Annotated in this window: 49 protein-coding genes (1 of these 49 cut by a window edge); 6 read left to right on the top strand and 43 right to left on the bottom strand. The window is 66.8% G+C overall.

Translation table 11 applies throughout. The features are described 5' to 3' along the window. Positions 1-1071: the 3' portion of an ATP-binding protein gene (locus BW39_RS16480; RefSeq protein ID WP_043823069.1), read on the top strand. Its footprint begins 363 nt before the window's first position; 1071 of the gene's 1434 nt are visible here — the last part of the coding sequence; the start codon falls outside the window, past its left edge; the stop codon is at positions 1069-1071. Here BW39_RS16480 and BW39_RS16475 read toward each other — a convergent pair whose 3' ends face one another. The 6 genes from BW39_RS16475 to BW39_RS16450 all read right to left on the bottom strand — a co-directional run bounded on the left by BW39_RS16475 (position 1072) and on the right by BW39_RS16450 (position 6079). Beyond that, entirely contained in the window at positions 1072-1902 is an 831-nt protein-coding gene (locus BW39_RS16475) for a SprT-like domain-containing protein (RefSeq protein ID WP_043823067.1), read from the bottom strand. It lies immediately after the preceding gene. 41 nt (positions 1903-1943) lie between these two features. Next, complete coding sequence (locus tag BW39_RS16470; RefSeq protein ID WP_043823066.1) at positions 1944-2528, bottom strand: flavin reductase family protein; 585 nt, start codon at positions 2526-2528, stop codon at positions 1944-1946. A gap of 37 nt (positions 2529-2565) precedes the next feature. Continuing rightward, the gene (locus BW39_RS16465; RefSeq protein ID WP_043823064.1) at positions 2566-3198 is read right to left on the bottom strand and encodes an NAD-dependent dehydratase; all 633 of its coding nucleotides are present in this window, start codon (positions 3196-3198) and stop codon (positions 2566-2568) included. A 78-nt stretch (positions 3199-3276) separates the two neighbouring features. Then, on the bottom strand, positions 3277-4377 hold the full coding sequence (locus BW39_RS16460) for an alkene reductase (protein WP_043823061.1): 1101 nt from the start codon (positions 4375-4377) through the stop codon (positions 3277-3279). A gap of 114 nt (positions 4378-4491) precedes the next feature. After that, entirely contained in the window at positions 4492-5073 is a 582-nt protein-coding gene (locus BW39_RS16455) for a TetR/AcrR family transcriptional regulator (protein WP_043823058.1), read from the bottom strand. 55 nt (positions 5074-5128) lie between these two features. After that, positions 5129-6079: a LysR family transcriptional regulator gene (locus BW39_RS16450; protein ID WP_043823055.1), complete on the bottom strand. Its 951-nt coding sequence runs from the start codon at positions 6077-6079 to the stop codon at positions 5129-5131. Positions 6080-6202: 123 nt separating this feature from the next. Between BW39_RS16450 and BW39_RS16445 the strand changes: the two genes are divergently transcribed. The 5 genes from BW39_RS16445 (at position 6203) to BW39_RS16425 (ending at position 11699) form a co-directional block, all read left to right on the top strand. Continuing rightward, on the top strand, positions 6203-7219 hold the full coding sequence (locus BW39_RS16445) for a Bug family tripartite tricarboxylate transporter substrate binding protein (protein WP_043823053.1): 1017 nt from the start codon (positions 6203-6205) through the stop codon (positions 7217-7219). Positions 7220-7223: 4 nt separating this feature from the next. After that, the gene (locus BW39_RS16440) at positions 7224-9140 is read left to right on the top strand and encodes an AMP-binding protein (protein ID WP_043823051.1); all 1917 of its coding nucleotides are present in this window, start codon (positions 7224-7226) and stop codon (positions 9138-9140) included. Between the two features lie 194 nt (positions 9141-9334). Continuing rightward, a complete protein-coding gene (locus BW39_RS16435) occupies positions 9335-10063 on the top strand; it encodes a DUF4198 domain-containing protein (protein ID WP_043823049.1) in 729 nt (242 codons plus the stop codon). A 194-nt stretch (positions 10064-10257) separates the two neighbouring features. After that, positions 10258-10998: a molybdate ABC transporter substrate-binding protein gene (modA, locus tag BW39_RS16430; RefSeq protein WP_043823047.1), complete on the top strand. Its 741-nt coding sequence runs from the start codon at positions 10258-10260 to the stop codon at positions 10996-10998. Positions 10999-11033: 35 nt separating this feature from the next. Beyond that, positions 11034-11699 carry a molybdate ABC transporter permease subunit gene (locus BW39_RS16425; protein ID WP_043823045.1) on the top strand — a complete coding sequence of 222 codons (666 nt, stop codon included), beginning with the start codon at positions 11034-11036 and terminating at the stop codon, positions 11697-11699. Positions 11700-11739: 40 nt separating this feature from the next. Here BW39_RS16425 and BW39_RS16420 read toward each other — a convergent pair whose 3' ends face one another. From BW39_RS16420 to tagH, 37 genes are all read right to left on the bottom strand, one after another. Continuing rightward, positions 11740-12453 carry a hypothetical protein gene (locus BW39_RS16420; protein WP_043823043.1) on the bottom strand — a complete coding sequence of 238 codons (714 nt, stop codon included), beginning with the start codon at positions 12451-12453 and terminating at the stop codon, positions 11740-11742. Between the two features lie 107 nt (positions 12454-12560). Next, on the bottom strand, positions 12561-13433 hold the full coding sequence (locus BW39_RS16415) for a hypothetical protein (RefSeq protein WP_043823081.1): 873 nt from the start codon (positions 13431-13433) through the stop codon (positions 12561-12563). Between the two features lie 14 nt (positions 13434-13447). After that, the gene (locus BW39_RS16410; RefSeq protein WP_235264221.1) at positions 13448-13867 is read right to left on the bottom strand and encodes a hypothetical protein; all 420 of its coding nucleotides are present in this window, start codon (positions 13865-13867) and stop codon (positions 13448-13450) included. A gap of 60 nt (positions 13868-13927) precedes the next feature. Continuing rightward, complete coding sequence (locus BW39_RS31105) at positions 13928-14506, bottom strand: hypothetical protein (RefSeq protein ID WP_152547254.1); 579 nt, start codon at positions 14504-14506, stop codon at positions 13928-13930. Continuing rightward, positions 14433-14849: an RHS domain-containing protein gene (locus BW39_RS32010; RefSeq protein WP_081816229.1), complete on the bottom strand. Its 417-nt coding sequence runs from the start codon at positions 14847-14849 to the stop codon at positions 14433-14435. Before BW39_RS32010 ends, BW39_RS31105 begins: the two co-directional genes overlap by 74 nt. A 643-nt stretch (positions 14850-15492) precedes the next feature. Further along, positions 15493-15882, bottom strand: a complete 390-nt coding sequence (locus tag BW39_RS30415) for a VOC family protein (RefSeq protein WP_081816228.1) — start codon at positions 15880-15882, stop codon at positions 15493-15495. A 4-nt stretch (positions 15883-15886) separates the two neighbouring features. Then, positions 15887-20614 (bottom strand): RHS repeat-associated core domain-containing protein, encoded by a 4728-nt coding sequence (locus BW39_RS16400; protein WP_052155360.1) that lies wholly within the window; start codon positions 20612-20614, stop codon positions 15887-15889. 5 nt (positions 20615-20619) lie between these two features. Beyond that, positions 20620-21801 carry a hypothetical protein gene (locus tag BW39_RS16395; RefSeq protein ID WP_152547253.1) on the bottom strand — a complete coding sequence of 394 codons (1182 nt, stop codon included), beginning with the start codon at positions 21799-21801 and terminating at the stop codon, positions 20620-20622. Positions 21802-21809: 8 nt separating this feature from the next. Beyond that, positions 21810-22931 carry a DUF2169 family type VI secretion system accessory protein gene (locus BW39_RS16390; protein ID WP_043823036.1) on the bottom strand — a complete coding sequence of 374 codons (1122 nt, stop codon included), beginning with the start codon at positions 22929-22931 and terminating at the stop codon, positions 21810-21812. Next, the gene (locus tag BW39_RS16385; RefSeq protein ID WP_235264220.1) at positions 22928-24292 is read right to left on the bottom strand and encodes a hypothetical protein; all 1365 of its coding nucleotides are present in this window, start codon (positions 24290-24292) and stop codon (positions 22928-22930) included. The genes BW39_RS16390 and BW39_RS16385 overlap by 4 nt, the downstream gene beginning before the upstream one ends. Positions 24293-24362: 70 nt before the next feature. Further along, entirely contained in the window at positions 24363-24842 is a 480-nt protein-coding gene (locus tag BW39_RS16380; protein WP_043823034.1) for a hypothetical protein, read from the bottom strand. Between the two features lie 51 nt (positions 24843-24893). Continuing rightward, positions 24894-27203 (bottom strand): type VI secretion system Vgr family protein, encoded by a 2310-nt coding sequence (locus tag BW39_RS16375; RefSeq protein ID WP_043823032.1) that lies wholly within the window; start codon positions 27201-27203, stop codon positions 24894-24896. A 121-nt stretch (positions 27204-27324) separates the two neighbouring features. Then, positions 27325-28485: a hypothetical protein gene (locus BW39_RS16370; protein ID WP_043823030.1), complete on the bottom strand. Its 1161-nt coding sequence runs from the start codon at positions 28483-28485 to the stop codon at positions 27325-27327. Positions 28486-28505: 20 nt separating this feature from the next. Continuing rightward, positions 28506-30776 (bottom strand): S41 family peptidase, encoded by a 2271-nt coding sequence (locus BW39_RS16365; RefSeq protein ID WP_043823028.1) that lies wholly within the window; start codon positions 30774-30776, stop codon positions 28506-28508. After that, positions 30773-33514, bottom strand: coding sequence for a type VI secretion system ATPase TssH (gene tssH, locus BW39_RS16360; protein ID WP_043823026.1), 2742 nt, complete (start codon positions 33512-33514; stop codon positions 30773-30775). Before tssH ends, BW39_RS16365 begins: the two co-directional genes overlap by 4 nt. 49 nt (positions 33515-33563) lie before the next feature. Further along, positions 33564-34148, bottom strand: a complete 585-nt coding sequence (locus BW39_RS16355; protein ID WP_235264219.1) for a hypothetical protein — start codon at positions 34146-34148, stop codon at positions 33564-33566. A 4-nt stretch (positions 34149-34152) separates the two neighbouring features. Continuing rightward, positions 34153-34785, bottom strand: a complete 633-nt coding sequence (locus BW39_RS16350) for a hypothetical protein (protein WP_043823021.1) — start codon at positions 34783-34785, stop codon at positions 34153-34155. 5 nt (positions 34786-34790) lie between these two features. After that, the gene (locus BW39_RS16345) at positions 34791-35624 is read right to left on the bottom strand and encodes a hypothetical protein (RefSeq protein WP_043823020.1); all 834 of its coding nucleotides are present in this window, start codon (positions 35622-35624) and stop codon (positions 34791-34793) included. A gap of 48 nt (positions 35625-35672) precedes the next feature. Next, positions 35673-36845, bottom strand: coding sequence for a type VI secretion system baseplate subunit TssG (tssG, locus tag BW39_RS16340; RefSeq protein ID WP_043823018.1), 1173 nt, complete (start codon positions 36843-36845; stop codon positions 35673-35675). Continuing rightward, positions 36842-38716, bottom strand: coding sequence for a type VI secretion system baseplate subunit TssF (gene tssF, locus BW39_RS16335; protein ID WP_043823016.1), 1875 nt, complete (start codon positions 38714-38716; stop codon positions 36842-36844). The genes tssG and tssF overlap by 4 nt, the downstream gene beginning before the upstream one ends. A gap of 23 nt (positions 38717-38739) precedes the next feature. After that, entirely contained in the window at positions 38740-39294 is a 555-nt protein-coding gene (gene tssE, locus BW39_RS16330) for a type VI secretion system baseplate subunit TssE (RefSeq protein WP_012205683.1), read from the bottom strand. Positions 39295-39305: 11 nt separating this feature from the next. Then, complete coding sequence (locus BW39_RS16325) at positions 39306-39737, bottom strand: DUF4087 domain-containing protein (RefSeq protein WP_052155359.1); 432 nt, start codon at positions 39735-39737, stop codon at positions 39306-39308. After that, a complete protein-coding gene (locus BW39_RS16320) occupies positions 39727-40251 on the bottom strand; it encodes a hypothetical protein (protein ID WP_043823015.1) in 525 nt (174 codons plus the stop codon). Before BW39_RS16320 ends, BW39_RS16325 begins: the two co-directional genes overlap by 11 nt. 17 nt (positions 40252-40268) lie before the next feature. After that, positions 40269-41201 (bottom strand): hypothetical protein, encoded by a 933-nt coding sequence (locus BW39_RS16315; RefSeq protein WP_043823013.1) that lies wholly within the window; start codon positions 41199-41201, stop codon positions 40269-40271. Positions 41202-41248: 47 nt separating this feature from the next. Continuing rightward, positions 41249-42055: a type VI secretion system accessory protein TagJ gene (locus BW39_RS16310; protein WP_043823011.1), complete on the bottom strand. Its 807-nt coding sequence runs from the start codon at positions 42053-42055 to the stop codon at positions 41249-41251. Between the two features lie 48 nt (positions 42056-42103). Next, positions 42104-42655, bottom strand: coding sequence for a hypothetical protein (locus BW39_RS16305; protein ID WP_013802358.1), 552 nt, complete (start codon positions 42653-42655; stop codon positions 42104-42106). A 20-nt stretch (positions 42656-42675) separates the two neighbouring features. Beyond that, positions 42676-43047, bottom strand: coding sequence for a hypothetical protein (locus BW39_RS16300; RefSeq protein WP_013802359.1), 372 nt, complete (start codon positions 43045-43047; stop codon positions 42676-42678). Positions 43048-43164: 117 nt separating this feature from the next. Then, a complete protein-coding gene (tssC, locus tag BW39_RS16295; protein ID WP_012205676.1) occupies positions 43165-44658 on the bottom strand; it encodes a type VI secretion system contractile sheath large subunit in 1494 nt (497 codons plus the stop codon). A 28-nt stretch (positions 44659-44686) separates the two neighbouring features. Beyond that, complete coding sequence (gene tssB, locus BW39_RS16290; RefSeq protein ID WP_012205675.1) at positions 44687-45229, bottom strand: type VI secretion system contractile sheath small subunit; 543 nt, start codon at positions 45227-45229, stop codon at positions 44687-44689. Positions 45230-45412: 183 nt separating this feature from the next. Further along, positions 45413-46438: a type VI secretion system protein TssA gene (gene tssA, locus BW39_RS16285; protein ID WP_043823009.1), complete on the bottom strand. Its 1026-nt coding sequence runs from the start codon at positions 46436-46438 to the stop codon at positions 45413-45415. Between the two features lie 57 nt (positions 46439-46495). After that, positions 46496-47200, bottom strand: coding sequence for a type VI secretion system-associated protein TagF (gene tagF / locus BW39_RS16280; RefSeq protein WP_013802362.1), 705 nt, complete (start codon positions 47198-47200; stop codon positions 46496-46498). After that, on the bottom strand, positions 47182-50838 hold the full coding sequence (gene tssM / locus BW39_RS16275) for a type VI secretion system membrane subunit TssM (RefSeq protein WP_043823006.1): 3657 nt from the start codon (positions 50836-50838) through the stop codon (positions 47182-47184). Before tssM ends, tagF begins: the two co-directional genes overlap by 19 nt. Before the next feature lie 4 nt (positions 50839-50842). Then, complete coding sequence (locus BW39_RS16270; protein WP_013802364.1) at positions 50843-52174, bottom strand: DotU family type VI secretion system protein; 1332 nt, start codon at positions 52172-52174, stop codon at positions 50843-50845. A 21-nt stretch (positions 52175-52195) separates the two neighbouring features. Then, positions 52196-53530: a type VI secretion system baseplate subunit TssK gene (gene tssK, locus BW39_RS16265; RefSeq protein WP_012205669.1), complete on the bottom strand. Its 1335-nt coding sequence runs from the start codon at positions 53528-53530 to the stop codon at positions 52196-52198. Between the two features lie 17 nt (positions 53531-53547). Further along, positions 53548-54147, bottom strand: coding sequence for a type VI secretion system lipoprotein TssJ (gene tssJ / locus BW39_RS16260; protein ID WP_043823004.1), 600 nt, complete (start codon positions 54145-54147; stop codon positions 53548-53550). A 19-nt stretch (positions 54148-54166) separates the two neighbouring features. Then, positions 54167-54955: a PP2C family protein-serine/threonine phosphatase gene (locus BW39_RS16255; RefSeq protein WP_043823002.1), complete on the bottom strand. Its 789-nt coding sequence runs from the start codon at positions 54953-54955 to the stop codon at positions 54167-54169. Then, positions 54952-56544, bottom strand: a complete 1593-nt coding sequence (gene tagH / locus BW39_RS16250) for a type VI secretion system-associated FHA domain protein TagH (RefSeq protein WP_235264218.1) — start codon at positions 56542-56544, stop codon at positions 54952-54954. The genes BW39_RS16255 and tagH overlap by 4 nt, the downstream gene beginning before the upstream one ends. Positions 56545-56719 lie beyond the last annotated feature (175 nt).

Genomic DNA, 56719 nt, shown 5'->3' with positions numbered 1-56719 from the left:
GCCGATGTGCTGGCACGGCGCGTGGGCGCGGCCGTGCCGTTCCACCTGCTGGCGCTGGAGCTGCACGGCGGCGCGGAAACCCTGCTCACCGCCCATGAGCCCGAAGCCCATGTGCGCATGCTGCTGGGCCTGGGCAACGGCCAGTGGCTGCAGGTGCAGGCCGTGGAGGGAGAGGCCGGCTACCCCGTCAGGCCCTATTGGGCGTTGGCCGACTACGTGCTGCGCATCTACCTGCTGCGCATCATCGTGGTGGTGGTGGTGGCACTGCTGGCCGTGCGCCTGGCCATGCGCCCGCTGGCGCGCATGGCCAGCGCCGCCGACGCGCTGGGCAAGGACCTCAAAAGCCCGCCCCTGCCGCTGGACGGCCCGCGCGAGGTGCGCCAGGCGGCCCAGGCCTTCAATGCCATGCAGCAGCGCATCGCCGATGGCGTGGCCGAGCGCACGCGTTTCTTTGCAGCCGTCTCGCACGACCTGCGCACGCCCATCACGCGGCTGCGCCTGCGCTCGGAAATGCTGGAGCCCGAAGCCCTGCGCGACAAATTCCGCCGCGATCTGCAGGAGATGGAAGCCATGGTCACCGCCACGCTGGACATGCTCACCGGCGCCGACGCGCGTGGCGAGCACCAGGCGCTGGACATCAACGCCCTGGTGCAGGGCGTGGCCCAGGACCTGGGCGAGGCGCATGGAGTGCACATCCCCATCACGGGCCGCGCCCTGCGCCCGCTCGATTGCTATCCCCACAGCCTGCGCCGCTGCCTGCAGAACCTGCTGGAGAACGCACTGCGCTATGGCCGCGACGCCGAACTGCGCATCAGTGACAGCGACGATTTGCTGCGCATCGACGTGCTGGACCAGGGGCCGGGCATTGCCCAGGAGCAACTGGCCCAGGTGCTGGAGCCGTTCTACCGCATGGAGGCCTCGCGCAACGCGGGCTCTGGCGGGTTTGGCCTGGGCCTGTCCATTGCCGATGCCGTGGCCAAGGCGCATGGCGGGCGCATTGTTCTGGGCAACCGGGAGGGGGGCGGGCTGGAGGCGGTGCTGGAGCTGCCGCGCAAGACTCCTGCCCGCTGATCAATCCTGGGCTGTGAAGCCTTTGCCGCAATCGCCGCAGATCAGGTTCAGCCCAGGCTTGCCCCAGACATTGACGGGCGCGGCGCAGCCGCCGCAGCGGTACTTGACGCGCAGGGACTTGTTCACGGGCTGCACCATGGTCTCGCCGGTGGTGGAGCCCGGCACAGCCACCGAGGTGCCCACGGGCCGCACGGCTTCGGCCAGGGCGGGCACGGAGGACATGGGCGGCTGGGTGCCCTGCATGCCCTGGATCTGCGTGGCCATGCTCCACTGGCCCGTGACCACATGCTCGATGGCCGGGAAGCGGTCGTACCAGCTCAGTTGGAAGCGCGTGGTCAGCAACTGCTCGCAGGCCGCGAGGAAGGGGCCGCCTGCCATGGCGTAGTCGGCCATCATGTCGCCCGTGCGCCGGCCGCCGGGCCGGCCCGTGGACGAGGGCATGAGGCCCAGCGATTCCAGCTTGTCCGCCCATTCCTCGTTGTGATACCGCGCGCGGCCCGGCTTGCCGAAGTGGTGCTGCCACAGGTGCGTCATCTCATGCACCAGGGTCTGCAGCGTCTCGATGATGGGCACGGCCGCGAAGTAGGCGGGGTTGAGCGCAATCTCGTCCGTGGTGCTGCCATCCAGCGACGCAAAGCGCGCCGCAGAGAAATAGCCGCAGGTGCGCTTTTCGCGCTGCAGCGTGATCAGGCAGTGGGGCAGGGCATCGTCGAACAGGCGCTGGTTGAAGTGCTCGTAGGCCTGCTGCAGTTCGGAATAGGTTTCGCGCGTGGGGACTGCGCGCGAAGAGGCAAGGGAAGGTGCAAGGGAAGAGGCGGTGGCCGAGAGCATGGCTGGATTGTGCAATACAGCCATGCCGCCATTGGCGAGTTTCAGGGCGATCCGTCCTGCACGTTCAACGCCTGCCCAATCGCATAAAACTGCCCACCCGCCACGTAGTGCAGGCTGCGCAGCGCGGGGTCGGCGTCCTCGAAGTGCCAGTGGCCGTCGCTGAACACGCGGGTGTCGGACCAGGCGCCCACGATCTCGCCGATGAACAGGTCGTAGGTCTGCTGGTTGTGGGGCTCGGGGATGAGTCGGCAGGCCAGCCAGCCGGCGCAGCCGTCCACGAAGGGCAGGTCGAACCCTTCCATGCCGAACAGCTGAACGCCGCTGGTGGTGAGCTTGCCGGCATCGGTGGAAAGGGTGCGCGTGCCGACCTGGTGCGTGAGCTGCAACTGGGCGGCCGTGGGGATCTGGATCACGAACCTGCCGCTGTGCTCGACCAGGGCGCGCGTGGCCGTGGCCTTGTCGAGCACCACCGTGAGCTTCGGGGGCGCAAAGTCCAGCGCGCAGCACCAGGCTGCGGCCATAACGTTGTCCACGCCGCCATGGCGGGCCGAGACCAGGACGGTGGGGCCGTGGTTGATCAGCCGGTAGGACTTGGCGAGATCGACCGGGGCGATGTGCGGGTTCATGCGAGCTTTCTGAGAGGTTCTTGACTGTGCATGATGTTCACTCGGCCAGCGCCTCGGAACCCACGATATGGACGCCGGGCCTGGCGTTGACAGCAGCCTCTATCAAGGCCTGGGCAATGCGGTGCGCGGGGTTGAGCCGCCAGCGCCGGGGCAGCAGCGGGCCCAGGGCGCCAAGAACGCCGACCATGAAGCGCTCACCCGCGCGGTGCTCGGTGCGCGGGCCGCTGATCAGGCCGGGGCGCACGAAGGTGAGGGAGGCAAAGCCTTGCGCCTGGAGGTCACGCTCGAGCTCACCCTTGACGCGGTTGTAGAAGATGCGCGAGCCAGCGTCGGCGCCCATGGCCGAGTTCAGCACATAGGTGGGCGTGCCATGGCGCCGCGCCAGCTGTGCGGCCAGCAGCGGATAGTCATGGTCCACACGCCGAAACGCCGGCTGGCTGCCGGCTGTCTTGATGGTGGTGCCCAGGGTGCAGACCAGGGCATCGGCCCGCCACCAGTCGGCGTCTTCGGGCAGGTGCTCGAAATCGACGAGGGGGGCGAGCAGCCTGGGATGCGCCGGCAGCGCCCGGCGTACCGGGGCCACGACGCGGGTAATGCGGCTGTCGGCCAGGGCCTGGTGCAGCACCTGGCTGCCCACCAGCCCCGTGGCGCCCACGATCAGCAGTTGCATGGCTTGGTCTTTCGCTTGGTCATTCGATGAGGACGCAGGTCAGCCAGTGTGCCGCAGATCGTGGGGCGGATGGCCGGCTCAGGCGGCCACTGGCCAGTCCGTGTAGCCCTGGGCACCGCCGCCGTAGTAGGCCTCGTGCGGGGCCACGGCCAGTTCCTTGCCATGGCGCAGGCGGGCCACCAGGTCGGGGTTGGCGATGAAGGGGCGGCCGATGGCCACGGTGTCGATCAGGCCCTTTGCGCGGCGGTCCATGGCCAGTTCCAGGTCATAGCCGTTGTTGCCCATGTAGGCGCCGTCAAAGAGCTTGCGCAGCGCGTCCAGGTCCACGCCCGGCGGCAGTTCGCGCGAGCCGCCGGTGGCGCCTTCCACGACGTGCAGGTAGGCCAGGCCGAAGCGGTTGAGCTGGGGGATGAGGTAGCCGTAGAGGGCCATCACATCGCTGTCCAGCGGCGTGTTGCCGGCGTTGGGCGTGACGGGCGACAGGCGGATGCCCACGCGGTCGGCGCCCCAGACCTTGGCCACGGTGTCGGTGACTTCCAGCGTCAGGCGGGCGCGGTTTTCGATGCTGCCGCCATAGGCGTCGCTGCGGTGGTTGGTGGAGTCGCGCAGGAACTGGTCGAGCAGGTAGCCGTTGGCCGAGTGCACTTCCACGCCGTCAAAGCCTGCACGCTTGGCGCATTCGGCCGCATGGCGGTACTGCTCGACGATGCCGGGGATTTCGCTGGTTTCCAGGGCGCGGGGCATGGATACCTCGGCCACGCCGTTGGGCGTGAAGGTGACGCCTTCGGCCTTGATGGCAGAGGGGGCGACAGGGGCCACGCCACCGGGCTGCAGGTCCACGTGCGAGTAGCGGCCCACGTGCCACAGCTGGGCCACGATCTTGCCGCCGGCCGCGTGCACGGCGTCGGTGACCTTCTTCCAGCCGGCGACCTGTTCCTCGGTCCAGATGCCGGGCGTGAGGTTGTAGCCCCGGCCCTGTGCGGAGATGTTGACGGCTTCGCTGATCAACAGGCCCGCGCTGGCGCGCTGGGCGTAGTAGGCGGCGTGCAGTTCGGTGGGCACGCCGTCGTCACCGGCGCGGCTGCGGGTCAGCGGGGCCATGACGAAGCGGTTGGCGAGCGACAGGCCGCCCAGTTGGGTGGGGGAGAACAGATCGGTGTGAAGGCTGTGGTCGGTCATGGTGTGCAGTGGTGGTGGTTGAACAAAAGGAAGAGGGATGGGTAAGAGGTGAAGGGTTTGAAGTTGACCAGTCGTCTACAAGCAAGGCAAATAAAAAGCGGCGGCCAGGCCTGCTCAGTCCAGCAGCCGCTTCGTGGACACGAGCGCTGCGGCAAATGGCTCCTCATGCCGGCCCAGCTTGGACAGCAGGGAGGCGCCCAGCCACAGCTGGTACAGCGATTCGGCCAGCGCAGGCGCATCCAGATCGGATGTGATGGAGCCATCGGCCTGGCCGGCGCGCACGCAGTCGGTCAGCCGGGTGATGATGGCGTCGGTGCCGGTGCGCAGCACCGAGCGCATGTCGTCGGACAGGTCGCAGACCTCGGGGCCCAGCTTGACCACGAGGCACTGGCCTCCTGCATGGGCCGAGCACTGGTTCTGCGTCCAATGGCGGAAGTAGGTCATCAGCCGGGAGATGGCCGGATCGGGCGTCTCCATGAGCGCATCGATCTTGGCCAGGTACTCGTCGAAGTACTCCTGCAGCAGGGCCTGGCCGAACTCTTCCTTGGATTTGAAGTAGTAGTAGAAGGAGCCCTTGGGCACGCCCGCAGCCGCGACGACCTCGGCCAGGCCGACGGCCGTATAGCCTTTCTGGGTCATCAACGCCTTGGCCACATCAAGGATGTGCTGGCGTGTTTCCTGTGCGGGTTTCTTCATGGGATCGAAGTCTAACGTAAAAACCGACCAGTCGTCTACAAACTTTGTTCCCGCGTCATTCCGACGGTTGCAAGGCCTGCGCCGTGTCGGGCAAGTCACCCGGCCGGATGATGCGCGCAAGGCCCATCCTGTCGCTCAGAAAGTCGATCAAGGCGCGGGCGGCGCCGGACTGGAAGCGGTTGGGCATGTACAGCATGAACATGCGGCCCTGGTTGATGCTGAATTCGTAGTCCTGCATGGCCAGCACGACGCGGCCATCTTCCACCTGGCGGCGCACCATGTAGTCGGGCACCAGCCCCACGCCCAGGCTGGAGGTGATGCAGTCGCACAGGAAAGGGTAGCTGCGCGACATCAGCGTGGGCGTGATGTCCAGCTCCTCCAGCGGCTGGCCGTTCCGCGCAATCTGCAGGCGCACCTTGCCGCTTTCGCCGCCCGATGTGATGAGCGGCGTGCGCGACAGCTCGGACGGGGTCTCCGGCAGGCGGTGGCTGCGCAGCCAGTCGCTGGAGGCGCACAGGCTGTAGCGCACCGGCCCCATGTCGCGCGCCACCAGCATGGGTGGCGGGTCGGACATGACGCGGATGGCGATGTCCACGCTGTCCTTGAGCAGATTGTCGATGAAGTTCTCCAGGCGGATGTCCAGCACCACCTGCGGATGGGCGCGCTTGAACTCGATCAGCCACGGCGCTATGACCAGGTGGCCGTAGCCGGTGGGCACGCTCAGCCCGATCTTTCCCGAGATGTCGTCCGTGCTGCTTTGGGCCAGTTCGCGCACCAGTTCGGTCTCGTTGAGGATGTTGCGCGCATGGCGGTAGATGCGCTGGCCGACCTCGGTGGCCTCCACGCCCTGGGGCGTTCTGCGCAGCAGCGATGCGCCAAGGGACTTCTCCAGCCGGGCCAGGTGGTAGCTCACGTTGGCCCGCGACATGTTCAAGAACTTTGCCGCCTGGCTCAGGTTTCCGTGTTCGATGATCTGGACAAGGATGTTGAATGCCAGGAGATCCATGCGCTGCAGTCCAAGGGGGTGTCAATATTGTTTGACATGATGTCAACCGCCGCCGCCATTGTCAAAGAGGGTGCGCTGGGCAGAATGGGCCAGCCAGAACACATAAACATTCAAGGAGACAAGATGGCAGGCATCACAAAAAGACAGGCGTTGGCCAAGGGCATGGCGCTGGGCGCCATCGGCGTGGCTGCGTTCGCATCGCTGTGCGGCGCGGCGCAGGCCAATACCGATACCGGCGCCTGGCCCGACAGGCCGATTCGCCTGGTCGTTCCCTTCCCGCCGGGCGGACCCACCGATGGCGCGGCGCGCGTCTACGCCGAGGCGCTGGCGCGCCAGCTGGGCCAGCCCGTGGTGATAGAGAACAAGCCCGGCGCATCGGGCGCGGTGGCGGCAGGCCAGTTCCGCACGGCAGCGCCTGACGGCTATACGCTGATGATGATGGTCACGCCCACCATCATGGCGCCGCATTTCTTCAAGAACGTCAAGTTCCACCCGGCCACGGATTTCGCCCCGGTCACCAAGATCTATGACTTGCCCAATGTGATTGCGGTCAATGCGCAGTCCTTGCCCAAGGTGACGGACCTCAAATCGCTGTTCCAGTACGCCAAGGCGCAGCCCGCCACGCTGGACTACACCAGCTCCGGGGCGGGCAGCTCGGGCCACCTGAGCATGGAGCTGATGAAATCCGCCAAGCTGCACACCATGCAGCACGTGGCCTACAAGGGCAGCGCGCCCGCCATGAACGACACGCTGGGCGGCGTGGTGCCGGTGATCTATGCGGACATGGTGTCTGCGCTGCCCCATATCCGCAGCGGCCGGCTGAAGGCGCTGGCGGTGGGCACGCCGCAGCGCGTGAAGGCGCTGGACGGCGTGCAGACCATGGCCGAGCAGGGCTTTGGCGGCTATGAGGCATCGTCCTGGGGCGGGCTGGTGGCACCCAAAGACACGCCGCGCGCCATCATCGACAAGCTCAGCGCCACCTCGCGCCAGCTGCTGGCCACCGACGAGGTGCGCGACCGCTTCGAGAAGATCGGCGTGACGGCCGCCTACCTCAACCCCCAGGACACCGAGGGCCTGATCCGCAGCGACTACACACGCTGGGGCGAGGTGGTGCGCACCAACGGCCTGGGCGCGGAGTGAATCCATGGCCATGAGTCCTATTCCTGTGCAATCCATGTTCCGGCCCCTGCGGGCCGTGCGTTCCCTGGCCGATGTGGAGGCCATCGAAAGCCAGCCCATGGTCGGGCTGATCACGGCGCAAACGGTCTACGACCTCTTTTGCAACTCCGCGCGTGAGCACGGCCAGGGCAGGGCACTGAGCTTTCTGCCCCAGGCCGGCAGCGCGGATGATGCCCGGCACCTGAGCTATGCCGAACTGCTGGGCAAGATCCACCAGACGGCCAACGCCCTGCATGCGCTGGGCATGGGCGCCAGCGACACGGTGGCCATCCTGCTGCCCGGCTGCATGGAGTACCACTTTGCGCTGTGGGGCGGCGAGGCGGCGGGCATCGTGCAGCCCATCAATCCGCTGCTGAGTGCCGAGAAGATCTCTGCCCTGATGCGGACCACGGGCGCGCGCTTTCTGATCGCCTGGGCGGACGAGGACGATGCCGGCATCCGGGACAAGGTGGCGTCGCTGGATGCGGACCTGGCGCATGTGCTCTGGGTCTCGCATGAAGGTCGGGTTCCCCAGGCGAATGGACAGCGCTGGCCCGCCAGCGATCTGCATGCCGCCCTGGCCGCCCAGCCCTCCGACCGGCTGGTGAGCGGGCGCCAGCCCCAGGCCGGCGACGTGGCGGCCTACTTCCATACCGGGGGCACCACGGGTGCGCCCAAGATCGCCGTGCAGACGCATGGCGCCCAGGTCTACACCGCCTGGGCCAGCGTGCAGATGCAGGGCCTGAACACGGCCGACCGCACCATCAACGGCTACCCGCTGTTCCATGTGGCGGGCGTGCTGCCGGGCTCGCTGGCCTGCTTCTCGGCCGGGGCCCACGTCATCATTCCGACCACGGGGCTGTTTCGCAACAAGGCCGTGATTGCCGGCTTCTGGCGGATGGCGGCACAGTGGAAGCCCACGCTGATGTCGGCCGTGCCCACGGTGCTGGCCGCGCTGGTGGAGGTGCCGCTGCAGGGGGCCGATGTGTCCTCCATCCGCTACTTCCGCACGGGCGCCGCGCCGCTGTCGCCCGAGGTGGCGGCGCGCTTCAAGGCGCACAGCGGTTTCCATGTGCACGAGAGCCTGGGCATGACCGAGATGACGGGCATCTCCACCATCACGCCGCCCGGCCTGCACGCGGCGGCGGGCCATGTGGGCCTGCGCCTGCCGTTTGCGCGCCTGACCGTGCGCCGCATGGGGCCGGACGGCAGGCCATCGGACCAGGAAGCGGCGCCCGGCGAAACCGGCATGGTGGTGTTCCAGTCGCCCAACCTGTTTTCCGGCTACCTGGGCGGCATCGAGCCGTCCAGCTACCTCACCGATGACGGCTGGCTGATCACGGGCGACCTGGGCTCGGTGGGCGCCGATGGCCTGCTGCGGCTGCGCGGGCGTTCCAAGGACGTGATCATCCGCAGCGGCCATAACATCGATCCGCAGGTGATAGAGCAGGCGCTGGAGCGCCATCCCGCCGTCAAGGCCTGCGCCGCCGTGGGCGCACCCGATGCCTATGCGGGCGAGGTGCCTGTGGCCTTTGTCGCGCTCCACCCCGGCGCCCAGGCCGATGAGACCGAACTGCTGGCCTTTGCCGCAGCCGGCGTGGACGAAGCGCCCGCGCGCCCGCGCTATGTGCGCATCATCGATGCGCTGCCCACCACCAACGTGGGCAAGGTCTACAAGCCGCGCCTGCGCAGCATGGCCGCAGAAATCTACGCCCGCACCCTCGTGGCCCAGGCGCATGAGCGCATGGGCCTGCCGCTGCCGCCCGCGGCCAGCACCACGCACGCGGAAGGCGAGGGCTTTGTGCTGCGCCCGGCCAGGGCGGCTGACCGGAGCCCTTGGGAGCAGGCCGCTGAGGCGCTGGCCTTCACGGGCGAGCCGGTGCGCATCGAGGATGCCGCCTGAACGCTGGGCCGGACCCCATTGCAGCCACCTGGTGAACTGCGCCGGGGCGGTGTGCAATGCGCATAGAATGCAAACCATTCGCATTCAATAACCAATGCGGCGCCATGCGGCCGCACCCCACTCCCCAAGCGCGTTCATGCCGTCGGCCCGTTGTAGCGCCGATGGCTGTTTTTTTGTCCTTTGAGGAAGCTGCAATGAAAAAACACTGGATTCTTGTCTCCGCACTCCTGGCCGCCAGCGGCGCCAGCCAGGCCCACCAGATCTGGCTGGAACAGCCGGCCGGCGAAACCGCCGTGATCCGCTTTGGCGAGTTTGGCGACAACCTGCGCGAGACATCGCCGGGCCTGCTCGACAAGTTCGGCAAGCCCGTGGCCACCCTGGTGTCTGCCCAGGGCGAGAAGGCGGCCGATGGCCGCAAGACCGGCACCGGCTTTGCGCTGCCCTTCAAAGCCGGCCAGGGCGAAAGCATCGTGGCCGAGGATGCCGGCTATCCGCTGTACACCAGCAAGAAGGGCGAGCAGGAACTGCGCAACTGGTACCACCCGGCTGCACGCCTGATCACCGGCTTTGCCGCCCAGGCCCCGCGCCTGACGCTGGATGTCGTGCCCTCGGGCAAGGCCGGCGAGTTCAAGGTCATCTACAAGGGCCAGCCCCTGCCCAAGGCCAAGGTGGTTCTGACCGTGCAATCGGGCTGGAGCAAGGAAGCCCATGCCGACGAGCAGGGCCTGGTGCAGTTCGACATGCCCTGGAAGGGCACCTACGTGGCCGAAGCCACGCACGACGAGCGCAGCGGCGGTGAGCGCACCGGCCCGAACGGTGCAGAAAAATACGACGGTGTGCACTATGTGACCTCGGTCACCTACGTCAAGCCCGAAGGCGTGGCGCCCATCGCTGCCGGCCCTGCGGCCAAGCCCAACAAGTAAGCGCTGCGGCCAGACACCTTGGCCCGAGACGCAGGCAGCCATGCCTGCCGGCCTCCATGCCTCATGCATGGAGGTTTTTTTATGGGCGCTGCAGTAGGAACACATGGGTGGGTGCGGGATTCGTCGTATACGATTGAATATTTCGTAAAGAGAGGGGCGTGGGCTTCAACGCCGCGTTCTAGAAGAGGAAATCCATGTTCAAACGCATACTGTCCCGCGGCTTGGCGCCGTTCCTGGCGCTGTTGTTGGCTGGCTCGGCCAGCCTGGCCCATGCCGATGAAGGCCTGCTGCTGGCCGCTGGCGCCGGCTACCGCAAGCCCGTGCTGGAACTGCTGCAGGCCTTCAGCCAGGCCACGGGCATTCGCGCCGAGGCCAGCTTTGGCAACATGAAGCAGATCGAGACGCAGGCCCGCCAGAACCCCGAGATCGCCGTGCTGATCGGCGACCGCGCCTTTGTCGAGCCTATGCAACTGGCCGAGCGCTACATCACGCTGGGCCAGGGCCAGCTGGTGCTGGTCGCCGCGCGCGGCCAGCGCCTGGAAAGCGTGCAGGACTTGGCCAGGCCCGAATTCAAGCGCATTGCCATCGCCGACCGCAGCAAGGCCGTGTACGGCAACGCGGCGCGCATCTGCCTGGAGCGCCTGGGCCTGGCGCAGACGCTGGGCGAACGCCTGGTCGAAGTGGCCACGGTGCCCCAGGTCAGCGCCTATGTGACCACCGGCGAGGTGGACGCAGGCTTTGTCAACAAGACCGAGGCCCTGGCCCTGAAAGACCGCGTGGGCGCCAGCGTGCCGGTGGCGGCCAGTTGCCATCCGCCCATTGAACTGAGCCTGGCCGTGCTCAAGGGCCACGCCTCATCGCCGCAACTGCAGGCGCTGCTGGACTTCATCGCCACGCCGCAGGCCCGCCAGGTGCTGGAGCGGCACGGCCTTTGATGGGCCACCCATTGCCTGCTGGCAGCTGACAGTCCATGACCGCCTCCGTTTGCGCCCAGGCGCCGCTGGCCCTGACTGCGCATGTCATTGGCTGGAGCCTGATGCTGCAATTGCTGGTGGGTGCGGGCCTGGGCTGGCTGTTGGCGCGGCGCCGGTTTGCGGGGCGCCAGCTGGTCGATGCACTGGTCAGCCTGCCGCTGGTGTTTCCGCCCATCGTGCTGGGCTATGGCCTGCTGGTGCTGCTGGGCCGGCAAGGGCTGCTCACCCAACTGCTGCCTGCCGTGCTGCAGCCCGACATCGTGTTTTCGCAAACGGGCCTGGTCATTGCGGCCTTCATTGCCGGGTTGCCGCTCATGGTCAAGCCCACGCAGGCCGCCTTTGCAGGCACTTCGCCACGCCTGCTGGAGGCGGCGGCCATACTGGGGCACCGCCCCTGGTCGGTGTTCTGGCGCATCGAGCTGCCGCTGGCCCGGCGCGGCATTGCGGCTGGCCTGATCCTGTCGGGGGGCCGTGCGCTGGGCGAGGTCGGCCTGTCGCTCATGCTCGGCGGCAACATCATCGGCCGGACTGAGACCCTGTCACTGGCCATCTACAACAACGTGCTGGATGGCAATCTGGCCTGCGCCAATCAACTCTCTCTGATGCTGGGCGTGCTGGCCATGGCGGCCTTCATGGTGCTCAGGCGGTTTGGCGCGCTGTAAGCAGCGGGCAGGGCCGGGCAGGGCGCAAGCTGGAAAGGAGTCAGGGCAGGAACGGCGAAGACAGCAGCCGCAGGCCGATGGAAAACCACCGCTCCTGCGTGCTGCTTCCCGCGCGATTGCCGTAGGTGGCATCGATCTGCACATGTCCAGGCACCAGCCAGTAGCGCAGGCCCATCTGGTAGAAGGGCTTGCCCTGGTTCTGGCCGAATGTCTCGGCAATCAGCCAGGTGCTCTGGCTCAATTGGGCCTCGGTGGCCAGGCCCCAGGTCATGAGGTTGCGATGCGTCTGCGCCGTGCGCAGCCAGCCCACGTTGGTGTGGAAGAACAGCCGGTCATCGCGCAGCGAGAACGTGACGGGCACATAGGCGTACAGATCTCCCCGGCCCTGGCCCTCGTCATTCGGATGCCGGGCATTGCCCACGGCCAGGCCCCAGCCCCAGCCATTGGGCTGCAGTTCCTTGAACAGGGTCTTGCCCTGGATCACCACATCCGTGGTCCGGCTGCTGCCGTCCTCTCGCGTGCGTGCCGCGCCCAGCGTCAGCTCCAGATTGCCCGTGAAATTGCAGGCCGGCTGGGCCCAGAACTCCGTGCTGTCCTTTTTGGACTTGACCCAGCTTTCCAGCTGGCAGGACTTGGAATCGACGATGCGGGCATCGTCCGTGATCATGGGCCGGGCTGCATGGGCCGGGCTGGTGCCGAGACAGGCTGCCAGGCCCAGGGCTGCCGCCGTCCAAAGGGAGTGGGAATTGCGCATGGCCCGCCATCCTAAAGCCGAAAAATGACGCCATCAGAACATTGCTGTGCCAGGAGCGCCACAACAACGGCTGTGCACGGATTTGCCCCATATCGCCCCATATGCCCTTATATGGCTGGCACATCGAGGCACAGACGCAGACCCGCCATCTGCCCTGGCATGTTGGCCAGCGGCAGCTGAAGCTCCGTCAGCAGCATGGCCTGCTGCATGGGATGCTGAAACGGATAGAACGCCGCCGCACCGCCACGGATGCGCCACTCGTGCGGACTGGCCTGCAGCCGGGTGAACGTGGCCACCGCCAACGCCGCCATTCCCCTGGGATTGGAGGCCGCGCGGTTGAGCCGACCATCGCCAAACTGCGTCAGGCACACATCACCGGACAGATCGCGCTGGGGAACTGCGTCCCCGCACACATACAGCCGCTCCGTGCCTGCCTTCGCAATGTACTCCCACTCATGGTCCCAAGGCAGGCGATAGCCCGTGGCAGCCAAAAAGCGCTGCGCTTCCTCTTGCGTGACATAGGCGGGAAACGGCCCGTCCTCGCTGGAGAAATCAGGCCGCTCCAGCCCATCGCACAACTCCACATGCTCTTCAATCACCCACTCGAACGTGGGAAAGCGGCCCATCAGAAACGCGGGCACATGCACGGGACCGGCCTCCTGCGCAGCATGAATCACTGGCGCAATCAAGGACCAGTCCTCCGCAGGGATCGAATCGCGCAACGTCGTCAGCCGCTGCGCCGTTGCCCCGTAGGTGAAATCGCCGCCCAGGACCAGGGTCAGCGTGGTCTCATGCTGCGCTTCGTAAAAACAGGGAACCTCCCATGCCGCGCCCTCAGCAGGTTCCGTAGAGACGAATGGTTTGGCGAACTCGAAGCCGCGCGGCAGCCCCTCCAGAATGGCTTGGGCAATCTCTGCGCGGCGGGAGGGCAGTGTGGATTGCCAGGATTGGGGGCTGGCGAGTTCAGGGATGGTGTGCATGGTCGGGACAAAAATCACATGACTTCAAACAGATGAAATTTGATGCTGTGCGGATTTTTGCCGAAATCTCCAGGCAGTTCGCCACGCATGGTCAGATCGCACCTCTTGTCTTGCCTGAAAACATCCATCTCGTAGCCCCAGCCTCCGTAATTCAATCGATAGACCCTGATTGAGGAATTTTCATCGTCGGCACAAATTTCATCTTCTTCCAGAATGATCTGGCTACCTATTGGAGGAGGTGCAAGCGAGGTGAAATCGTCTTTGCCGAGATAATTTTCCAATGCTTCCAAAGCCTCATCCATTTGCAGTGGGCTGATACCGAAGTGGGCTTCAAGGGTTTTCAGATCTTGGTGAAAGAATGCGGTCGCCAGCAAGCGGATGTATTTCTCTGCGGTCTCCAGATTTAGTGGATGAAAATTTTGGGTTGTATTCATATGAATGGGCAGCTGCCATGTCTGGATCTTAAATAAAGATTGTAGAACCATTGGTGGAAATTATTTCAATATATGGCCCGTGGCTACTAATATTTGTTTTATTTTTCTAAGCTTCCTGTTACTCCTTCTCGCCAGTACTGCAGATATTTCAGCGAAGTCATTTTCAACAGCCTTGGTGGAGATTTTTCTGTTTTTCATATCATCGATTATTGCGGCATTGGTTTCAAATGTAAGAGCTAGAGGGTTTTCCTTGTGGTATGAAAATCTACAAACGCATAGATCATTAATGATGAGTGCGCCATCGGAGTTTTTGTTGTCAAGGAACAATCTCATGTTGGCTGGCTTATTAATCATATTAAGGATGGTGGATAACCTGAATCCATGGAAATCAAGGCCGCTGCCCCATATTTTCCCTTTGAGCGTGTATATCTTGAAGTTGATTCCCTGGTTTCTATTAACTATGGAATAATATTTTTCGAATAATTCATGGTCATGCGGATCTCCCTCTCTGGAAAATCCCGTAGATGCCAGGTCTTCTACGCTTTCTGGCACCGTTGCCGATGTTTCAACAGTCAGACATATTTCTCCAAATAAATATTTGTTTAAAATAATGCTTATATTTGGGTAATCGATTGTCATAATGGGAGGTTATGTGTCCAACTGTATGGTCTTCAATAATACATTTGCCTTTTGCAAAGGGTATCGTGTGGCGACAAAGAAGGTCAGGCAATCGGCTCTGATTCTTAAGATGTTCAGTCCCACAGTGAGATGCCACGACCAGTAGTCCAAGAGTAGGCCGTGGTGCGGCCCAGACCCCTTGGCCTTGTTCGTCGGTCAACTCGAGTGGCGCGCCAATCTGGTCGCATTGGTACCAGTAGGGGCTGTGTTCCTCGCCCGCTCCCTGAATGGTGGCCAGTGGCACAACGCTCCCCGGCTCGTAAATATAGAGCGCCTGTCTTGTACCTCGCTGGCTGTGCACCATGAGGTCGCCATCCCACAGGTAGAGGGTGCTGCCGAAGGCATCGCTTGGAGACGCGCCGACCTAGGGGGTCGTAGGCGTAGCGGGTGGCCCGGGTGACTCCGTGGCGCGTGGTGTTTGATTCGATGAGCTGGTGGTCTGCGTTCCAGGTCAGGTCCAGCACTTCCTGGGTGCCGGCCTTCTGGTTGCCCCGGGTGCGCTTTGTGACGTTGCCGTGCACGTCGTATTCAAAGTGCAGGTCTTGGTAGAAGCGCAGGCGGTTGTCGCCCACCACGCCAAGAGTGGTGTCCACGGGCTGGCCGTCTTTGCCGGGGATGGAGTCCAGCAGGTTGCCGGCGGGGTCGAAGGCAAACAGCTCGCGGGCCAGCGGGCTGCCCTGGGAGGGCAGACTGGTGAGCTTGTCTACCCGTGTAGCCTTGGTCTGCCCAGGCAAGTTCTACAGTGTGGCCAGTTGCCTGCTGCACTTGCTCTAGCAAGCATTCACGAAATTTAGATGAATGAGCGAAAACTGGAAAGTAATGACGCGGATGTATCCGCAGTCTTGTGTTAATAGGTCATATTTACGGAAACGATTAAGACACAGCTGTTTTTGAATGAAGTATGAACAAATAGCGACGCTTAATATTATAGGATAAATATATTCCACTTACCATTCGAAAAAATCTAGACGTGTCCCAAATGGATCGTAGATTGACGCATATGCCCCTCCGGGGCATTCATGTATGCCGTACATATGGCCATTTGGTGTTTTTTCTGCAGGACCATCATACTCAGGAATTTTGCCTGAGATCTTTTTATATAGATACCATACGTCTACTTTATAAAATTGAACCCAATAAGATCGATCTGCTAAAATAGCATTCCATTTCTCTTCATTTCTTTCTGATATTTGTATTGAGTAATTGCTTGATATACCTTCAATAGAGAAATATTTCGAATTTTCATTGATTTCATGTGAAAGCTTAAACGGGAGTTTTTTGCAATAGAAATCTAGTGCGATGTTTATATCTTTCACGAAAATTGGTACACGGATCATAAATTTAATCGCATTGATGATTGGGCCTGGGTTTAGGCTTTGGTTTGCCTGGGCAATGGCAGCCAGCTCTGGCTACTGATACATTGGGCTTCATAGAGTGATCATATGGTTTTATTCCGGAATCTCTTAATGCCTTTAGTTCTTCCTTATAAAATGGACTTCTGGCGGATTGATCATCTGTGCCGATAATAATGAACTTGTATCCTTCTTTGGCTTTTTGCTTAATCCAATCACCGTTTGCCTTAGCTGCAGCACATGTCCATTCAATGGTGCCGGGTTTTAGATTTGAATCCATTCCTTTTGTTATATTTTGCCACTCATTAGAAATTGTTTTAAAACTATCTCCCGATCTTTCAATTCCTAGCTGTTTGGCATACGCATCAACTCCCGACTGGCCTTCACCTAGGACAATATAAGATGCTAATCCCAGTGGATCAATTAATGCAAGAGAATTCGGACCTAAACGATAAATATTTGTGCCGCCAGCCAATCCAATCGGATCCTGACTCACAAACCGCCCAACCACCGGATCGTAGTACCTAAACCGGTTGTAATGCAGCCCCGTCTCTTCATCAAACTGCTGCCCCTGGAGCCGGAAGGGCTGCTCGATGGGCGGTGGTGGATGTGATGCTTCGGGCTTTGAACCCCAAGCCCGCGCGCTGACCGGCCGATCATCGGTCCCTGTGCGCAACACACTGCGCATGACCGCCTCACCCCAGACCTTGTAGTCCGCAGCCCAGGCCACCTGGCCTTCCTCGTCGGTCAGCTCCAGCGGCGCGCCGATCTGGTCACATTGGTACCAGTAGGTGCTCTGTTCCTCGCCTGCGCCCTGCACGGTGGCCAGCGGCACAAAACTCCCCGGCTCGTAGATGTACAGCGCCTGCCTTGCACCGCGTTGGCTGTGCACCATGAGGTCACCATCCCACAGGTAGTGGGTGCTGCCGAAGGCATCGCTTTTGGCGACACGCCGGCCCAGGGGATCGTAGGCATAGCGCGTGGCCTGGGTGACGCCATGGCGCGTGGTGTTCGATTCGATGAGCTGGTGGTCTGCGTTCCAGGTCAGGTCCAGCACTTCCTGGGTGCCGGCCTTCTGGTTGCCCCGGGTGCGCTTTGTGACGTTGCCGTGCACGTCGTATTCAAAGTGCAGGTCTTGGTAGAAGCGCAGGCGGTTGTCGCCCACCACGCCAAGAGTGGTGTCCACGGGCTGGCCGTCTTTGCCGGGGATGGAGTCCAGCAGGTTGCCGGCGGGGTCGAAGGCAAACAGCTCGCGGGCCAGAGGGCTGCCTTGTGCGGGCAGGCTGGCGAGGATGCGGCCAGTGGGGTCGTAGCGGAAGTCCTGGCGGCCGCGCAGGGAGTCGGCACGGGCGATGAGCTGGCCTGCGGCGTCGTAGGCGTAGCCGCGCTCCAGCGTGGCGTTGGAGTTGCCGGGCCGGATCACGTGGCCGCTGCCTTGCAGCGCGGCGCGGTGGCGCAGCAGACGCCCGGCCGGATCCCAGTCGTAGCGGCTGGACAGGGCGCCCTGGCTGCGGCGCACTTCGCGGTGCAGGGCGTCGCGTTCCATGTCGGCAATGACCTGGTGTGCGGCCGGGGGCTGGCCCGGCACCTGGAGGGGCTCGATGTTGATCTGGTGCAGGTGGCCAGAGCCATAGAACAGCCAGTGCAGGGTGCGGCCGTCAGGCATGCGGGTGTGGGTGCGGTTGCCCAGTTCGTCATAGCCGTGCGAGAGGCTGCGCTGCAGTTTCTGGCGGGCCTGGCCTGTGGCATTGCCGAGAGCCTGCAGGGTCTGGGTCTCGCTGAGCAACTGGCCCACGGGGTCATAGGCAAAGGCCAGGTGGGAGGCGGCGTTGCCGGCCTGGGTCAGGCGGCCCAGGGCGTCGTAGCGGTAGGTGGTTTCTTCCACGGGGCCGGGGTGGCCCAGGGCGCGCTTGGCCAGCAGGCGGCCGAGGGCGTCGCGCTCGAAGCAGGTGACCTTGCCGGGCCCGGTGTCGCTGCCGCCGGCCTCGATGACGTGGGTGAGCTCGCCGGCGGCGTTGTAGATGTAGCGCTGCCAGCGGCCGTCGAAGCCGACTTCGTCGGTGAGCTGGTCACGCAGGTCGTAGCGGAAGTGGGTGCGGGCGTGGTTCTCGTTGTCCAGGGCGATGAGGCGGCCGGCGCGGTCGTAGTGGTAGGCGAGGCTGCGGCCTGCGGCGTCAATCCGGGTGAGCGGGCGGCCCATGCCGTCATAGGTGTAGCGGGTGCTCTGGCCCATGGGGTCGGTGTAGGCCAGCAGGTGGCCTTCGCCGTTCCAGGCGTAGAGGTGGATGGGGGTGGCGGGCTGGCTGCCTGGGGCCGCGGGGCTGGACGGCTCGATGACGCGTATCAGCTGGCCCGCATCGTTGTATTCATAGCGGGTCTGCTGGCCCAGCGCATCGGTGCGCAGCACGGGCTGGCCCAGGGCGTCGTAGGCGAAGCGCGTGGTTTGGCCCGAGCAGTCTGTGTAGGCCACAAGGCGGTCGGCCTCATCCCAGGCCAGGTGCTTGGAGCCTCCCTTGGCGTCAATGACTTCCACGGTGCGTCCCCGGGCGTCATGGCGGTAGCGTGTGGTGCGGCCCAGCGGGTCGGTGGCCTGCACAAGGTGGCCCCGGCTGTCGTATTCCTGTTGCCATTCGTGGCCGAGGGCGTCGCGCAGCGTGGTGACCAGGTCCAGCGGGTTGTATTCCAGCGTGGTGGCATGGCCCATGGCGTCGATGATCTGGACCAGGTTGCCGCGTGCATCGCGGCGCAGGGTGGTGCGGCGGCCCAGGGGGTCTATGCGGCCTGTGGAGGCGCCGGTGGCATCGGTGGGGGTCTGCTCGATGATCTGTTCGGGCGTGCCTTCCGCGATGACGGTGGCAATGATGTTGAAGCGCGCATCCCAGTGGTAGGCGGTGGTGCGGCCCAGGCCGTCGGTGTGGCGCGTGACACGCTCGTGGGGCAGGTAGGTGAAGCGGTCGTCGTCCTGGCCGGGCACCGGCGTGTCGGCGCACCAGGAGCGCAGCACGCGGCCCTGGGGGCCTTCAATGTCGTACTGGGCGAAGTAGCGGTGCCCGCTGGATTTGCGGTAGCCCACCAGCACGCCGGAGCGCCAGGCGTATTGGCGGTAGGGCTGGCTGCCGTGCAGGGTGGAGATGAGCTGGCCCTGGGCGTCGTAGGCGTACTGGGCCAGGGTCTGCGGGGCGTGCTCCGGGGCATGCAGGACCACGGCAGTCAGGCGGGCGCCGGCAAAGGCGTCCAGCGGCAGTGTGCCTGGCGCGCTCCAGTGCAGGTGCAGGCGGCGGCCTGCGGTGTCGCTCAGGCCGGCGAGCAGGGGGCGGGCAAAGGGCGCGGGTGGCTTGCCCTGTGTGGCGGGGGCCGCACCCTGGCCTGCGGCGTAGCGTGCACTCCAGGTCTGCGTTGTGGCGGGTTCGTCCGAGCCCCGGGCGTATTTCCAGTGCAACTGAACGATGTTGCCGTCGCGGTCCTGGAGCGCCGCCAGCGGCAGGCGCCATTGCTCGGGCGCTTCGCGGCGGAAGAGGCGGGACAGGCCTTCCTTGTAGGGGATGGCCCAGAGGGCGGGTGCGGGGGGGCTGAGCGTGAACTTTTCATAGATGTCGAAATGCTCGGCTCCCACGGCCAGGGAGGGCAATGTGACGTACAGGCCTGTGTCGTCTGCCAGCACGCAACCATCGGCCGACAGGCGCAGTTCCTGCGTGAATTCATGACTCCAGCCCCGGCCCCAGGGGCTTTCTTCGGCAAGGCCCGAGATGTAGCGGCGCCGCCAGACGATGGGGATGGGGCCTGAGAGGGTGAAATCGGTTTCGTCTAGGTGCTTCTGCCCGGTGGAAAGAATCACGGGAAAACGCGTGGCGCACTGCGAGCAGGGGCCCTTGCCATCGGGCTTCTTGGTGTCGCTGTGCTCGGTGGTGGGGTGCTGGTCGTTGCTGCCCTCACTCTGGGTTTTGCGCTTGTAGCGTTTGCCAGCCAGGGCCGCCAGCAGGGCGGCGCCGCTGCCCATCAGCCAACGGGCAAGCTGCATGCGGGCATTCTCCAGCTGTGCGGGCGTCATTTCTGATCCCCAGTTGGCAGTGATGTTGCGAATTTCTTCGGCAGCCTGTACCGCTGCCTGTCCGGTGCCTACGGCGCGGTTGACAAGCACGGCGCCCCCTGCGGCTTGCCCCAATACGGGCACGCCCTGCACAGCCGTCGCGGCCACGGACACGGCAAGCCCCATATAGGTTTCGGGATCCTTGAGCATTTCCATCACGGCCTCGGCCTCTGCTGTGGCCGCTGCTCCGAAGTGGCGAGCCTCCAGACCTTTGAGGACCTTTCCGCCGTTCTCGATCATCTTGGCGGTTTCAGGCGCCAGTTTGATCAGGATGGCATTGGTCAGCGTGGTGACGCCGTTGACCACCATCTCGCCCGCCTCATGGACGACAGACTTGACGTAGGTGACGTGCTGGTTGACGTGGTCCTTGACCTTGGTGAACAGGCCCACGATGACACTGACCGGATCGTGTTTGCCGGTATCCATGGCGCCGTAGCGGTTGGCCATGTCGGTGCCGTATTCCTTGACGGTGCCCAGCGGGACCTTGATGGCGCTGCTGTTGTTGGAGTGCCAGGCCACGCCGGGGTCGCCCTTGGGCTTGAGGTGGACCGGGGTGGCCGGGTCGAAGGTCCAGGCGTTGGCTGTCTGGGTGATGGCGCCATCGCCGCCGCTGAAGATGTGCGTGCCCATGGTGTTCAGGACTCCTTGCTTTGCAGAAAGCGGGCCGAGAAGGTCTGCGTTGCCGCGCCGTTGCCGCTGTGGATGGGGTATGCGTTGCGAGTGGACCGAATGCGGATGGTGCGTTCCAGCGCCACGGCGGCCACTTCCTCGCCTTCATCCAGCGCCCAACTGAGGATGGAGTTGGGCGGGCGTGCATCGTGGCGAAGGCGCTGGGCGGCCAGGGCCCAGTGCAAGGGGCCGGTGGCGGCGCCGACCTGGCCGGTCATGGCGGCAGGCTCCCAGGTGTCGGGCTGGAAGCTTCCGTCCAATCTGGCTCTGGCCATGATCTGGATGGCTGCTCGCCAGTCCGATCCGTCGAAATCAGAGACGGCACAGCCAACGTGCTCCTCTTTCCAGCCAGCGCCGTCCAGGGCGCCGCGCAGAACCTGGGCCAGCGGCGCCGCATCTGCCTGCTGCTGCGGCAGCCTGTGTGGCCCTGCGCCGCGTGCCAGCGCGGGTGCGTGGAGTACCAGATGGCGGTCATCCCGGTAGTACGTGTCTGCTGCGGCCCGCAGCAGCAGGGCGGCAGCAGCTTCCCCGGAGATGCGCCCGTGAGGGCGGCTGTCTGTCAACAGGGCTGACCGGGCATGGGCTTGTACGAGGGTGGTTTCGTCCAGCAGGCTGTCTACGGCCAACAGCAGGGCATGGTCATTGGCCGAGGTGGGCGTGCCCAGGCTCTGCAAGGCGGCATAGCCTGCGCCATGACCGCCGAATACGGGCGTGCACGGTATGTCGATCAGGGGGGCTGATGCCTGCGGGCCTGCCCAGCGTTCCAGTGCAGCCAGCGTCTGGCGCCACAGCGCAGTGGCATCGTCGGCGGATAGACGTTGGGGCACTGCGAGCAGGATGCGGCGGGGCAGCGCCACTGTGTCGTTGGCGGGCCGGGCCTGCAGGTCCGCCACCAGGTCGGCCAGTGCCGCGCCCAGCAGCTTGGCAAGGCGTGGCGTGTCCTGCGCGCCTTCAGTGATTTCTGGACAGGGTGCGATGGTGACGGGGTGCGGGCTGACGGCGGCCACGACGAGCTTGCGCATGCGCTTTTGCATGCCGGCCCAGGAGGCGGCGGACTGCCAGGCGCTGGTGCCTATGCAGGTGACTGCCCCGGCATGCTGGATGCGCCACAGGCCGTGAGAGTGGGGTGTCGTGTTCGATGCAGGCATGCGGGAAGTCATTGCTGGGCTGCGATGGCAGCGGGTGCGTTTTCATGGGCCGTGAGATGGACCACGGCGATGCGTTCCTGTGCGGGCAGGGGCAGCAGGGCGCGCCACAGCAGCGAGGCGTCGGCCTGCTCCGTGTCTACCGCCAGCGTGTCCCACCGCAGTTCCTGCGGAGGCAAAAGGGTGCCGCCGGCTGTTTCTGCCTGCGCCACAAGCGCCACGCGCGGCCACACGAAGCGCAGCAGCGGTTCATCGCCCATGTGGTGCAGGGTCAGCACGTCGCCGGCAAGTGGCGGATGAGGAAGCTGCAGCGACTCGGGGGCAGCGTTGCGGTGGCGCAAATCGTGGTCCAGAGGCAGCAGCGGGGCACGGCTTTGGCGCCAGGCATCGTCAAAGCTGCCTTGCAAGCCGCGACGTGGCTGGTGGTGGGGCGGTACCAGGCCCAGGCCAAGGGCCTGGTCCGGTACGGTGTCGTCCCAGTGCTTGATGGGCCTGTCCAGTGCTTCCATCCATGGCAGGGGAGACGAGGCCGCCTGCGCTGCCGTGCCGTAGAAACCCATGCCGTCTGGGTTGCGTTCGTCCACGAGCACGTTGTCCTTGGCATCCAGGGTCTGTCCGCCAAAGGCAAAGGGCCGCAGCAAGGGGATGCGAAGTGAAGGCCCCAGTTCCTTGCCCGACAGCTGGCCGAAGTCCTTGAGCCACAGGCGCGGGCTGAACGCCCGCAGTGCGGCCAGGCGGTGCTGGCGCCCCTGGCTTGCATAGTCCACGGCGACATCGATGCTTGGGGTAGGTCGCCCGTTCGGCGATACGGCACAGGCGTCGAGCAGCAGGTCAAACCACGGCTTGGGCGGTACATGCTCCGGTTCACAGACCATCCAGGGTTGCTGGGCACGCGGCTGCAGCACGGCCGCCTGGATTTCGTCCTTTGCAAGGCTGCCCAGAGGGCGCAGCACGCCGGCACGATGAATGGAACGCTGGCGCTCGGCAGGCCGCAGCCTTGGAATGCCCGTGGCGCTGGCCGCCAGTTCCCAGGTTCCCTTGGCAACGAGGGCCAGCATGTGCTTGCCCTGCGCATCCATATGGGGAAAGGCCTGGGCGGCAAACGGGGTGTTGTTGACGATGCTGCAGTTCATGGCGCCGCCGCTTTGTCTTCCAGGCTGCTGATGAGCTGGATCGTCTCTACCGCAGTCATCTGCCGTTGGGCTTGGTCTTCGTGCGACAGGGGGAACGGCCGGCCGGTGTTGGCAGCGTGCTCCACATAGAGCCAACGGCGCAGGCTGTGGCCTACATCGAAGGCTTCTTCCAGCGGCAGCAGCGTGTGCAATGGCTGCCCGGCGCGCAGGCGGATACCGTCCAGCGCCCAGAGACGCTCCTTGAGCGCGGGATCTGTCCAGTCGCTGATATGCCCGGGCTCCAGCCCCTGGCAGCCATTGGCGCAAAAGACCTCGCAGGCCAGGGCGCGCAGTGCGGCGATGCGCGCGGGCGCCTGGCCATGCGTGTGGGTGAGTTCGCCTGGCACCTTGCCAAATACCAGCCGCAGCAGATCGCGTTCGGCCGGCGTGACAGGCCTGTCTTGCTGCTCGATAAAGCGCAGGGTGGGCAGCAGCGCTGGCAGACGGCCGGCCAGCGCCACGGCGCGCAGCACTGTGTCGGGAGGAAGGCGCAGGCCTTGCTGCGTGACTGCGGCAAGTGCCTGCTCGGGCTGGCGGGCAGTCCACAGTGCCATGGCAGTGTCTGCGGCTGAGGCCCAGAGTCCGGGGTGGGAGGCTTCCGTGGGGCCGTCGTTGGCAGTGAGGCGTTCTATATAGCGCGCAAGCTCCCGCTGCAGCAGGCCGCCACCGGCTACGCACAGGACCTCCAGCGCACGGCGTTGCAGCGCCAGGTCGTAGCCTTGCAGCACTGCGGCCAACCGGGGCGCGGCCTGATCGGGCAATTGGCCCATGCGTGCGCAGGCCAGCAGGCAGGCTTCAGTGTCAGCGCCACGTTTGGCCGCTGCGTGTACCGCGTCCAGGTGGATTGGCAATGCCAGCAGGCCCGCCAGTTCCACCCCCAGGGCCAGCAAGCGGTCGTCGCTGGATGACAGCAGCAGGCCGCAGGTGTCGTCGGCGGCATGGAACCATAGGCCATCACGCACGGCAACGGGCTGCTCCTGGAGCAATTGCGCAATCAAGGCAAGGCGCTGCGTGGCATCTGCCTCGTGGGCTTCGGAAAGGGCGATGCGGACAAGCACCGCGCCGGCACGGTCAGTGGGCAGGGCCTGTGCATGGGAGGCAGCTGCTTCGTCCTGGGCTGCGGTGCCGCCGTAGTAGCGGCAGGCTGCCATCAGCATATCCAGCCGCTGGTCTGTGGCCTTCAGGGCTCTGAGGGTGTGCTCGGTACGAAGCAGGGGCGCCCGGCGGCCATAGGCGCGGATGGCCGTGGCCAGTTGGCGCGACAGCATTCCGGGCAGCGGCGGGGCGGCATTGGCGCGGGAAAGAATGGTTGGCGTGTTCATGCGGTCGAGGCGAAGGAAAGGGCGTGCGGGCATTCCGCGTTCGCTGAGAGCGTTGCCTTCGGCGGCCTGGTCAATTCAGTTCGATGGAGCCGCCTTCAATGCGGTGGGTTTCGACGGCGGCGGCCGTGATGGTCTGGCCCCGGACCTGCACCTGCCCATCGCGGGTGAACTGCAGGCGCGTGTCGGCGCAGTGGACCAGCACGCTTTGCACGGCTTCCAGCTCCAGGCTGGCCACGCGCAGGCTGAGCGCGCCGCTGGCGCGGTCAAATTCCCAGGGCGGGCAGGCGGGCGCACCCGCTGCAGGCCAGGCGGCGACGATCAAGGGGGCAAGATCTTGCTGCCCTGGCTCTGGAGCCGGCAGGGCGACCAGCACGTTTTGCCCGCTCACCAGCCTGGGCAGGTGGGTGGAGGCAACGGCCTGCCATTGCTGGCCCAGACATTGGATGGTGATACTGCCGTCCTCCTGCTGGGGATGCAGAACCTGCGCGGGCTGCAAGCCCGAGGCCATGTCGGTAGATTGCGCCTGCGCTGGGCGTTGCAGTGCGGTCATGGATGTGCTCCTGGGAAATTGGGGTGAGGGCAGCCGTGGCGGGGATGTGAATCAGTTTTCATGGATACCGCCGGAGGAGGTCGTGACGTCGTTGGCACCGATGAGCTGGATGCTGTTGCCGTTGACGGTGATGGTTCCGTCGGCCTTGAGCACAAGGCTGCTGCTGCCCACGGTGATGGCGACGCTTTGCGCGTCCATGGTGATGTTTGAGCCGCCGCCGCCACCACCCGAGCCGCTGTCGGACGGCGCAACCACGTTGCTGGCCAGACCGCCCCCACCTGCCGACGATCCGCCACCGCCGCCACCTCCAACGGTCAGCGAGTACGTGGTGCCGACCGTGGTCGTCTTGGTGCTGCCCACGCTGGTGGACTGACTGCTGCCCACGCTCGTGGTCTGGGTGCTGCCGACGATGGTGGCCATGATGGCGCCCACGTTTAGGTTGTAGGCGACGCCGACGTTTTCCATGCGCCCCACGCCCACGTTCTGCATGTAGGCGATGCCGATGGTCTCGGTCTTCATCTTGCCCACCTTGATCGACCAGTTGTTCCCGATCTTGTCCTTCTCGTTGCGGCCTATGGTCTTGCTGCGGTTCTTGCCGATGGAGATGTTCTCGTCGATGCCGACATCCTCATTGCGGTTGTCGCCAATGCTGATCTTCTCGTTGTGGTCCACCCGCTCCGTGCGGTTGTTGTGCACGGTGATGGTTTCGTCGCGGTCCACGGTCTCGGTGCGGTCGCGGTGGATCACGTTGGTTTCATCCCGGTCGATGGTCTTGCGCCGGTCGTTGCCCACCCATTTGTCCTCGTCGTTCTCGACTTCGGTGAGCTGGTCCTTTTGCGCATGCAGCCACAGCTGTTCGGCGCCCGCCTTGTCCTCGAAGCGGATGGCGTTGGCGTCGCCCTGGCCGTTCTTCATGCCCGCGCCCGGTGCGCCGCCCTTGCTCGATCGGGTCTTGATGCCCGATTGCGTGGCGTTGGCCGGCAGCGCCCAGGGCGGCATGTTGGAGGCGTTGTAGACGCAGCCCATGACGATGGGGTAGTCCGGGTCGCCGTTGAGGAAGTCCACGATGACTTCCATGCCGATGCGCGGGATGTGCACCGCGCCAAAGCCCGGCCCGGCCCAGCTGGTGGCCACGCGCATCCAGCAGCTGGAGTTCTCGTTCATGCCGCCGATGCGGTCCCAGTGGAACTGCACCTTGACGCGGCCGTACTGGTCGCACCAGATCTCTTCGCCTGCGGGGCCCACGACGACGGCGGTCTGCGGGCCCGTGGTGCGTGGTTTGGCGGTGATGCGCTCGGGTTTGAAGGGCAGGCTGGTGGGCTGGGCCTGGAGCACGAATTTCTGGATCGAGCCCTCGCCGCTGCCTCCGTCGCTGACGCGCGGGTTTTCTTCGAAGGCGTAGTCCACGGCCGTGACCAGGTAGGCCTGGTTCTGGTCGCCGCGCGGGTAGTTGTCCAGCGTGAAGGTGTAGCCCGGCGCCATGGCGCGGTGGTTGGAGCTGCCCTGCACCGTGCTCTGGCGCGTGAGGCTTTGCTGCAGGCGCACGCGGATGTAGTCCTCGCCGTCGCCGGTTTCGGTGTAGCCGCCCGGCCATTCGTAGATTTCGTAGGCGTCGTGCGCATGGCCGGGCGGGTTGCGGCGCATGTTGGACAGCTCGGCGCGGGGCTTCTTGAAGTCGTAGTCGTCGTTGTAGTGCCGGCCGGGCTTGACGCGCTGGTGCAGTTCCCAGGCGTGTATGCATTCCTCGCGCGCCACGGCGGCCTTGCCGGGCGGGTGGAAGGGGATGACGGCGCCGCCCTGCAGCGGGTCGTGCGAGGCGACGATGTCGTCGCCCAATGTCAGCACATGCTGGCCCGCGCTGTGCTGGTGGTAGTAGCAGATGCCCTCGTGCTCCATGAGGCGCGAGACGAACTGGAAGTCGGTCTCGTTGTATTGCACGCAGTACTCCCAGGTGCGGTAGGAGCGCGTCAGGCGCTGCTGCATGGGGTGGCCGTAGATGCCCAGGACCTCGTTGATGATGTCCGGCACGGTCTTGTTCTGGAAGATGCGGAAGTCGCTGCGGCGCGTGGCCAGCCACAGCCAGGGCGACAGGCGCGCGCGGTACAGGAAGTTGCGGTGCTCGTCCTGGCCGCGCATGCCAAACGCCGTGACCAGACCATCGATGTAGCGTTTGCCGCCGTCCTGGGTCTCCACCACCACGGTGGCGCCCTTGCCCAGCAGGGACTTGGGATCGATGCTGTCGCTTTCGCTGAGCAGGTCGATCTCCAGGGCGAACAGATGGCTGATTTCCTCTCGACCCTGCAGCCGGCGCAGCTGCAGCTGGTCTGCCAGGGGGGTGTTGATGGTGACTCTGCGTGTCATGGTGTCGGATCTCGCGGTGCTTGGGGTGGAAGAGGGGTCGGGGCTTCAGGCCTGGATGGCGGGGCCTGCGTGCGCCGGTCGATGAAGGGCTTGCATGGGGTGGCTGGAAGGTCCTCTGCTGCTAGCGGGCTGCGTACACCAGCCCAGGACGGGCGCCGTCGGCGTCATCCTGGGCGTCATCCATGACAGGGTCGCTGTCGAAGGGCTGGCCCAGCGCAATGAACTGGTAGTTGCCGCGCCGGTCGGTGAAAACCGCCAGGCCGCCCGGCGTCAGGGCTACGTTGAACCAGTCGTTGTCGGTTCTGGGCTGGTCCGGATCCAGCGAGCCTGGCCGGCTCCGGGCCAGCACGCTGCCGGCCAGGCTCGCCTGGTTCAACGCCCGGGTCTGCCGGCCATCCGCGCCATACAGCCGTAGCTCCCCGGTGGCTTCGACCTTGCGCAGACCCTCGCCCAGAGGGACGGAGCGCTTCAGGCTGGCCAGCACGAACCGGCCACCCGGAGCCAGATGCAGGTCGGGCGGGATGTCGTTGCCACCGCTGCGGAACTCGGCCAGGTGCACGATGCGCGCCTCTGCGCCCAGTGCCAGCGCGGCGCCCATGCCGCGCTGCCCGGGCAAGGCATAGATCAACAGCACATTGCCTGCCGACCATGCCTGGGCGCTGGTCCAGGCCAGCGCATCCGCTGCCGTCCAGGCCTGGGCCTGCGCGGCCATGGCGGCGGCCGTGTCCTTGTCCTGGGGCTGCACGGCCAGGGCTCCATCAGCGGCGCGGGCCAGGCGGGGCAATGCATCGAAGCTGCCCAGATTGCGCGCTTGCTGCAGCGTCCAGCCCGGCAGGGCGAAGGTCAGCAGCTGGTAGGGCTTGCGGCCGTCCGCATCGGGGTCCAGCCGGCTGCTGGCGATGATGTTCACCAATCCGTCACTGCTTCCCTGTGCATCCTGCGTGACGACAGGGCGGGCAAGGCAGCCGCCAGGTCGAACTCCTGGCCGTGGCAGCGCCGCAATGGCCGTAGGGCTGCCGCTGCGCTCTGACAGTTGAAAACTGCCTGTCTTGGCCTGGTTCTTCAGATCGAGTCGATCCACCCGGCCATTGCAGTACACGGCATACAGGTAGCGGTACTGGCTGCGGTCGGTGGGATCTGCGGGATCGAGTGCCTTGGCCGCAACTGGCGTAGCGAGTGCAACCCGCATCTGGTCGGTGCTGGACGAGCAGCCCGCTGCCAGCGCGCTGGCAGCCATGACTGCACAAGTCACGAAACGGGCGGGGTTCAGGTGCGGTGGCATGGCGGCAAGGGCTTGTGGGTCTAGCGCGACGCCTGCGCGGTGCGGCTGCGATCCAGGTGGAGCACGGCGGCGTCCAGCAGCGGGTCGCCGCCGGCCTGGATGGAGGCGGTGAAGGCCGCGTCCACGGGCACGCGCAGGCGCGGGGTCACGCCTTGGGCCTGTGTTGCGGTGTTGTTGCCGCCAGCGGGGCCGGTTTCTGCGAGCAGGGGGACTTGCACGATGAAGCCGGCCGGCAGGTGCACGCGTGTAGCGGGGCCGGTGGCGCCGGCCGTGGCACTGGTGGCGACGATGTCGGCACGCTGGCTGTGCTGCAGCCAGGCAGCGAACAGTTCGCAGGGGCCGGCGCAGCCAGGGCCGGTGAGCACGGCGACGGGGGCGGTGAAGGGCGAGCCCGAGGCGGCCAGCGGCAGTTGGGCCGGCAGGCCCAGGCCGCCACGGCTGCGCCAGACGCGGGCGGCGGGATCGAACAGGCGCTGGGCGGCGTCCTGCATGCGCAGCGGCTTGTCGCGCATGTAGAGCGAGGCCAACATGTGGGGCACCAACTGGTAGGCGTCATCGCCCCGGTGGGCGCGCAGGTCGATGACCAGGCCCGTGACCCTGGCCTGGGTGGCGGCGGCCAAGGCGCCCTCCCAGCGGTTGAGCTGGCCGGTGGCGCCGTCGGCAAAGCTGTCGAGGGCAATGTAGGCCAGGTTGCCGCCCTGGGCGCTGCGCAGCAGGAAGGAGGCGAGGGCGGGCTCGGCCGCAGGCAGGGCCGTGGTGGCGGCGGGGGCGGCGTCCAGGCGCAGGGTCTGCTCCTGGCTGGCCGAGGGTGTGCCCGCTGCGGTGCGCAGGCTCAGCGTGGTGGGCGTGCCCAGGTCCAGCGCCAGTAGGTCGGTGCGGCGGGCGTCGGCACCGGCGCGCAGCGAGGCGGGGGCAATGCGGTCCAGGTAACGCGCTGGGCTTTCCCCTTCGATGGCGAGGATGTCGCTGCCGGGCTGCAGGCCCGCCTTGGCGGCGGCAGAGCCTGGCGCCACGCTGGTGATGGCGATGCGGCCGTCCTCGCGCAGCCAGGTGCGCGGCATGGGCAGGTTGACGCTGCCGCGTGCCAACAGCTGCGGGGACAGGCCCCGGTCTGTGCGGGCAGGCCAGGCCTGGCCGCCGGGCAGCAGAACGCGGTATTGGCCATCGCCCAGGCGCTGGCCCATTTCTGCCAGGGCCTGGGCCTGTGCGGCGCTGTCGCCGCGCTCGGCGGCGGTCTGCAGGCGCTGGCCGTAGTCGGCACGCAGCTTGCCGGCATCAAAGCCGCTGGCAGCGGCCAGCGGGTGGCGCTCGGCAATGAGGCCGATGAGGGCCTGGGCCGCATCGCCTGCGCCCAGGCGGGACAGGTCGATGTCCTGCGCGGGCTGGACGGCGTGGAAGGCCAGGGCGATTTCCCGGGCGCGGTCGAAGCGCAGGCCCTGAGGCTCCAGCGTGACCACGGTGTAGCCGCGCGGCAGGGTGACCATGGGGTCGTCGGCGGTGAACAGGCGCCCGTCGGCGCCAAAGCCGGAAGGGAAGCGCTGCGTGGCATCGCTGGCCCAGACCAGCAGCTTGCCGCCCGTGGGCTCCAGGATGTCGCCGCTTTGGCGCGGCCATTCGGTGCGCACCGAGCTGGCGCGCAGCATGGCGTGCTGCTCTATGGCGTCCAGGCTGCGCCGGCCCGCGCGCTGGGGCACATCGGCGTGGACGGACAGGGCGAAGATGCGCACGCCCCGGCCCCCGGGGCGCGCACGGCCGGTGGACAGGTCATAGGTCGTGCCTTCGGGGTCGCCGGGCAGTTCGATGGCCACGCCGGTGCTGTCGCCGCGCGGCAGGGCCAGCCATTGCGACTTGGCCGGCGCCACATGGGCGGCCTGGCGCTGCACGAGGTACGGCCCCTGGTCCATGAGCGCGACCACGGCCTGGCCGCGCCGGGCGCTGTCCGTCCAGGCGTCGCCCAGCACGGCCATGACGCGGCGTGGGCCGCCCTGGTCGTCCTGCACGGGGGCGGCGCCGGAGGGCGGCGACTGTGCCGCCTCGGGCTGGGCCTGGTTGCGGTCCCACCAGGCACGGGCTTCGCTGGCGGCACCGGTGGCCGCGTTGGTGGCCGTGCTGGCTGCGCTGCGGCCGGCCTCCAGCGCCTGCTGGCCGGCCGTGGCGGCGCCCGAGGCCCGCTGCACGGTGTCGGCAGCCTGGCCGATGGCGCCCAGGTCCAGCGCCTGCGCGGCCGGGGCGGCCAGCAGCGCGGCGGCAATCACTGCCGTGGTGGCGCGTGGAAGACGGCGCCCGCTCATGCGGGCTCCGCAGCGCGGGTGCGCACGTCCAGCGTGAAGTCGTCGCCGCTGGCGCCGGCGTGCAGGCTTTGCAGTTCCTGGCCTTCCACGGTGGCCTGCAGGAAGTGGGTGGCCATGCGCGGCAGCAGGTTCTGGGTGAGGATGCCGTCCACCATGCGCGCACCGGACTCGACCTCGCTGCAGCGGCGGCGCACCAGGTCCACGGCGGCTTCGTCGAAGCTGAACTGCGCGCCGTGGCGCTCTTCGATGCGCCGCTGTATGCGCAGCATCTGCAGCCGGATGATCTGCTCCAGCATGGCGTCGGAGATGGGGTAGTAGGGCACCACCGTCAGGCGGCCCAGCAGCGCGGCGGGGAAGGTCTGCAGCAGCGGCTGGCGCACGGCCTGGGCCAGGCCTTCCGGCGTGGGCGCCAGGTCCGGGTCGCGGCACATGTTGGCGATCAGGTCCGAGCCCACGTTGGAGGTCAGGATGATGACGGTGTTCTTGAAGTCGATGTAGCGGCCCTCGCCGTCCTCCATCCAGCCCTTGTCGAAGACCTGGAAGAACATCTCGTGCACGTCGGAGTGGGCCTTTTCGATTTCGTCGAGCAGGACCACGCTGTAGGGGCGGCGGCGCACGGCCTCGGTGAGCACGCCGCCTTCGCCGTAGCCCACGTAGCCCGGTGGCGCGCCCTTGAGGGTGGAGACGGTGTGCGCCTCCTGGAACTCGCTCATGTTGATGGTGATGAGGTTTTGCTCGCCGCCATACAGGGCTTCGGCCAGGGCCAGCGCCGTCTCGGTCTTGCCCACGCCCGAGGGACCGGCCAGCAGGAACACGCCGATGGGCTTGCCCGGGTCGTCCAGCCGCGCGCGCGAGGTCTGGATGCGGCGCGTGATGGCCTCCAGGCCATGGCGCTGGCCGATGACGCGCTTCTCCAGCGTGTCTGCCAGCGAGAGCACGGACTGCACCTCGTCGCGCACCATGCGGCCCACGGGAATGCCGGTCCACTCGGCCACGACGGCGGCGACCACGCCGGCATCGACCACGGGCTGCAGCAGCGGGGCATCGCCCTGCAGCTCGGCGAGCTGGCGGCGCAGCGCTTCCAGCGAGGCCACGCTGGGGGGCTCGGCAGGTTCGGTTGCGGTGGCTTCGGCGGCCGTTTCCGGTGCCGCAGCGGACGGGTCTGCGGCGGCGCCGGTGGAGAAGACGGGCGGCTTCAGGCCCATGAGGGCGGCCTCGGTTTCCAGGATGCGGCGGGCCAGCGCGCTTTCCTGGTCAAAGCGCTCGGCCAGCGTGGCCTGGCGGTCGCGCAGGCTGGCCAGGTCGGTTTCCAGCGCCTGCAGGCGCTCGGCCGTGGGCAGGCCGAGAGCGGCCTCGCGCAGCAGCACTTCCTGCTCCACGCCCAGGGCCTCGATGCGGCGCTGCACGGCTTCCAGCTGGGCGGGCGTGGCATGCAGGGCCATGGCCACGCGCGAGCAGGCCGTGTCCAGCAGGCTGACGGCCTTGTCGGGCAGCTGGCGCGAGGGAATGTAGCGGTGCGACAGGCTGACGGCCGCGGCCACCGCGTCGGCCGCAATGCGCACCTGGTGGTGGTTTTCCAGCTTGGCGGCCACGCCGCGCAGCATGTCCACGGCGCGGGGCTCGTCGGGCTCGTGCACCTGAACGAGCTGGAAGCGGCGGGTCAGGGCCGGGTCTTTTTCAATGTATTTCTTGTACTCGGCCCAGGTGGTGGCGCCGATGGTGCGCAGCGTGCCGCGCGCCAGAGCGGGCTTGAGCAGGTTGGCGGCATCGCCCGTGCCGGCCTGGCCGCCCGCGCCCACCAGGGTGTGGACTTCGTCGATGAAGAGCACGATGGGCGTGGTGCTGGACTGCACGGCGTCCAGCAGGCCGCGCAGGCGGTTCTCGAATTCGCCCTTCATGCTGGCGCCGGCCTGCAGCAGGCCCACGTCCAGCACGCGCAGCTCCACGCCCTGCAGCGGCGGCGGCACGTCGCCCTGGGCGATGCGCAGGGCCAGGCCTTCGACCACGGCGGTTTTGCCCACGCCGGCCTCACCCACCAGGATGGGGTTGTTCTGGCGGCGGCGCAGCAGGATGTCCACCATCTGGCGCACTTCGTCGTCGCGGCCCGTGACCGGGTCCAGTTCGCCGGCCTTGGCGCGGGCCGTCAGGTCCACCGTGTACTGCTGCAGCGCGCCGCCCTGGCCGGGCGCCGCGCCCGTGGCCTGGCTGGCTTCGCCCGGCGTGCCTTCCAGCCCGCTGCCATCGGCCGCGCGCATGCGTGCCTCGGGCGAGTCGGGCAGCAGGCGGGCGAAGGCGTCGCTGAGCGCGGGCTCGGAGATCTTGTCGAATTCGCGCGAGATGGAGCGCAGCTCATTGGCGAGCGAGCGCGTGCGCACCATGCCCGACAGCAGATAGGCGCTGCGGATCTGGCTGTCGTTGAACATCAGCGTGGCATAGACCCAGCCGCGCTCGATGGCGGTCTCTATGTGCTCGGAGAAGTCGCTGATCGAGGTGGCGCCCCGCGGCAGCTGGTCCAGGCGGCGCAGCACATCGGCGGCCAGGCGGTCGGAGGCGATGTCGAAGTGGCGCAGGATGCGGATCAGGTCGCAATCGTTTTCCTGCAGCAGCTGGTGCAGCCAGTGCACCAGCTCCACATAGGGATTGCCGCGCAGCTTGCAGAACACGGTGGCGCCTTCCAGCGACTTGAACAGCAGCGGGTTGAGCTTGCCGAAGAGGGATTGGCGGCTGATTTCTGTCATGGGTCTTGGGTGCGGAAAAAAGTGGATGAATGGGGGCCGGGCATGCCGGCTAGCGGAGGGGGCGGACTTCGACCTTGCGGCCCTTGGCCTGGCACTGCGTCAGCAGCCGGTCGACCCAGGCGCGTTCGACGAGGAAGCTGCTGCCGGTGATTTCCTCTGCCGTTTCACGGACGCCAGTGGCCAGGCGGATGGATTTGTTGCGCGCCATGCCTTCGCCGTACTCCTCGGCCTCCTGCGGCGTGGCATGTGCCGGGGCCAACAGCGAGCCCAGGCTGAGAATCTCGCCGCCGTCTTGCCAGATCATCCAGACGAAGGGGCTTGGATCTTCGGGCGGCGCGGAGCGCTGCTGGACAAAGCAAAAGTGCTGACGCCTTCCCGCCAAGGAGATGTCTGCGTACTGCAGCTTGAGTCGAAGGTAGGCGCGCAGTACGGCAGGCGAAGGGATGCCGGCCTTGACGGGACGTGAGAAGTCGTCAGGAGGGAGACCCTGGGAGGTTGCTGGCGCAGGGCTGCCGTTGTCTGCCGCAGCATTGGCCAGAGCCAGGACTGTTGCGGGCAGGGCCAGCGCGGCCACCAGACAGGCCATCCGGCACATCCGGCTGGGCGGCAACCAGGATTGGTGGAGATGCGGCATTCGGCTATCGGGCAGGAGCCACTTTGATGGTGCGGCCCTTGGCCTTGCACTGCGCCAGCAGCAGGTCCACCCAGGCACGCTCGACGAGGATGCTGCTGCCGGTCGTTTCCTGCGCCGTTTCACGAACGTCGGTCGCGAGGTGGATGGCCTTGGCTTCGGCCAAGGCATCTCCGTCCCATTGCGCTTCATCCGGCGATGGTTTGGCGGTGAAGCGGCGCTGCCCCAGATTGGCGATCTGGCCGCCTTCCAGCCAGACCATCCAGACCGATGAGCGCGCAGGGGTTACGGTGCGGTTGTGCTGCTGCACGAAGCAAAAGTGCTGCCTGCTCTGGGCTTTCTGGGGGGTGTTGGCTTCGTCCTTGGCTTGCAGATAGTTGCGAAGGGCCGCAACCGATGCCACGTAGTGAGAGGCCGGGCGCGAGAAGTCGGCGGCCGCGGCGGGTTTTGGTGCGGCATCGGCTGTGTCTGCCGGTGCCGCAGCGCCAGCCTGCCAACTTGCGACTGCGAGGAGGGTCAGGCATGCGGCCCGTGCGAGACCGACCGAGACGCTGGCAGGCTTCGCAAGGGCAGGCATTGCGCAATGGCCGTGGTGGCTGGGGGAGCCCAGTCGCTGGAGGGCTTGTTGAAGTTCAGGCATGGGCTTCAGTCCTTCTTGCGCAAGCGGGTATGGGTGTAGAACGTGTTGCCGGACAGGGTCTTGTGTTCGCGGAATTCGGGGCCTGGCTGGGGAGCTTCGTTGGTTTTCCAACCGAAGAGCCCTGTGGACGTGGGGTCCGGGGGCACTGGCGCCTGGGCGATGTCGATGGCGGCCTGCACAAAATCCAGATAGGCCTTGCGCTGCGGGTGAAGGCCGTTGTTGGCGTTCTGGAGATACTTTTGAAGGTTTCCTGCCATTTCGGATGGCAGCGTGGGATACAGGTTGAACCCGTGGAACTGGACCGATCCACGGTCGTTTGCCATGACGATGTCTTTTTCGCTGGTGGCGCCACGTGCCATGAAATCCCCGGGATTCGGGCTCTTGAGGCGGTTTTCGATCACGCGCCGCATCCATTGCATGGAAGTCCGAATGTCTTCAATTCGCCAGCTTGAGCCACCGAGTGCGGGCGAGGTGTTCTCCGCCAGGAACAGCCTTGCCAGCATCCCCTCCGTCGTGCTCTCCGCAGGCAGCGAAATGCTTTTCTCCACCTGCACGGTGATGGCTGCGGGCATGACGCTGAGCCCGGTTCCCTGCACCGCCACGATGCTGAGCTTGGTGAGCCCGGGCTGCTGCGCCACGAAGTCGAATTGCCAACTGTCGGCGCGGGCGTTGTGTACGGGGGGCTGGGCCGCAAGAATGCTGGGCGCATCGATCCTGGCGCCCAGCTTGTAGGTCTTTGCGACGGCCTCGATCTTGACGCGCAGGCGGTTGCCTTCGACCAGCGTCAGTGTGGAAGGGACCGGTGCGTTGTGCGGGAACTTGATCTGTACGGTGGGCATGTGTGCGAGCAGGGAAGTGGTGATTCAGTGGTTCGGTGATTCAGTGGTTCAAGGACTGGGGCCGGGGCCGGGGCGCCGGCCCCGCACGGGCTGGCGGCGCTGGCGCAGCCAGGCTTCGGGGTCCAGGCGGAAGTCGCGCGCGTCCTGGGCGGGCTCGGCGTGGGTGAGCCAGGTGGTCCAGCCCAGCTGGGTGCTGCTGCCCAGCCGGGCGGCAGGCACTTCCTGGCGGCGCAGCACCAGCACGTAGTCCCAGGCGAATTCGATGCCCAGGTAGTTGCGCACCCAGTCCACCAGGGTCTGGAACAGTGCGGCCTGGGGCAGCAGCTGCCTGTATTGCTCCAGGCCCAGCGGGCCGAGCACCAGGCGGAACTTGCTTTGCGCATCGGGCACGCGCGAGCCCACGACGGCGTCCACGCCCAGGCGCGAGTTGCAGGGGCGGCCCTGCAGCCGGGTCTGCTGCTCGGGCTCCAGCTCCAGGTGGTGCAGGCAGTTTTCTTCCAGCTTCACGGGAATCTGGAAGTAGTGCGACAGGGCCTGGCACAGGCCTTCGGGGTTGCGCGTCCAGCGGGTCAGATGGCCGGCCATGAAGCGCTTGGCGTGGTCTGGCACGTCGTCGCGCGCGCGCTGGCTGGGCAGGCCGGCGCCTATGAAACTGTCTATGTAGCGGCCAAAGGGGTCTTCGCCCGGGCGGTCCAGCGATGCGGTGGGCTGTGCGTCCGACCAGGCGCGGAACAGCAGCAGCAGCATGCGGTGGTGAAAGATGTCGGAAAAGCGTGCCAGCGTGGCGTCGTCATGCTGGCGCAGGCGCTCGCGCACGTACTCGGTGATGTGCGTGGGCAGCGGGCCGTTGGGGCCGTAGAGGCCGAAGTTCCAGACCGTCATGCGCTCAGGCTCGCCGGCGCGCGAGGGCAGGATTTCGGCAATGGTGGCGGGGGCGAAAGCCAGCGACGGGTCCTGGCCCAGGCGCAGCGGCTCGTCCTTGGGGCGCGTGGCCTGGCCCAGGCGCGGCAGCGCGGGATGGCGTGCCTGCAGGTAGCGCAGGCTGTGCATCAGGTCGAACTGGTAGGGCCTGGCGCTCAGGCGCTGCCAGAACAGGCGCGCCCGGGCGTCTTCGGGCCCGGTGGCCTGCACGGGCGCACGCGCGGGCGCCGGAGCTTGAGCCGGAGCCGCAGACTGGAGGTGTTCCGGTTCGGGCAGGGGGGCGTGGGCGGCGTTGCTCATATGCCGGGCCTTTGTCCGGGGCGAGGAGTCCAGCGCGCGATGGGGCCGCGCTGGCGTGAGTGCAACTGCAGCTCGGTGAAGCTGTTGACGCCCACATGGCGGGCGAAGAATCGCTCCAGCACATTGGACAGGGGCCAGGGGCTGACGCCGGCCATGGCCGGCTCGTCCACGCTCAGGTGTACGCCCACGCCGCGGCCGTAGACCAGTTGGCGGTGCTGGGGCAGGCGGCGCGTGATGGGTTCGATGCGCATGCCCTGGATGGCGGCGATCTGCCCGGCCAACTGGTGGTTGCCCAGGTCCAGGTACAGGCGCAGCAGCTCCTGCAGCGTGGCCGCGCCTTCCTCGTCGGACAGATCGGTCATGGCCAGGTAGTTCAGGCTCAGGTGGGAGATCAATCGCCAGGTCAGGCCTCCGTCGGCCACGGCGGGGATGGGCGCGCTGGGGCCGGCGATGGCGCGGGCCCATTCCACGGGCGCCGATTCCTGCAGCGCAAAGTCGCCGCCCGGCTGGTTGACGCGCATGAGCAGGGGCAGGTCGCGGTTGGTGCACAGGGTGTGCATGGACAGCTGCTTGAGGTCGTCGGAGAACGGGGCCTCGCGCTGGTCTACCAGGGAGATGAAGACTTCCGAGCCCAGGTACTGCGTGCGCGGTCCGCTGCGCAGGCTGCGCTCGGAAAACAGCCGGGGCTCGCGCCGCGTGGTGAAGTAGGCCTGCTCGGTGGAGTGCAGGCCGTGCGTGGATGCGTACAGCGGCGCGAATTCGCGGTCCTGGGTCTTGCCTTCGTGGTGGCCGGTGACGGCCTGCACGCCGTAGACCTCGAAGTCCAGCGGCCGCGTGCGGTCGGGAATGACGTGGTACTCGTGCACGTTGGAGGCCACATGCAGGCGGTCCGCCGTGTACTCGAACAGGTTGATGGCCGGAATGCAGTGCATCAGCAGCTTGGCCGCGTCGATCTGCGGCTCCAGCGTGGGCGCGGCGCGGCGCAGCAGCACGGTGATGCCCACGCCGTCATGGGCAATGCGGCGCATGCTGCGCGACAGGCCGTTGATCGAGAAGAACCGCTGCCGCGCGGGAAACGCAAAGTACTCGTGCAGCAGACGGTGGCCCTGGAAGGCGCGGTGCGAATAGGGAATCAGCGCCTGCTCGCTGTCATGGCCTTCGGCCCGCAGTGCATCGGGCTGCAGCACGTCCCAGACCTGGCGCGGGTCCTGCGGGTGGTGGACAACGATGGCCAGCGTCTGCGTGTGGATGAGCTCCTGCAGGTGGGAGGCGACGACATCGCCCGCATGGATGTAGACCCACAGCTGGTCCATCGCCAGCTGCATGCACTGCGAGGCGTCCAGCGTGGCAAGCTGCAGGCGCAGGTGGCCGCCGGCCTCGCCCAGCTGGGGCACGAGGGCATGGGGCAGGTCCAGCGCCGGGCCGCCCAGGCGCGCCTGGCGTATCTCCAGCGGCCACAGCGTCAGCGGCCCGCCGGTGCGGAATTCGCAGATGGTCTGCTCTTCCTGTGACTTGTGGGTGCGCAGCACGCTGCCAGAGGGCAGGGTGAAGCCGTCCACGAGGTTGCCTTCCTTGGCGCTGGGCTTGAGCTGGACCACCACCATGGATGGCGTGGGCGCCAGGTAGTGGGGGCAGACCATTTCCATCATGCGCTGGGACAGGCGCGGAAACTCCGCATCCATCTTCAGCTGGATGCGCGCGCTCAGAAAGCTGAAGCCTTCCAGCAGGCGCTCCACATAGGGGTCGGCCACATCGGTGTCGTGCAGGGAAAGGCGGCCCGCCACCTTGGGGAAGGCGGCGGCGAACTCGGCGCCCAGCTCGCGCAGATAGGCCAGTTCGCGGTTGTAGTACTCGACGAGGCGGGGATTCATGGTGTGTGTGGCGGCGTCCGGGCTCAGGCCCTGAGGTTTTGCAGCGAGACCTGGCCGGTCTCCAGGTCCAGGCTGGTCTTGAGCAGCAGCTCCAGCGGATAGGGCATGGACCAGAACTGGCAGCGGATCTCGAACTGCAGCGTGTTGTGGTGGTTGAGCTGCTCGGTGGAGGCCAGCAGCGTCACGGCCAGCGTCTTGGGCAGGATGCGCGGCTCGAAGGCCAGGATGCTTTCGCGGATGCTGCGCTCCACATGGCTCCAGTCCAGCTCGGAAAGCAGCTGGCCGGCCAGCGGCGGCATGCCGTAGTTGATGACCGAGCGCTGCACATGCTCCAGCCCCTCCATCTCCACGTGGTCCCAGGCATCGCGCGCATTGAGCAGCCAGCCCAGGTCGCGCAGCAGGGCCTCGCGCAGGCGGGATTCGTTCACGAAGACCGCATCGGGCCGCTCGGTGCGCAGATGGGGCTCATGGTCGGTCAGCCGGTCCAGCAGGGCGGGCTGCAGCCGGTCCTTGGCTGCGGTCGCCTGGTTCTGGCGCGTGCGCAGCGTGGGCATGGGGTTGAGGGGACTGGGGCGCATGGCTTGTTTCTTCAGGAACCGGCCGGCCGGGCAGCCGCCAGGGGGTTCACGGGCTCCTTCGCCTTCAACGCCGGGTCTTGGCGGCAGGCGGAAAGAGGGCGCGAACGGGCAGAGAAGATCTGCACGATCTGCTCCTTGTCATCGGTGGACACCTTCATGCAGGCGCAGCCATAGCCGTGGCTGCCATGGCCGGTGCGCACCCAGTCACGGTCTGCAAAGCGCGGCCAGTCGCCCTGGGCCTGGTGGCCCCCCTGCACGCCAACGGTCCAGTCGGTATCGCGATCGGTCAGCGAGGCATTGGCGGGCGTGGGATTGTCGAACCAGCCGCAGCGCAGGGTGCCGGGCGTGGCGGCAACGGCAGCCCAGGGGCTCAGACACGCCATAGCAAGGACGAATGCCGCGATCAGGCCTGGCTGCTGGAACTGCGGCATTTCAATGCGCATCGCTGCCCCCTTCGGAAGCGGTTGCCGCGCCGGCCAGCAGCGCCTGCTCATTCACCCATTCCCGGCTTTTGCCGCGCACGCACCATGCGGGGTTGCTGACCCAGTCGGTGAAGTACATGCTGGGATGGCCTTGAAGGATGTTGCAGCGCTCATATCCCATACGGGGCATGGCGTAGTGCTGCAGTGGCGCAACCACCAGAAAGGACACGGCAATGGAAAGCACATTGATGGCGAGGACGCCCATCAGTGCGTACTCCACCTTCTTGAGCACGGTCTTGCTGCAGGGAATGGCATTGGCGATGACCGCTGCAACCATCACCAGCGGGAACGCCAGCGCTGTGATGGCCAGTGGCGACAGCGGCGTGATCCTGACGGCGGGCGCGCGATCGAGCAGGCCCCGGATGTCGGGCGCAATCTCCGCCAGCACCAGGTACGCATTGGCCGCGAGCAGGGCCATGCCAAGGGGGATGGCCCAGATGGCGTTCCTGCGGTTCTGGCGGACGCGGTCTTGCATGGAGTATTCGGTCCCTGTCACTTCTGGCGGTTGATGCTGCACAAGAGGCCGGTACTGCCGGGGCCGGGCGCGCAGGCGATGTCGCCGTCGGGCTGCTGACCGTTGTCCTGGTTCAGCTTCTTCCATTCGGGCGACTGGGTGTTGACGCGGTACAGGCCTTGGGGCGTGTCATCGGTCAGGGATTTCAGGGCGGAAATCACCTTTTGCTTGATCTGCCATTTCTGGTCGGCTGCATTCAGCGCCATGCCTGTGACCAGCACGGCCACGGCCATGGCGGCCAGCGGGAGCACGGCCACGGCGGTGGCGCCAGCCACGGCAGCGCCTATGCCAAGGCCCACCATGGTGGCCAGGCCGGCCTTGACGGCCTCCACGCCAATGCCGCCGACCAGGTCGTGCATGGTCTTTTCGTCGTTGAACATGAAGTCCAGCGACTCGATGAGGCTGGAGACCACCACGCCCAGGATGAAGCCGCCCCTGGCCACGTTCTGCAGCCCGCGCATGCCCAGGCCCATCTGCACCATGCGCGGGTTGGAGGCCAGGTAGCGCGTGCCGCGCAGCAGGTGGCCGCGCAGGCCCGCATGGCCCCTGATGATGATGTAGGTGCCGCTGGACGTGGTCTTGACGTAGGAGCCCACGCCGGCCATGCCCAGGGCCTGCAGGGTTCTGGCGATCATGTAGGCATCCATGGAGCCCAGGGCCGCAGGCGCGACCCAGGGCTCGCCCACGTTGGGGCTCATCACCTTGGTCCAGTACTCGCCCAGCGGCGTCTGCGCCAGGATGGCGTGCAGCCGGGAGGCGAGCCGCGGGTCGATGCGTGCCTTGTCCGCGAGGATGCCCAGGTACTCCAGGGGCGTGAGCACCAGGACATCCAGCTGGCGCCTTTCCATCTCATCAGCGATGGACTTGGCGTAGTTGACTTGGAAGAGGGTGAAGGCAATCGATGCGGACATTGTGGGCAGGTGTCTGGTCTTGCGGGTGATGAAAAAGGGGCGGGGGATCAGGCAGCGGTGCTCAGCGTGAGCTGGCGCACCTGCAGCATGGGAAAGTCCTCGGAGTCGGTGACCCAGGTGCGTTGGCCGTGGCCGGCCACGTGGCCCGAGGATTCATCAGGATCGGAGGAGCCTGTGTCCAGCGGGCTCCACTGCGTGCGGCGCGACATGCGGACGGCATCGTCATCGCCGGGCGCCAGCGGATAGCGCGCAGGCATGAAGCCCTGCAGCGCGCCGCCCTCGCGCAGCGTGACCTCGCAGGGCAGCCAGATCAGGTCGCGCAGGTCCTGCACGGGCTCGAAGCCGATCTGTGCAATGGCGTCGAAGGGCAGCCAGTAGTAGCTGCCGTGGGCCAGCAGCTCGCAGACGGGGCCGAGGCGGGTATCGCTGTCGGCCAGCCATTCGAAGCGGTGCTCGCCCATGTGGCCTGCGGTGGCGGGCGCCTCGTCCAGGGCGCGGGCGCGCAGGTCCTGGGCAGCTGCTCCTTCATGGGCCAGGGCGTCGATCAGGCAGGCCAGCCATTGCGCGGGCTCGCCCATGAGAAAGGGCTTTTTCTTGCCGGCGAAGACCTCGGCGCGCAGCACTTCGCAGCGGATGGCCTCGCGGTATGCGCGCGCCATGGGCTCGCACGACGGGTCGAGCTGGGCGCACAGCTGCAGCTGCTCCAGTGCCTTTTGCCATTCGCCCAGCACGCACAGCAGCTGGAAGTAGTAGACGCGCAGGGGCGCCGAGGCCGGTGCCTGGCGGATCTGGTCCTTCAGGGCCTTGAGTTGCTCGTCCAGGGAAAGCTGTGAGGTGAAGCTGGGCAGGGGCATGGTGAAAACGCAGGAAAAAGAGAGGGGCGGGGTGCGGCTGCGCCCCGGTCAGTCGTCGTAGGAGCGGCAGCCCCAGCGCACGGCGTCGGGCGCCTCGCCGGCCACATGGCCGATGACGATGCGCGGTGGCGTCTCGTCCAGGCCCTTTCTGAGCGGCATGGCGCGTGCGTACTGGGCGGGTAGCTCGCCGAAACCTTCCAGGTTCCAGCTGCTGCGCGCCTGTGGCCGGGCCTTGGTGCGCTGGACCAGGGCCTGCAGGCTGCCCGTGGCGCGCGCCGCGACAATGCTGCCGCTGCCGCCGCGCACGGTGATGGAGGACACCTGCGTGCCATCGATCTCCAGCGGCGTGGCAAACAGGTAGAGCAGGTCCAGGCTTTCGCCGGGCGCGCGGTCCACCACGGTCACGCCCTGCGCGCGCAGGCGCTGGGCCAGCGCTTCGTCGCGGCCGTCGGGAAACTCGATGCGGCAATGCAGGGCGTCGGTGAACAGGGTGGTGATGTCCGCTGCCGTTGCTGTTGTCGTGACGGGGGCGGCTTGCACCGTGGCGCAGGCCGTGCCGGCCAGCAGCAGGGTGAAGAAAGCTTTGGAACAGGCGTTCATGGCGTGGCTCAATGGGCTCATCAGGGATGGCGGTAGATCTTGAAAGCGGGCTTGTGGGTGCGGTAGCCGGGCCCTGCCCAGAAGCCGTTCTGCTTGAAGTCCGAGATCCAGACGCTTCCGTCGAACATCTGCATGTGGCCAGCGGGCGATGAGGTGAAGCCCTGCATCACGGCCACATCGCCTTTCTTGTAGCCACCTTCGGGCATGGCGTCGTAGCGTGTGAAGCCGGCGGCCACCAGGCTGGTGCCGTAGTCCTTGGCATCGCGCGTGCGCTGCAGTGCGATGCCGCCAGCGCCGATCGCATCGCGCACATAGCGCGCGCAGTAGCCGGCCGAACTGGCGCGGGCATTGGTCTGCAGGGTGGCGACGGCGTTGTCTACATTCCAGGGCATGAAAAGCCTCTCTGAGTTGGGTCCTGGAGGGGAAAGCTTCTCCAGGCCTGTTTCTTGTTATGGGGCCTGGCCCTGGTGCGAGCGTGTCGGCACCAGGAGCCAGGTAGGCGGGCAGTCTTACTTCGCGCCCTGCTTCACGGAAGGCAGCTTGGACACCAGGCGCAGCGAAACCGTCAGGCCTTCCAGCTGGTAGTGGGGGCGCAGGAAGAACTTGGAGGTGTAGTAGCCGGGGTTGCCCTCGACTTCCTGCACCTGCACCTCGGCGGCGGCCAGGGGCTTGCGGGCCTTGGTCTCCTGCGAGGAGTTGGCCGGGTCGCCGTCCACGTAGTTCATGATCCAGTCGTTGAGCCAGCGCTCCATGTCGGTGCGCTCGCGGAAGGAGCCGATCTTGTCGCGCACGATGCACTTGAGGTAGTGCGCGAAGCGGCAGCAGGCGAACATGTAGGGCAGGCGCGCCGACAGGTTGGCATTGGCCGTGGCGTCGGAGTCGTAGTACTCGGCGGGCTTGGCCAGCGACTGGGCGCCGATGAAGGCGGCCACGTCCGAGTTCTTGCGGTGCACCAGGGGCATGAAGCCGTTCTTGGCGAGCTCTGCCTCGCGGCGGTCGCTGATGGCGATTTCCGTGGGGCACTTCATGTCCACGCCGCCGTCGTCGGTGGGGAAGGTGTGGGCCGGCAGGTTGTCCACCGCGCCGCCCGATTCCACGCCGCGGATGGAGGTGCACCAGCCGTAGTACTTGAACGAGCGGTTGATGTTGACCGCCATGGCGTAGGCCGAGTTGGCCCAGCAGTACTTGCCGTGATCGCCGCTGTCGGTTTCTTCCTCGAAGTCGAATTCATCGACCGGGTTGGTGCGCGCGCCGTAGGGCAGGCGTGCCAGGAAGCGGGGCATGGCCAGGCCGATGTACTTGGCGTCATCGGACTCGCGCAGGCTGCGCCAGGCGGCGTACTCGGTGTTGGTGAAGATCTTGGTCAGGTCGCGCGGGTTGGCCAGCTCCTGCCAGGATTCCATCTGCATGATGGCGGGCGCCGCGCCCGAGATGAAGGGGCAGTGGGCCGCGGCAGCCACCTTGGCCATTTCACCGAGCAGCTCCACGTCCGGCGGGCTGTGGTCGAAGTGGTAGTCGCCCACCAGGCAGCCGAAGGGCTCGCCGCCGAACTGGCCGTACTCCTCTTCGTACACCTTCTTGAAGACGGGGCTCTGGTCCCAGCCCACGCCCTTGAAGCGGCGCATGTTGCGGTGCAGCTCCTTCTTGGAGATGTTCATGACGCGGATCTTGAGCATCTCGTCCACCTCGGTGTTGGTCACCAGGTGGTGCAGACCGCGCCAGGCGCCTTCGAGCTTCTGGTAGTCGTCGTGGTGGATGATGCGGTTGATCTGCTCGGACAGCTTGCGGTCGATCTCGGCAATGATGGCCTGCACCGTCTGGTAGGCATCGTTGGACAGCGTGATCGCCGAGCCCAGGGCCTGCTGGGCCAGCGTCTGCACGGCCGCTTCCACGGCTTCGCGGGCCTGGTCGGTTTTGGGCTTGAATTCCTTTTGCAGCAGGCTGCCGAATTCGCTGCCGGCCAGCGCCTGGGTCGATTGTTCGAGTTGGGTTGCGGTATTCATGACGTGCTTGCCTTCCTGATGTGCTGCCTCAAGCCTCGGATGCAGGGCCCGAGGCCTGCGGGGCAGTGATGTTGGGCGCGGCGGCCAGCGACTTGAGCAGCGCAGGGTCCTTGAGCACCTTGCCGATCAGCTCTTCGGCGCCCTGCTTGCCGTCCATGTAGGACAGCAGGTTGTGCAGCTGGGTGCGGGCCTCCAGCAGCGAGTTGAGCGCGCCCACGCGCCGCGCGATGGCGGCGGGGGAGAAGTCCTCCATGCTCTCGAAGCTCAGGTCGATGTTGAGCTTGCCCTCGCCCGTCAGCGTGTTGTCCACCTGGAAGGCGACGCGGGGCTTGATGGACTTCATGCGCGCATCGAAGTTGTCGATGTCGATTTCCAGGAACTTGCGGTCGGCGATTTCGGGCAGCGGATCGACGGGCTTGCCCGACAGATCGGCCAGCACGCCCATCACGAAGGGGATCTGCACCTTCTTTTCCGAGCCGTAGATCTCGACGTCGTACTCGATCTGCACGCGCGGCGCACGGTTGCGCGCGATGAATTTCTGACCACTCTTGCCGGTTTTGGTGAGCGACATGCGGGTGTTCCTTTCAAGAAAAAAATGGGTCGCAGAAGTAAAAAGCCTGGAGTCCCGCCTTGCGGCGGACCGAAGGGCTGAGGGCGCAAGAGGCCGTGTGGAAACAGGGGGACGGTGTGGGTGTCATGGGGCAGCCAGCTCCTTGAAAGCGAAGTCCGGGGCCAGCAGGTCCGTGTGTGGCCTTCATGTCTGCTGCTCCTGCAGGTGGGCGCCCGTGATCACTTCCACCTGGGCCAAGCTGTCGGGCGACAGTTCGCGCAGGATGTCCATGAAGCCCATGCGCATGAAGCGGGCGGCACGGCGGATGAGCAGGGGGGCGGGGTTGGAGGGCTCGGTGCGCTCCACGAAGGCGGCGATTTCCAGCAACTGGGCAATCGCCTGTTCGCGGTTGCGTGCCGGGGTGTGGGGTGCGCCGGGTGCGGGCTGGGCTGCCAGGTCGTCCCCGGTACCGGCCTGTGCGGCCGGATCGGTTTCAGCGGCCGTGTCGGCATCGCCTGTGGACTGGGGCTGCCATTGCTTGAGGGCCAGCAGCAGCTGGCGCAGGCCGTCGAGCTCGGGCTGCTGGTGGCTGGGCAGGTGCTGTTCGCAGCAGGCGCGGATCTGGTCGAGTTCCTGCAGCGCAGGGGTGACGGCCAGCAGGGTTTCGTGGCCCTCGGCATGCGCGCGGGCCGAGGCCATGCGCAATTCGTCGGCGGTCAGGTGCGGCAGGTCCTCGGGCACGTTGCCCTTGGCCATCAGTTCGGCGTCGCGCACGCTGATCTGGCCCAGCGCGCCGCGCAGGAAGTCGGCGTTGCGCAGGTCACGCACAAAGCCTGTCACGTCCGACAGGGTGCCCAGGGCGTTCATGCGCATGAAGTAGTCGTCGCCATCCTCGGGCAGGGGATGGACATGCTCCCAGTGGCGCTCCAGCAGGGCGCCGCACAGCTGCAGGCCCTGCAGCGTGCCGGGCAGGCCGTGCAGGATGGTCCAGGCACGGCACAGCAGCACGGCCACGCGCAGGTCCTTGGTGCGCTGCATCAGGGCCGAGGCCTGGCGCTCCACGTCGCGCCAGTCCGGTGGCTCGGCGGGGATGACGGTGTCGCCGAACTGCTGTTCTACCTTGCCCTGCGCAGCGCTTTCCATGGCCTGGAAATCGTTGTCATAGGTAAGGTCCGGGCCGCAGGGCGGCTCGGCGGCGGTCTCGGTCAGCAGGTCCTGGATATTGGCCATGGGCGGGTCGGTGTTGCTTGGGTATGGTGTGGAGTGGACGGTGCGATCTGGACGAACTCAGGCGCCCTTGAACAGCCGGGTGAACAGGCGGCGGTGCAGCACTTCGTGCTGGACCACTTCGTCAGGGGCGTGGCGCGGCGTGGCCGAGATCCACCAGACGGAGGTGGTGGAGCCCGGGCGCATGCAGGCGCGCCAGTCCATGCGCGGCAGGCGCGCGGCGTTGCCTTGCGAGGCGCCCATGTCAAGGTCCGCCAGCAGGCTGTGGATGGAGGTGCTGTCCGGCGTGCGGCCGTCCTGCTGGAACGGCCATTGCAGGGTGGCCAGCCGCTCGTCGAGCTGCTGGGCCGACAGGGGCAGGCGCCGGGCGTCGATGAGCGCATCGCGTGCGCCGCTCAGAAAGCGTTCGATGTCCTGGTCCGACGCCGGCATGCCGGAGCTGCCGTCCACCGTGGCCATGATGGCCAGTGGAAAGAGCCGGCCGATGCGGTCGGAGCTGGGCCCGATCACGCCCACCATGGGCTGGCCCAGGATGGAGGCGGGGCACAGGAAGAACCACAGCGGCGAGTGCACGAAGCGCGTGGACCAGTTGTCGGCCGCATCGCTGCGCAGCTGGTCCATGCCGTTGCGCAGCCACTCGTCCCAGCGCATGGTCAGTGCGTGGGGCATGCGCCGGCCGACGAAATCGCCCTGGCTTGGCAGCTTGCCCCACCAGGCGGCGCAGGGTCGCTGGAGGGTCATGGCGTTCACAGCCGGTCCGGACATTCGAATTCCTCCATGGCCTTGAGCCGGAATGGGTTGAGGACGCTGCTGGTGGTGACTTCCATGCGCAGCTTGCGTCCGTCGATGGTGAAGATGGCCGTGAAACGCTCGGGCGAGTTGCCCGGCAGGATCTGGGCACGGTCGAACAGGCGGTGCAGCGCCCAGGGGCCTTCGGTCACGATGCCGGTGTTCTGGGCGCCGGCGGCCGTGATCTGCAGCCGGGCCTGGCCGGTGCCGCGCGTGCCCGGCCAGGAGACGGCCTTGGGGATTTGCGGGCCGTGCTGGTAGCGCACGATTTCGCCGTCCACGTCCAGCACCATCTGGGAGATGGAGGCGTCCATGTCCAGCGGCTTGATCTCCAGCCGGATGCCGGGCGTGTTGCCGCCTGCGCGGAAGAACACGTCGCGGATGGAGGCTGCGCGCTGGAAGGCGGCCAGCGAGGCAGATCCCCCCACCGGCGTGCCGTCCACACCCTGCTTGAAGGTCCAGGGCACGGTGGAGATGTCCACCATGGTCTGCAGCTGGGTGCGGAAGAACTCGTCCATGGTGCCGCCAGTGGCGAACAGGCGGGCGAAGTCGTCCGTGGTCACGTCGCGCGTGGCGCTGCGCGTGAAGGGGTAGCGGCCCAGGATGGCACGGCGGCAGAAGTCGCCGATGGTGGCGTTGAGGTTGCCGCCCAGCGTGCTGCGCACGCTGCTTCCCACGAAGGACGAGGTGGACGTGGCCAGGGCCTCGTACATGCTGTTGAGCGGAGGCGGCACGCGCTTGGCTTCCGAGCGCACCTTCTCCAGCGTGCCGCTGAGCGAGGGAGGCACGCCGCCGCCCTGGATCACCTGCTGGCGCGCCGAGGCGATGACGGCCGCCGCCTCGTTGAGCACCTGCAGGCTGGCGGTGATGGGCGCGGGGCCCGAGCCGTTGCTGGTGGCAAGGCGCCGGTATTCGCGGAAACGGAAGTCCACGATGTCGGCCTCCAGCGTGCCGGTGGCCAGCATGCCGCCCACGTTCAGCGGCTTGCCGGTCAGGCGGCTGAGCTGGTGCTGTTCCTCGCGGATGCGCTGCAGTTTCTCGCCCAGCCAGCTGCTGGTGCTGCCCGAGCTGCCGCCTTCCTGCTGGTCCGGGCGGCGGGCCAGCGTGGTCTCGCGGGCCACGGCGCGGATGAACTGCTCCAGGCTGGAGTTGGCGGACGAGTACAGGCGGGCCTGCTCGCCGGCCTGCTCCAGCGAGGCCGTGCGTATGGGGCGGATGTCGGCCAGGAAGGTTTCCCACAGGCGCGCGTACTCCATCAGGTACAGGCGCTTGACCTCGTTGGCCAGCTGGCCCGTGAGCACTTCCTGGGCCACGCTGCGCCGGCCTTCGGCCTGGCCCAGCACCCAGGTTTCCTCCTTGGCCAGCAAGGTGGTGACCTTGGGCAGCTCGTGCAGGAAGAGGCCGTGGTAGCCGTCATAGGTGAACAGGCCGCTGATGCCTTGGGTGAGCGGCTTGCCGCTGGCACGCGCAAAGACCTGGGGCGCCTCGGGCCCGCTGGCACGCACCACGCTGAAGTCGGGCGGCAGCTTGTCGCCGGTGTTCAACAGCTGCTTGAGGCGGCTGTAGGCGCGCTGGGCGGGCGACATCTGGGCTAGGCGCTGGCGCACTTCGGCGACCAGGTTGGCGTCGATGGGCTGGGCGGAAACCACCACGCGGCCGTCGATGAGGCGGTCCAGGTGCTCGGACAGCTGGTCCACCAGGCCGGCCTGCACCAGATGCTGGGGCAGGGTGTTTTCCCAATCGCTGCGCAGCCAGGCCTTGACGAAGGTGGCGTCGAAGTGGTCGGGCTCGTAGAGCATGAGATAGGCCTTGAGCGTTTCGTAGCTGGCCTCGGGGCTGCCGGTGCTGACCTGGCGCAGCGAGCGCGCGACATGGCTGCTCAGGCGCGGCAGCCAGGCGTCTTCCAGCAGGCGCAGGTAGGTGGCGTGGGCGGCCGTCTGCACCTTGGGCACCTGCAGCAGGCCCCAGCGCCAGCCCAGCGGGGCCGATTCCTCGAAGCGGCTGCTCTGCGCCACGCGCGCCGCGTGGTTGAGCATGGGCACCAGGGCGACCACGTTGTCGGGGTCGGTGGCCTTGGATTCCTCCACGGCCTGGCGCAGCGTGCCGGCGTTGTCGGCCACTTCGTTCAGGTAGCGCTGGTTGTTCTCGTAGCTCAGCGTCCAGGCCAGGGCCGCGCCGCCCAGGGCCAGCAGCAGGGCGCACAGGCCGGCGGCCTGCATCAGGCGCAGCTGGCGCTCTTTCTTGGCGTTGCGCCCGGTCAGGCCGGACTCGTTGAACATCACGTCCTTGAACAGCGACTCCAGGAAGTAGCTGCGGCCCTGCTGCGGCACGGCATCGGCCGGCAGGCGGCCACGCAGCGCAAAGCGGCGCGACAGGGCCGACATCACGCGGTCGAAGGGCATGCCCTCCTGCGTGCCGCTGGTGAAGTAGACGCCGCGCAGCAGCGGCTTTTCCTTGAAGCGCGAGGCGGAGAACGCCGCATCCAGCGTGTCGCGCACCACGTCCTTGAGGCCGGCAAACTGCTGGGGCAGTGCGTAGAGCAGGCTGCGGCGCGCAAGATCGGGCTCGGTCATCAGCCGCTGGGGCAGCAGGCGGTTGATTTGGGCGACCAGGGCGTCGAACTCCTCCATGTACAGGGCGCTGGCGGCCTGCGGGTCGCTGGCGGGCGAGCGCTGGGTCTTTTCGTCATAGGGATAGGTGAAACCCCAGACCTGGGCGCGCTCCTCGCGGCTCATGGCGCCGAAGAACTCGTTGAAGCCCGCCAGCAGGTCGCTCTTGGTGACCAGCACGTAGACGGGGAAGCGGATGGTCAGCTCCTCGCACAGCTCGCTCAGGCGCAGGCCGATCAGCTGGGCCAGCTGGGCGCGCTCGGCGTCGCTGGCACTGAGCAGTTCCTGCACGCTGAGCGTGACGATCACGCCGTTGACGGGCTGGCGTCCGCGAAAGCGCTTGAGCAGCTGCATGAAGCCCTTCCAGGCTGCCTTGTCCTGCTCCGCATCGCTTTCCTGGGTGGTGTAGCGGCCGGCCGTGTCCAGCAGCACGGCCTGGTCGGTGAACCACCAGTCGCAGTTGCGCGTGCCGCCTATGCCGGGGATGGCGCGCTTGCCGAACTGGGCCGCCAGCGGGAAGTCCAGCCCCGAGTTGATCAGGGCCGTGGTCTTGCCCGAACCCGGCGAGCCGATGATCAGGTACCAGGGCAGCTGGTAGATGTAGCGCTTGTTCCAGCGGCCGAACAGGCCGCCTTCGGTCTGGCCGAAGCGGGTCTTGCTCAGCGTGTCCAGGGCTTCCTTGAAGCGCGACTCCAGCTCGGCCACTTCCTCGGAGCCTGCTGCGGGCGTGCCGTCCGCCTCGCGCGGCGAGGTCAGGCGGGCCAGGCCGGTCATGAGGTGCTCGTTCATGCGCTGTGCGCGCCACCAGCGCAGCAGCAGGCGCAGGAACCAGAGGATGAACAGGCCGGCGATGATCCACCAGCGCACGGTGGGGCTGCCCAGCGGCTGGTAGGGCTGGATGAAGACGAGCGGGCCGACGAACCAGATGAGCAGGCTCAGGGCCACCAGGCCCAGAAGCTCCAGCATGTAGCGGTTGAACAGCCATGAGGCGATGCGACGGATCATGGGATCAGTTCCTGGTCTCGGGTGCGGCAGGCAGGGCCTGCAGTTGCTGGTCACGTTGCTGGGGCGCGACCAGCAGGACGATTTCCACCCGCCGGTTCAGCGCCCGGCCTTCTGCCGTGTTGTTGGGGGCGACGGGGTCGCTGTCGGCACGGCCCTCGGCATGCAGGCGCTGGCGGTCGCGCAGCGAGCCGCCCAGCATCTGGGACACGGCCTGGGCACGTTCCTGCGACAGGTTCCAGTTGGACGGGAAGCGCGCCGTGCGTATGGGCAGGTTGTCGGTGTAGCCATTGACGACGACCTTGCCCGGCACTTCGTCCAGGGCCGCTGCCACGCGGTGGATGACCTGCACGTAGCGGGGCTTCACGACGGTGGCAGCCGGGTCGAACAGGCCGTCTCCGCGCAGGATGACGGTGCTGCGGTCGGCCTCGTCGCGCACGCTGACCAGGCCTTCGCGGATCTCGGGCTCCAGGAACTGGCGCAGCCGCGGCTTGATGGTGGCCACGGTGGCAGCCGCCGAGGTGCGCGGGAACCGGATCTCGTTGATGGCGGCGAACAGATCGTCCGAGCTGTTGGACAGCCGGTAGCTGAACCACAGGTAGATGAAGAACGCCAGCAGCAGCGTGATGGCTGCCGCCACCCACAGCGGCACCATGGCCCATGGCGGCGAGGCCAGGCGCTGCACGCCACGCCAGTGCACGGACAGCAGGCTGCTGCGGTCGCCGCGCGTGGATTCGATGAGCTGCAGCAGGCGTGCCTTCAGCGTTTCCAGCTGGGCGCGGCCGTTGTCGATCACGCGGTAGCGGCCTTCAAAGCCCAGCATCACGCAGTAGTACAGCAGCTCGATCAGGTCGATGTGCTGGTGCGGCGTCTGCACCAGGCGGGCCAGCAGCTGAAAGAACTTCTCGCCGCCCCAGGTTTCGTTGTGCAGGGCGACCAGCAGGCTGTGCTTGGGCCAGACGCCGGCACTGCCCCAGGGCGTCTGGGCGGCGGTCTCGTCCAGCACCGTGCAGATGCAGTAGCGTGCACCGATGATGGTTTCCATGGGCACGCCGCTGGCGCCTGCGCGCTGCTCGAACTCGCGGATGTGCTCGAGCAGCAGTTGTTGCAGCGCGCGCGGGTCCTCGTTGGTGACCATGGCGCGGATCTGGGGGATGAGGTTCAGCAGCCGGTTGGCGGCGGCCACCAGCGGGTTGCCGCCGCTGACCACGTCGGGCAGGTTGGAGCGCAGCGGCTCCTGGCCGGCAGGCGCGGGCGCGGCGCTGGCCGCGCCTTCGGCACGGCCCGTGTCGGCGTCGCCGCCCCAGGGCATTTGGTGGCTGATGTTGGAACTGTTCATGTCGGAAGAGGCGTCGCGCCGTCAGCGGCGGATGGCCCAGAACTCCAGTTGCAGGTCGGGGAATTCGCCGGAGACGTGCATGGCAAGGCCGCCGGAGCTTTGCAGCTGGTTCCACAGGTCGTGCGTGGTGTCCACCTCGAAGTAGTTGTAGCCCGCGTGGTAGGGAATCTCGCGCGGGGCAATGGGCAGGGGCCGCAGCGTGACGCCGGGCAGGTGCAGGTTCACCAGGTCGCGTATGCGCTCCACGGGGCCCAGCTTGGTCTGGGTGGGAAAGTGGGTACGCAGGAATTCCGGCGTGGTCTGGGCATGGGCGGCCAGCACGAAGTCGCAGGTGGTGAGCAGTTCGGTGGACGGGATCAGCGCCACGCGCACGCCGTACTGGCGGTCGTGCAGCGGGATCTGGATGGCGTTTTGCTCGAGCACCGAGGACAGGCTGCGCCGCAGCTCCAGCATCAGCGGCGGGAAGCTGCGCCGCAGGTCGTCATGGTCGTAGGCGGGCAGCACCTCGGGGCGGCGGCGCTCGTGGTCGAAGGTGGTCAGCTCTGCAGCCAGGCGCAGCAGTTCCTCGAACAGGCGCTCGGGGTGGATGCTGGCGGTGCGCACCCAGTGCTGGGCCGCGCCCGTCCAGTGGTTGATGAGCTGCAGCAGCAGGAAGTCGCCGACCTCGCCGATGCCGCCGCGCTCGGGCTGGATCATGCGCTGGGCCAGCACTTCGCCGCGCTGGCGCAGCAGGCCGTGGATTTCCTTGCAGAAGGTGTTGAGCACCGAGCTGGGCCCGTTGTTGACCACGGTGGGGATGAAGCCGGGCTCCAGCAGCACGCCGCCGCTGGCCTGGCGCTCCACCACATGGGCCACAGGCAGGCTGACCCAGCCTTCGGTCAGCTCGTGGGCGGGGCGCAGGCTCAGGCGCAGCCGGCCCAGCTGCACCTCGGCGGGCTGGGCACCCACGTCGTTGCTGTCCGCCACTTCGGTCACGTCGCTGAGATAGCGCGCTGGGCTCTGGGAGCCTTCGCCAAAGGTCACTTCGCTGCCCGAGAAACGGCGCAGCGGCAGCGCCAGGTGGACCACCACGTCCTTGAAGTCCTTGCCGATGTCCAGCGGGGTGGGCGCCTCGTCGTCGCCCGGCAGCTGGAACGGCGTGCCGTCTGGCAGCACGCCGTGGGCCGAACGGATGCCCAGCTTGCCCATGCGCAGCAGATCGGTGTCCAGCTCCAGTTCCGAGAAGCCCCAGAAAAAGGGCTGCCCCGGCAGGCTGCGTGACTGCAGTTGCCGGAACAGGAAGCGCTCCTGCTGCTGGAAGTGCTGGGGCCGAAGGAACATGCCCTCGGCCCAGATGACTTTGCGTTGCCAGACCATGGTGGATAGATGTGCGTTTATTGGGATGCGGGTTGAATGCGGACGGTGACCTCTTCGCGGGTCAGGTGCACCTGGTAGCGCACGGGCTGCAGCTTTTCGGTGGAGCCCATGCCCCACCAGCGCCGGCGCAGCTCCACGGAGTTGGGCGCGACGGCCGAGGCGCGCCAGGTGCTGCGCTCCAGATCGCGGTAGGCGGCGAACAGGCCGAAGGCGCGCACATCGGGGTTGCCCTTGCGCTCAATCACCTCGCGCTGGCCGGGCGCGACCAGGAATTCCTCGCGCCGCACGAAGTCGCTGCCCAGCTGGCCGTCGTCCTTGTCCTGCAGGTCGAAGAAGCCGGCGCGGTCGAAGGCGGCGGAGGCGCGCAGCTCGTAGATGCGCAGCAGCACGGGCTTGGGAATACCTTCACGGTCCGGGTTGATGTCCATGTCCGCCACCACTTCGAAAATGGCGGTGGGCACGGCTGTGGGCGCCACTTCGGGCGCGCGGCTCAGGGGGTTGAGGGAGCCGCAGCCGGCCAGGCCGGTCACCACGGCCGTGCCCAGGCCCAAGGCGCCCAGCGTTTGCAGCGCCTGCCGGCGCCCCTGCGATCCCTGCGATTCCTCTGATCTCCACATGGCTTCTCCTGTCTCGATGTCAGTCATTGGTTTCACGCGGGCAGATCCACACCGTCAGCGCACTGAGGTTGTCCTGGTGCGGATTGCCGCTGGATACGACGCGGCCGACCATGCGCTGTATCCATTCGTCGGGGCGTTGGCTGGCGGCCAGCAACTGCTCCATTTCCGACTCGTGCATGCCTTCCCACAGGCCGTCCGAGCACAGCAGGAAGACATCGCCGGGCTCCAGGGTCACGGCGTCGGCGCGGATGCTGGGCGGCACCTGGCCCTCGGCGCCAATGGCGCCGGCCAGCACGTTGCGGTTGGGCAGGCGGCGTGGGTCGTTCTCCTCGTACAGGCCGGCGTGCAGCAGCTGCTGGACCAGGCTGTGGTCTTCGGTGCGCAGGTGCATGCGGCCCGCGCGGAACCAGTACAGGCGCGAGTCGCCCCAGTGCGCCCACAGGGCCCGGCCCTGCTCGGGATCGATGCACAGCACCACCACGGTGGCGCTCATGTGCATGCGCGAGACCGAGGTGGACTGCTGGCCGCTGACGCGGTGCTCCGCCTGGGAAATCAGGGAGGCCAGGCTGGCGGGGGCGAACAGCGGGTTCTGCCGGAAGCCATCCACCACGGCCTGCACGGTGAGCTGGGCGGCGAGCTCGCCGTGCCCATGCCCGCCAGCGCCGTCGGCCAGCGTGCAGCACAGGCCGCCGGCGCCCAGGTCCATCAGGCCCATGGCGTCTTCGTTGCTGGAACGCCTGCCGCTGTGGGATGCGCTGGCCACCTGGATGCTGTAGCGGTGGCCGTCTCCGTCGAGGTAGGCGATCACGGCTGGCCTTTCACGGACTGCTCGGCGTTTTCGTAGGCCTCGACGAAGGTGCGGCCAGAGAAGGCCATCAGGTCGTCCTCGGCATGGCGGCGCAGCACGTCGAAGTTGTGCTTGTAGTCGTCCCACAGCGCGGCCTTGCGGCCATTGGTCAGCAGCTTGTCCAGCAGGCCGGGGTTGGTTTCTGTGCGGCGCTCCAGCTCGGTCGGATCGAACCGGGTCAGGGCCTCGGCATAGGCGGCGCGGATGCCGGCCATCAGGGCCAGCTGGTGCACATGCAGGTCCTGGAAGGCGTCCTGCATGGCAGGCAGCGGCTTCATGAAGCCCGGGAAGGTCTGGTGGACCATCTGCATGAGCACGCCCTCGGAATTGGGCAGGAACTTGAGCGGGTTGTTGGCCCCCGTGGCAATGATGGTCACGCCGGCGCGGAACTCGCGCTTGATCTCGGAGCGCGCGGCCAGCAGGTCGATGGTTCCCTGCACGGCAATGCGCAGGGCCTCGCCGAAAGTGCGCATGAATTCCGGTGTGACCTCGAAATGGGTCTTGGCCGGGTTCAGGCCTGCGCCTTCCATGAAGGCTGCGGCCAGTGCCTGCAGATCGGCGTTGGCGGCCGGCTGGGGCTGCACGGGAATATCGACAGGCGCGGCGGTGGAGGGCAGGGCGCCGATGGGAATGGCGGCGTCGCCCTGGCCGAGGATGCTGGAGGCCGCGGGGATATTGACGTTGACGCCTGTGTCAATGGGGGCCGAGGTAGGGGCAACGGCAGCCCTGGCGACGGGCGCAACATGGGCAAGACCGGACTTGAAGAGGTCCAGATCCAGTCCATTGGTGGGCAGCAGACCGTCCAGCGCGGCCGGCTCGGCGGGGATCTGGGGCACGGGCGCCGGGGCAGGCGCGGCAACCGGAATGTCCTGTGCCTGCGCCGGTGCCTGCGTCTGTACCTGCGTCGGTACCTGTGCCCGTGCCTCCACCTGTACAGGAAGCTGCTCCTGCACAGCAGGAATCACGGTATCGATCACAGGCGGGAGTGCAGGCTGGGCCGGGGCTGCCGCCCCCGGCGGTGGCACCGGCCCAGCGGGCTGTGCATGCGACTGCATGCGCGGCAGATTGAAGGCCTGGCCCAGTTCGGAGCCCCGGCCCGAGGCCTGCTGCAGCGGCTGCGCATCGGGGGGCAGGCCGCCCTGGTCGAACAGCGCAAGCGGGTCGAGCTTTTGGGATTGCTCGAAGCACGAAGGCAGGCCGGTATGGGAGGCATCATGCAAGGCCTCGGTGCTCAGGCCCTTGAGCGGCAGGGTGTGGACCATGCCGTCATGGCGCTGCTGTATCAGCTCGCCCGTGCCTTGCGATGGCAGGCCGGCCCAGCCTTCCTCCTGCTGCCGAGCCTGCTGGGGCGGCGGAGCAAAGGGGTCGAAATCATTGGGGATCAGCAGGGGGCGATGCTGCGGCTTGGCGGGCTGCGGCATGGCCAGTGCAGCCTGCTCGGGCGGGATGGCGCTCTCGATCGAAGGCACGGCAGGGGTCTGGATGGCATCCAGGCTCAGTGCCGTCAGGCCTTCCCAGGGATCGGCGATGCCGGGGGCGGCGGCAGGCAATACGTCTGCCAGCGGCGCTGCCTCTGCCAGCGGCGCTGGTTCCGGCAGCGGGGGCTGGACGGCGACGGGTGGCGGGACGATCTGGGGCTGCGGGGCGGCTGTGGCGGGGGGGGGCGCCGCCCGCGGTGGTTGCCCGGCGTGTTGGGGGTTCGCGGGTTTCCTTGTAGCCGCAGGG

This window comes from Delftia sp. RIT313 (assembly GCF_000632165.1).
Lineage (GTDB): Bacteria > Pseudomonadota > Gammaproteobacteria > Burkholderiales > Burkholderiaceae_C > Comamonas > Comamonas acidovorans.
The sequence above is the reverse complement of the archived record's forward strand: the minus strand, read 5'-3'. Positions and strand labels throughout refer to the sequence as shown.

What these genes read in the sequence shown, in the direction of transcription:
- BW39_RS31105 (WP_152547254.1), bottom strand. Translation starts at nt 14,506, where the DNA reads ATGACAATCGATTACCCAAATATAAGCATTATTTTAAACAAATATTTA.
- BW39_RS16470 (WP_043823066.1), bottom strand. Translation starts at nt 2,528, where the DNA reads ATGAACCCGCACATCGCCCCGGTCGATCTCGCCAAGTCCTACCGGCTG.
- tagF (WP_013802362.1), bottom strand. Translation starts at nt 47,200, where the DNA reads ATGTCCGGACCGGCTGTGAACGCCATGACCCTCCAGCGACCCTGCGCC.
- BW39_RS16400 (WP_052155360.1), bottom strand. Translation starts at nt 20,614, where the DNA reads ATGGGCACGCACATCTTCAGCGGCGGCGATGGCGCCATCACCCAGACA.
- tssF (WP_043823016.1), bottom strand. Translation starts at nt 38,716, where the DNA reads ATGAATCCCCGCCTCGTCGAGTACTACAACCGCGAACTGGCCTATCTG.
- BW39_RS16450 (WP_043823055.1), bottom strand. Translation starts at nt 6,079, where the DNA reads ATGGATCTCCTGGCATTCAACATCCTTGTCCAGATCATCGAACACGGA.
- BW39_RS16465 (WP_043823064.1), bottom strand. Translation starts at nt 3,198, where the DNA reads ATGCAACTGCTGATCGTGGGCGCCACGGGGCTGGTGGGCAGCCAGGTG.
- BW39_RS16325 (WP_052155359.1), bottom strand. Translation starts at nt 39,737, where the DNA reads ATGCGCATTGAAATGCCGCAGTTCCAGCAGCCAGGCCTGATCGCGGCA.
- tssE (WP_012205683.1), bottom strand. Translation starts at nt 39,294, where the DNA reads ATGCGCCCCAGTCCCCTCAACCCCATGCCCACGCTGCGCACGCGCCAG.
- BW39_RS16310 (WP_043823011.1), bottom strand. Translation starts at nt 42,055, where the DNA reads ATGCCCCTGCCCAGCTTCACCTCACAGCTTTCCCTGGACGAGCAACTC.
- BW39_RS16460 (WP_043823061.1), bottom strand. Translation starts at nt 4,377, where the DNA reads ATGACCGACCACAGCCTTCACACCGATCTGTTCTCCCCCACCCAACTG.
- tssB (WP_012205675.1), bottom strand. Translation starts at nt 45,229, where the DNA reads ATGTCGCTCACCAAAACCGGCAAGAGTGGTCAGAAATTCATCGCGCGC.
- BW39_RS16320 (WP_043823015.1), bottom strand. Translation starts at nt 40,251, where the DNA reads ATGCAAGACCGCGTCCGCCAGAACCGCAGGAACGCCATCTGGGCCATC.
- BW39_RS16435 (WP_043823049.1), top strand. Translation starts at nt 9,335, where the DNA reads ATGAAAAAACACTGGATTCTTGTCTCCGCACTCCTGGCCGCCAGCGGC.
- BW39_RS30415 (WP_081816228.1), bottom strand. Translation starts at nt 15,882, where the DNA reads ATGATCCGTGTACCAATTTTCGTGAAAGATATAAACATCGCACTAGAT.
- tssM (WP_043823006.1), bottom strand. Translation starts at nt 50,838, where the DNA reads ATGATCCGTCGCATCGCCTCATGGCTGTTCAACCGCTACATGCTGGAG.
- BW39_RS16415 (WP_043823081.1), bottom strand. Translation starts at nt 13,433, where the DNA reads ATGCACACCATCCCTGAACTCGCCAGCCCCCAATCCTGGCAATCCACA.
- BW39_RS16375 (WP_043823032.1), bottom strand. Translation starts at nt 27,203, where the DNA reads ATGACACGCAGAGTCACCATCAACACCCCCCTGGCAGACCAGCTGCAG.
- BW39_RS16395 (WP_152547253.1), bottom strand. Translation starts at nt 21,801, where the DNA reads ATGCCTGCATCGAACACGACACCCCACTCTCACGGCCTGTGGCGCATC.
- BW39_RS16475 (WP_043823067.1), bottom strand. Translation starts at nt 1,902, where the DNA reads ATGCTCTCGGCCACCGCCTCTTCCCTTGCACCTTCCCTTGCCTCTTCG.
- BW39_RS16350 (WP_043823021.1), bottom strand. Translation starts at nt 34,785, where the DNA reads ATGCCTGAACTTCAACAAGCCCTCCAGCGACTGGGCTCCCCCAGCCAC.
- BW39_RS16300 (WP_013802359.1), bottom strand. Translation starts at nt 43,047, where the DNA reads ATGCCCTGGAATGTAGACAACGCCGTCGCCACCCTGCAGACCAATGCC.
- tssC (WP_012205676.1), bottom strand. Translation starts at nt 44,658, where the DNA reads ATGAATACCGCAACCCAACTCGAACAATCGACCCAGGCGCTGGCCGGC.
- tssG (WP_043823018.1), bottom strand. Translation starts at nt 36,845, where the DNA reads ATGAGCAACGCCGCCCACGCCCCCCTGCCCGAACCGGAACACCTCCAG.
- BW39_RS16385 (WP_235264220.1), bottom strand. Translation starts at nt 24,292, where the DNA reads ATGAACACGCCAACCATTCTTTCCCGCGCCAATGCCGCCCCGCCGCTG.
- tssA (WP_043823009.1), bottom strand. Translation starts at nt 46,438, where the DNA reads ATGGCCAATATCCAGGACCTGCTGACCGAGACCGCCGCCGAGCCGCCC.
- BW39_RS16455 (WP_043823058.1), bottom strand. Translation starts at nt 5,073, where the DNA reads ATGAAGAAACCCGCACAGGAAACACGCCAGCACATCCTTGATGTGGCC.
- tssH (WP_043823026.1), bottom strand. Translation starts at nt 33,514, where the DNA reads ATGACAGAAATCAGCCGCCAATCCCTCTTCGGCAAGCTCAACCCGCTG.
- modA (WP_043823047.1), top strand. Translation starts at nt 10,258, where the DNA reads ATGTTCAAACGCATACTGTCCCGCGGCTTGGCGCCGTTCCTGGCGCTG.
- BW39_RS16425 (WP_043823045.1), top strand. Translation starts at nt 11,034, where the DNA reads ATGACCGCCTCCGTTTGCGCCCAGGCGCCGCTGGCCCTGACTGCGCAT.
- BW39_RS16270 (WP_013802364.1), bottom strand. Translation starts at nt 52,174, where the DNA reads ATGAACAGTTCCAACATCAGCCACCAAATGCCCTGGGGCGGCGACGCC.
- BW39_RS16305 (WP_013802358.1), bottom strand. Translation starts at nt 42,655, where the DNA reads ATGAACGCCTGTTCCAAAGCTTTCTTCACCCTGCTGCTGGCCGGCACG.
- BW39_RS16345 (WP_043823020.1), bottom strand. Translation starts at nt 35,624, where the DNA reads ATGCCCACCGTACAGATCAAGTTCCCGCACAACGCACCGGTCCCTTCC.
- BW39_RS16410 (WP_235264221.1), bottom strand. Translation starts at nt 13,867, where the DNA reads ATGAATACAACCCAAAATTTTCATCCACTAAATCTGGAGACCGCAGAG.
- BW39_RS16355 (WP_235264219.1), bottom strand. Translation starts at nt 34,148, where the DNA reads ATGCCGCATCTCCACCAATCCTGGTTGCCGCCCAGCCGGATGTGCCGG.
- BW39_RS16365 (WP_043823028.1), bottom strand. Translation starts at nt 30,776, where the DNA reads ATGAGCGGGCGCCGTCTTCCACGCGCCACCACGGCAGTGATTGCCGCC.
- tssJ (WP_043823004.1), bottom strand. Translation starts at nt 54,147, where the DNA reads ATGTGGAGATCAGAGGAATCGCAGGGATCGCAGGGGCGCCGGCAGGCG.
- BW39_RS16380 (WP_043823034.1), bottom strand. Translation starts at nt 24,842, where the DNA reads ATGACCGCACTGCAACGCCCAGCGCAGGCGCAATCTACCGACATGGCC.
- BW39_RS16420 (WP_043823043.1), bottom strand. Translation starts at nt 12,453, where the DNA reads ATGCGCAATTCCCACTCCCTTTGGACGGCGGCAGCCCTGGGCCTGGCA.
- BW39_RS32010 (WP_081816229.1), bottom strand. Translation starts at nt 14,849, where the DNA reads ATGGTGCACAGCCAGCGAGGTACAAGACAGGCGCTCTATATTTACGAG.
- BW39_RS16445 (WP_043823053.1), top strand. Translation starts at nt 6,203, where the DNA reads ATGGCAGGCATCACAAAAAGACAGGCGTTGGCCAAGGGCATGGCGCTG.
- tssK (WP_012205669.1), bottom strand. Translation starts at nt 53,530, where the DNA reads ATGGTCTGGCAACGCAAAGTCATCTGGGCCGAGGGCATGTTCCTTCGG.
- BW39_RS16440 (WP_043823051.1), top strand. Translation starts at nt 7,224, where the DNA reads ATGGCCATGAGTCCTATTCCTGTGCAATCCATGTTCCGGCCCCTGCGG.
- BW39_RS16370 (WP_043823030.1), bottom strand. Translation starts at nt 28,485, where the DNA reads ATGCCACCGCACCTGAACCCCGCCCGTTTCGTGACTTGTGCAGTCATG.
- BW39_RS16390 (WP_043823036.1), bottom strand. Translation starts at nt 22,931, where the DNA reads ATGAACTGCAGCATCGTCAACAACACCCCGTTTGCCGCCCAGGCCTTT.
- BW39_RS16315 (WP_043823013.1), bottom strand. Translation starts at nt 41,201, where the DNA reads ATGTCCGCATCGATTGCCTTCACCCTCTTCCAAGTCAACTACGCCAAG.